Raw genomic sequence first — 56818 nt, 5'->3', positions numbered from 1 at the left:
AAAATAGTAGCCGACGATTTTAATAATCAATGCAACGGCAACGGCCATGGTGTATACCCATTCTCTTTTGCCCGGTACCTTTTCGGATATAAGGCCGGCTAGAAAGCCCATTGCACCTACAATGACGAATGTAAACGGCGCCCATGCTGCCCAACCAGAGAAAAGATCGAAGAAGGCCATACCGAAGGCGCCTGCTATCGCTCCTGTTTTTTTGCCATAAACGAAAGCAGCTATAAAAAGGGGAACGTTACCTAGATGGACCAGGCCGCCGTTACCCATTATTGGGAGCTTGATGTTAATGAACATTGTCGCTACAAGAGTTAATGCAATGAATAGCGCATTGATGACCAAGGTTTTTGTTTTAGTTGTTTCAATCGGTGAATATGTTGAATTCATATGAAGTCCTCTTTCTTTTTTTAACTATTATCATACTCCTTAATAGGAACTTAATAAATATGGAGTTTACAAAAAATTCTGTATTACATAAATAAACTCACATGTAAATAAATGGAGCACGGCTATCACCAACTTCTGAAGCCCCCTCACCGCGGCGTTTCATTTCATGGAGTCTAGAAGACTTGATGTATGGCATGATATACCAGGAACATTCAAACGTTTTGGGATCATTGCACTCTGTACATTGAATAAATTTGGTTGGCCATATAATCCGAACTAAAATGAAGCCCCTTTCTTAACCACCATATTATGATGCCTACCAATGAGGCCGTTTTAATATCAATGTCAACATAATCAGCAGGTAAATCCTTATTGGTATTCTTCCTTCTTATTTCTACTAATCGCTTCAATAATAAAAACAATTGTTCCTCAAATTGATTCGTCTTAAATAAAATAAGTAAATAATTTCGATGGATATATAAATAATCAAGTAATTGAGTAAGCTGTTGTTTTTCTGATAAATCTTTCGCATGTATTAAAGCAAAAATTTTATCGGAAAGCTCCTTTAAAATCTCATCGGTGATTTGCGTTAGTAAATCTTGAATATCCTGATAATGTAGGTAAAATGTTGTTCGGTTTAATCCTGCTTTTGCTGCGATTTTCTGAACCGTTAAATTTGAAATGGCAGGGTCCTCGGATAAGAGACCAATGACAGCGTTCTCAAACATTTCTCTTGACCGAATTGTACGAGGATCTTTTTTAATAGACATTTTTAACTCCTTTATAGATTTTCTTTGACTTTCTCAACAGTATATATTCCTATGTCGATTAGTGAACAATTTCAAGAAAACTGTTCATGGTAAGCAACATATATTTTTGTTACCATCGATTTTATCGACACAATGTTGAGAATGCAAGTCAAAAGTAAAGGAGTTTACGAATGAAAAATGATATTTCAGAAAGAAATAAAAAAATTTTATTAATTGTACTGATTGCCGGCTGTTTCTTATCGACATTAAATCAGACTTTATTAAATGTTGCATTGAGTGGCTTAATGGACGTATTTCATGTTACAGCTGCGACTGTACAATGGTTATCGACAGGATTTATGCTGGTGAACGGTGTTTTAGTGCCGATTACGGCTTTTTTAATGAAACGGTTTACAACAAGGCAGCTATTTATTAGCTCGATGTTCTTTTTGTTAATCGGATCTGCACTATCTGCATGTGCGGTGAATTTTGGCATGCTGTTAACGGGAAGAATGATTCAAGCAATTGGTGCCGGGATTATAATGCCTCTAATGATGACAGTCATTTTATATTTATATCCTAGTGAAAAGCGTGGAAGCATAATGGGGACAATCGGATTTGCGATAATATTTGCTCCAGCCATAGCTCCTACATTATCTGGTTTTATCATTGAATATGTTTCATGGAGATGGTTATTTATTGGGTTAACCCCATTTATAATAATCGTCATTGTTCTAGCGTTCAAATATTTAATGAATGTTGCAGAGACAACAAAAGCAAAATTAGATATCACTAGCGTCATTTTATCAACGATTGGTTTTGGCAGCATATTATTTGGATTTAGCAGCGCAGGAAGCAAGGGATGGGATAATCCCGTTATCATCACTGCAATAATCGCCGGAATAATCGTGACGGCTCTATTCTGTTTACGTCAAATGAAATCCAGCGATCCATTATTGAATTTATCAGTATTTAAGTACAAGGTTTTCACGCTCACATCTTTCATCAATGTACTAATTACGATGATTATGTATGCGGATTTAATTCTTTTACCAATTTACTTGCAAAATGGCCGAGGTTTTACAGCATTTGAAGCAGGTTTACTGTTATTGCCTGGAGCTGTGATTAATGCCTTCTTGTCCCCTGTCACTGGTAAAATGTATGATAAACACGGTGCTAAACCACTCTTTATTTCAGGTTTAATATTAATCATTGTTTCGATGTGGGGAGTCATAGATATAAACGAATCCACAACCTATATCTATATAATGGTCCGTACCATTATATTACGAATTGGATTAAGCTTCATTACCATGCCTTTAAATACAGCAGGGCTGAATGCTTTACCAAGAGAATTGGGTTCCCATGGTTCAGCAGTAAATAATACCATTCGCCAATTATCAGGTGCTATTGGAACAGCAGTTGTCATCACTGTGTATACAATGCAAGCAACTTCACATGCCTCTGAGCTATCCATGCAAAATGAAAACATTACAGCAATACAACTAGAGGCATTAGCTTCTATCTTCGGCTCAAGTGATGCCTATGTTTTTATGTTAATCCTATCTTTTGTTGCGTTAATTTTTGCATGCTTTATGCCAAAAAAAGCCGCAATTAAAAAAAGTGAAAGTGAATAACCTAACCAAAATCGATAACAATAGGATCTGTTTAATAAAGCATATCCGGGATATCCCGGGTATGCTTTATTATTTTTAAAATATAAATCCATGTGTAATCATAATCGGACAAAAAAAGACTCCCAACCGAAATGGTTGAGAGTCTTTGAAACGGTAATAGAATTAACGTTTTGAGAACTGAGGTGCACGACGTGCGCCTTTAAGACCGTATTTTTTACGTTCTTTCATACGTGGGTCACGAGTTAGTAAACCAGCAGTTTTAAGAGATGGACGGTATTCTGGATCAACTTGTAGCAATGCACGAGCGATACCGTGACGGATTGCTCCAGCTTGACCAGTGTATCCACCACCGCTAACGTTTACTAGAACGTCGTAATTTCCAGTAGTTTCTGTTGCAACTAGTGGTTGGTTAACAACTTCACGTAATGCTGCGAAAGGAATATATTCATTGATGTCACGACCGTTAATAACGATGCGACCTTCGCCTGGTACTAAACGTACACGAGCTACTGAGCTCTTACGGCGACCAGTACCATAATATTGAACTTGTGCCAAGATAGTAACCTCCTTAGTAATTATCCGCGTAATTCGTATACTTCTGGTTGTTGAGCAGCGTGTGGGTGCTCAGCTCCAGCGTATACGTGTAATTTTTTGTAGATTTGACGACCAAGAGAATTCTTTGGAAGCATACCTTTGATAGCAAGTTCAAGCATTCTCTCAGGGTAGTTTGTACGCATTTCAAGAGCAGTTCTAGTTTTAAGACCGCCTGGATGCATAGTGTGACGGTAATAAATTTTGTCTGTCAATTTTTTACCAGTCAAGTGGATTTTTTCAACATTGATAAGAATTACATGATCACCAGTGTCAATGTTCGGTGTAAAAGTTGGTTTATGTTTACCACGTAAGATGGATGCTACTTCAGTAGAAAGGCGACCTAAAGTTTTGCCTTCAGCGTCAATCACATACCATTTACGTTCTACTTCATTAGCTTTCGCCATAAATGTCGTACGCATGGTTAACCTCCTAAAAAACTTTTTAATTTTTTATATTTATTTTCAATCACAATAAACTTCCGGGGCTTATCGTGGGATTAAAATACATACCATATTATATTAACTTCTCCCAGATTCATTGTCAAGGGAATGTTACACTAGGATAAGTTGTCTATAAAACACTCTCTGCAACTCCACGAAAAGATCAGTATAGCGCCAAACCGCTCCATTACTGATTTCATTCCGTTCCCGGTTGTAAAAAAACTGGTATCACTTCGAAAAAAATTATTTGTAAAATACTTTCCATAAATATAATCCTTGGGCAGGCGCAGTTTTCCCTGCAAAACTGCGGTCCTTTTTGTCCAAAATCCCACTCATGTCACGGGGTGACATTTTGCCGCTGCCGACATCCAGGAGCGTCCCAACCAAGATACGGACCATATTATACAAAAATCCTTCGCCAACGAAGCGGAAAACCATGAATCCATCGCTCTCTTCAAAATCCATTTCTTTTATGGTTCGAACTTTATCGACCACTTCCGTTTTTGCCGAACAAAAACTTGTAAAGTCATGTGTCCCTATCAAATAGGAGATTGCTTCCCTCATCGCCTCCCCATCTAATGGGTAGGGATAATGATAGGCGTAATTTCTTTGGAACGGGTCCCGTAGTTTCGAACGGGCGATGATATAACGGTACTCTTTCCCCGTCGTATGGAACCTCGCATGAAAATCGTCAGGCACGATATCGACTTCCAGAACGATGATATCGGTCGGAAGAAGGGCGCTGAAGGCCTTTACCCAATTTTCAGTAGGGAATGTAAGCGGCGATTCAAAGTGAAGCACTTGCCCCTTTGCGTGGACCCCTGAGTCTGTCCTGCCTGAAGCAGTCACTTTTATAATTGTGCCTTTATGCATTTGGGCCAAGACTGCCTCGAATTCACTTTGTATAGTGCGTTTCTCTGGCTGCACCTGATAACCAGCAAAATCCGTGCCGTCATAAGCAATCACACATTTATATTTTGGCATAGTTCTCTTCCTTATTATGAACGTAATAAAAATAACATGACCGTTAGAACGCCTATTGAGACCATCAAAAGACTATCACTCGTCTTCCAGTCCAATTGGCGATATTTCGTGCGGCCTTCCCCGCCACGGTATCCTCTTGACTCCATGGCAGTTGCCAATTCCTCCGCCCGTTTGAATGAACTGACAAATAAAGGAACAAGCAGCGGTACAATCGATTTAACCCTGTCCTTTATCGGGCCAGATGAAAAGTCAACTCCCCTTGCAGTTTGGGCCTTCATGATTTTTTCCGTTTCCTCCATTAGCGTTGGAATGAATCGAAGGGCAATGGACATCATCAATGCCAGTTCATGTACAGGCATCTTCCACTTTTTCAAGGGTCCCAGCAGCTCTTCCATTCCATCTGTAATGGATATCGGGGATGTCGTCAAAGTTAAAAGTGAAGTAACAAGGATTAGTAAAGTAAATCTAACGGATATGAAAAAACCTTGAATCAGACCGCCTTCATAGATTTCAAACCAACCGTATTCGAAAAGCAATTCCCCTTCTTTCGTAAAAAATATATGGAGAAGGAATGTGAATACGATCAATAAAAAGATTGGTTTTAACCCATTATAAAGATAACGAAGCGGTATTTTGGAAAGACTGATCAAAAGGATGGTGAATACAGCAAGCAACCCGTAAGAAACGACATTATTCGCCAAAAAGACGACACAAACAAACAGGAACACGAGGAGCAATTTAGCCCTTGGATCCATCTTGTGCATCAGTGAATTTGCAGGGACATAACGCCCGATAATCATTTTATCCAGCATCAGCGGTTCCCCCGTTTCATGGCTTTATCTATTTCTATCGCTAAATCACCGATATTAAGACACGGATGATCAAATCGAACACCAAGTTCCTTCTGGAGCTTCAGCTGAAAACGGACCGTATCAGGAACATCCAGGCCAAGCTCCATTAATTGTTCCGGCTCCGAGAAAATTTCCTGGGGGGTTCCTTTTTTGAACACTGTACCCTTGTGCATGATAATGATGTCATCCGCGTACTTGGCTGCATCCTCCATGCTATGTGTTACAAGAATCGTTGAAATGCCCCTTGCTTTATGCAAATCATAAAACATATCCATGATTTCTTTGCGTCCTCGCGGATCGAGTCCCGCTGTGGGCTCATCAAGCACCAATACTTCGGGTTCCATGGCAAGTACCCCAGCAATGGCCACCCGTCGCATTTGTCCGCCGGATAAGTCGAATGGAGATTTTTCAAGAATTTCCTCATTCAAGCCGACTTGCGCGATGGCCTTTCTGGCCAGTTTCTTAGCATCGATTTCTGAAACGCCAAAATTCATAGGTCCGAAACATATATCCTTTTCAACCGTTTCATCGAATAACTGATGTTCCGGAAACTGAAAAACTATTCCAACCTTTTGTCTTATTGGCCGCAAAGCCTTTTCTTTTCTTCCGGCTTCAATCGTCCGATCCCCAATGAAAACACGACCCTTCGTCGGTTTTAAAAGAGCATTCAAATGCTGCAGTAGCGTGGACTTCCCGGACCCTGTATGCCCGATGATTGCGGTATAGGTTCCCGGCTCCATTGAAATATTGACATCATGAAGGGCCAGATGTTCAAAAGGAGTATTCACCTGATAGCGGTATTCTACATCATCGAGTGTAATTCGCATAAATCCTTCACCAACTCTTCCTCTGTCAAATGCCCATCAACTACACGAACACCATTTTTTTGTAACTCCTTGGTTAGTTTCACTGAAAAGGGAATATCCAGACCAAGGGCAATCAATTCTTCCTCTAACTCAAAAATGTCCTGAGGCGGTCCTTCACGATATAATCGACCTTGGTTCATGACTATCATTCGATCAGCTTTGGCAGCTTCCTCAAGGTCATGGGTGATTGATATGACAGTGATCTCGTTTTCCTGTTTCAATTCCCTAACTGTTTCAAGCACTTCTTCACGGCCTCTTGGGTCAAGCATGGAGGTTGCTTCATCTAAGATGATGATGTCTGGCTGCAAGGCTATTACACCTGCTATGGCCACTCTTTGCTTTTGACCGCCGGATAGATGGTGCGGCTCTTGATTAAGAAAGGCATTCATTTTAACCTTATTTAACGCACCATGAACACGCTCCACCATAACCTGCTGAGAAACACCGGCGTTTTCTAAACCAAAAGCCACATCATCCTGAACTGTAGTGCCTACAAATTGATTATCTGGGTTTTGAAAGACCATGCCAATTTTCTGGCGAACATCCCAAACGGATTCTTCTGTCAAAAGTTGATCATTAATCGTAATGGTACCTGAGTTAGCGAACTGAAGACCATTCAGTAACTTTGCTAATGTCGACTTGCCAGAGCCATTATGTCCGACAATCGCAAGCCACTCCCCCTGATGAATATCAAAAGAAACATCATCCAAGGCGTTTCGAGACTGACCCTCATATTTAAAAACAATATTATTTAAAGAAACCAGCTTCTTCATTATGTGGCCCTCCTCATCCTCGACTGCACTCGTCTAAACTAAACTCTGCTCAATCAATATACAGTAGTTTTTCTTTCTGAAAATATAAAAAAACGCTGCACCCCTTCCACCGAAAGAATTTTCGGTAAATTAAGAGCAGCTAACAGCGGGCCTGTTACGAAAAACAGGTTATCTTATAATCGCTTATCAAAAGCGGGAAGGGATGCTTGAGCTAGACGTGAAGGCTCCCTGCATAATACAGGTTCCGCCAGCCATCGTAACACTCAATGCGAATTTCTAGATGACAGAATTTCTATTTAAAAAAAGAAAAAGGGCATAGAACAAGTGAGTATATTCATTTGTCCCGCCCTTTTTCATCGTTGTTATTAAACTAATTCAATAACCACGACTGGTGCACCGTCACCGCGGCGTGGACCAACTTTCATGATACGAGTGTATCCACCTTGACGTTCTTCATAACGTGGAGCCACGTCACTGAATAGTTTTTGAAGGGCATCTGTGCCATTCTCAGCGTCAGCGATTTCGTTACGGATGAAAGATGCAGCTTGACGGCGTGCATGCAAGTCACCACGTTTACCAAGAGTGATCATTTTATCTACTACAGAACGTAATTCTTTTGCACGTGCTTCAGTAGTTTCAATGCGCTCATGGATAATAAGATCCGTAGCTAAATCACGAAGTAATGCTTTACGTTGTGCGCTAGTGCGTCCTAACTTTCTGTAACCCATTAGAGATTCCCTCCTTTGTTGAAGTTCTATATTGTGTGTCTATAACAAGGCTCACAACATAATGGATTGATCCGCCATGTTATCAGTCGTCTTTACGAAGACCTAAGCCTAATTCTTCTAGTTTCGCTTTCACTTCTTCAAGTGATTTACGTCCTAGATTACGTACTTTCATCATATCTTCTTCCGTTTTATGAGCTAGCTCTTGAACGGTATTGATTCCAGCACGTTTCAAGCAGTTGTAAGAACGAACAGAAAGGTCTAATTCTTCGATCGTCATCTCAAGAACTTTTTCTTTTTGATCTTCTTCTTTTTCAACCATGATTTCAGCATTTTGAGCTTCATCGGTTAAACCAACAAAGATATTTAAATGCTCTGTTAAAATCTTAGCTCCAAGTGCTACCGCTTCTTGCGGACCAGTACTGCCATCAGTCCAAACATCGAACGTTAACTTGTCAAAGTTAGACAACTGTCCAACACGTGTATTTTCAACTTGGAAAGATACGCGTGAAACTGGAGTGTAAAGAGCATCGATTGGGATTACACCAATTGGCTGGTCTTCTCTCTTGTTTTGAACAGCAGGAGTGTAGCCGCGGCCGCGACGTGCAGATAAACGCATACGCATATGACCGTTTTTACCAATTGTAGCAATATATAAATCCGGATTAAGAATTTCTACATCACTATCATGAGTGATATCAGCAGCCGTGATGACTCCGTCACCTTGAACGTCAATTTCCAGCGTCTTCTCTTCATCAGAGTAAATCTTAAGAGCTAGTTTTTTCACATTAAGAATGATAGATGTTACATCTTCCACGACGCCTTCAATTGTTGAGAACTCATGTAGCACTCCATCAATTTGTATAGCTGTGACAGCAGCACCTGGGAGTGAGGATAAAAGGATACGACGTAAGGAGTTACCCAATGTAGTACCATACCCACGCTCTAGTGGCTCTACGACGAATTTACCGTATTTGGTATCGTCGTTGATTTCAACCGTTTCGATTTTTGGTTTTTCTATTTCGATCATCAATAAACCCTCCTTCAAAACGTCAAAACCCCGGCAAGTAAACGAAGTCACTTAAACCGAAATTCCCCATGTATACGTTCCCGCTGTGCGCAACAACTGAAAATTAATCTTCTGTAAGAACGCAAACTCAGTATTATATCCCATTATTGACAGGAATACAAAATCTATACAGAAAAATTAAACACGGCGACGTTTTGGTGGACGGCATCCGTTATGTGGAACTGGAGTTACATCTTTAATTGCAGTTACTTCTAGGCCAGCAGCTTGAAGTGCACGAATAGCAGCCTCACGTCCAGCACCAGGTCCTTTAACTGTAACTTCAAGAGTTTTCATACCATGTTCAATTGATGTTTTAGCAGCTGTTTCAGCAGCCATTTGTGCAGCGAATGGAGTGGATTTACGAGATCCACGGAATCCTAAAGCTCCAGCACTTGACCAAGAAATAGCATTACCATGAGAGTCAGTGATCGTAACGATAGTGTTATTGAATGTTGAACGAATATGAGCAATACCAGTTTCTATATTCTTTTTCACACGACGTTTACGTGTATTAGTTTTACGTGCCATGAAAAGTAACCTCCTTTACTAATTATTTTTTCTTGTTAGCTACAGTACGACGAGGTCCTTTACGCGTACGAGCATTGTTTTTTGTATTTTGACCGCGAACAGGAAGACCACGACGGTGACGTAAACCACGGTAAGAACCGATTTCCATTAAACGTTTGATGTTTAGGGAGATTTCACGACGAAGGTCGCCTTCTACTTTAAGCTTGTCAATGATATCACGAATTTTGTTCAATTCGTCTTCCGTTAAGTCACGAACGCGAGTTTCTTCAGAAACGCCTGCTTCTGCAAGAATCTTGATCGCTGTTTGTTTTCCAATACCATATATATATGTTAATGAGATAACAATACGTTTGTCACGGGGAATATCTACTCCAGCAATACGTGCCATGCTTGAGTGCACCTCCTTCTATTTAGCCTTGTTTTTGTTTATGTTTAGGGTTTTCGCAAATAACCATAACTTTACCTTTTCTGCGGATAACTTTACACTTTTCGCAGATTGGTTTGACTGATGGTCTGACTTTCATTGCTATCTAACCTCCTTATACAGATCGGAGCGTAACCGGATTATTTGAACCGGTATGTGATTCTGCCGCGAGTTAGATCATACGGGGAAAGCTCAACCGTAACTTTATCTCCAGGCAAAATGCGAATAAAGTGCATACGAATTTTACCGGATACATGAGCTAAAACAGTATGACCATTTTCTAATTCTACCTTAAACATTGCATTTGGCAAAGTCTCTTGTACTGTGCCTTCTACTTCAATTACATCATCTTTCGCCATTAAAGTGATTCTCCCTTCTCTATGCGTGAACCTATTAAAGGTGCACATCTTTCCGTCAACATTACTACAGTCCAATTATCCTCATAAGTCTTAAAATTCTGCATCAAGTATTCACCATTTTGTAGAACCAGGCTTTAACTGAGGACCTTTATCAGTTGGACCGAAATGAGGATTTTATGGGTCCTCATGTAAGTCTTGACCGATTCCGTGACCGACATACTCTCGAAATAGAGGAGCAATTAGTCTCGACATAGGTTTGAATAGCATGGGAGATGTTTGAAAGGCGCACGCCTGACATAGCTTCTTTCAACCCTCTATATCACGACTCTTTAGGAATCCCAATAGAGTCACTGCATTTCTTCATCAATTTTGCCGACCGGATATGTCCATGAAGATCACTTAAAAAGTAATCGCCCAATTCAGGGAATACCAAGTACAAGAACCTGATTAATAAATGTGCGAATGCTCTCGCGAAATCCATTATACCCTTTGTATTATAGGAATGCACCAAGTTTAACTAGTAAGTTATAAAAATGGTATGAATTTCATAAATCAATACGAACGATTAATTTTGTAAAGCACCAAGCAACACATCAATATTTTCAAATACCTTATTAATATCTTGCTGTCCGTTAATGTTGACCAAGTATCCTTTGTCTCCGTAGAAATCAAGAAGTGGTTTGGTTTGTTTCAAATTCACATCTAAGCGATTTTGAACCGTTTCTGCATTATCGTCGGCACGTTGATATAATTCTCCGCCGCAGCGGTCGCATACATCATCTTTTGCAGGAGGATTGAATACAAGATGGTATGTCGCACCACAAGATTTGCAAATACGACGTCCTGTCAATCTTTCCATTAAAATGTTTTTATCAACATCGATATTAATGACAAAATTTATTTTGCGATCTAAATCAGTTAGAATGCTTTCAAGTGCCTCTGCCTGTGCCACAGTACGTGGAAACCCATCAAGCAAAAACCCTTTTAGGCAGTCTTCCTTGCTTAAACGTTCACGTACGATGCCAATGGTAACTTCATCAGGTACCAATTCGCCTTTGTCCATGAATGATTTCGCCTTTAGACCTAATTCTGTTCCATCTTTGATAGCTGTTCGGAACATATCTCCAGTAGAGATATGAGGGATATTATATTTTTCTACGATTTGTTCAGCTTGAGTGCCCTTACCAGCACCCGGCAGACCCATTAAAACTAGATTCAATTTTCTTCCCCCTCAAACTCTATAATGGGTAAAGGGAACAAGGCGTTCCCAAAACTCATTACTTTATAAAGCCTTTATAGTGTCTCTTCACAAGTTGTGATTCCAGCTGCTTCATCGTATCAAGGGCAACCCCCACTACGATCAGCAAACTGGTACCGCCAATCTGTGCAGATTGAGGTAGATCAGCAAGCTTAATGAAAAATACCGGTAAAACGGCAATGATGGCCAAGAATATGGAGCCTACAAACGTCAAACGGTATAAAACACGTGTTAAATATTCCTGTGTACTCTTACCTGGACGAATCCCCGGCACATAGCCACCTTGCTTTTTCAAATTCTCAGCCATTTGTTCAGGGTTAACCTGAATGAATGCATAAAAATACGCAAAAGCAATGATAAGAGCAACATAGATGATCATACCAATTGGCTTGGTATAATCAAGATTTGCTGATATCCAACTAGTCACGCTGTTCTTTCCAAAGAAAGAAGCGATTGTAGTGGGAGTAATGATAAATGCCATTGCAAAGATTACCGGAATAACCCCCGCAGCATTTACTTTCAATGGTAAATGAGTAGACTGGCCACCCATTTGTGTACGACCTACCGCAGCACGTTTCGCATACTGAATAGGAATTTTACGTAATGCCTGCTGAATGAAAATAACAGCAACCACGATTGCTAATACTGCTAAAACAATGAGGATAATCGTTATGATTCGCAAGAATAATTGATCACCGGCATTTTCAAATTGTTGGGCGTAAATCTGATTTGCCGTATTAGGCAAACTAGCTACGATACCAGCAAAGATAATGATGGAAATCCCATTACCCACACCCTTAGCAGTGATCAGCTCCCCTAACCACAAAAGAAAAGCTGTTCCTGCCGTTAAGACAGTCGCAATAAGCAAGTATGTTGCAATTCCAGGATTTTCAATCAACTGGCCACCTGACATATTATTGAACCCATAAGACATACCAACTGCTTGGATGAATCCTAGGATAATAGTGAAGTAACGAGTGAATTGTGCTAATTTACGGCGCCCTGCTTCTCCTTGTTTAGACCATTCAGTGAACTTAGGAACAACATCCATTTGTAACAGCTGAACGATGATGGATGCCGTGATGTACGGCATGATACCCATCGCTAATATAGAAAAGTTTTGCAGTGCCCCGCCGCCAAAGGTATTTAATAGACCGATGACGCTCAGCTGGTCCTGTTCAGCGAGAAAATCGGCATTCACATGCGGTACAGGTATAAATGTACCGATGCGATAGACGATTAACATTAGAAGGGTAAAAATAATCTTATTCCTTATTTCACCCACGCGCATAAAATTGGAGATCGTGCGAAACATTAGATCACCTCTGTATTACCGCCAGCAGCTTCGATAGCTTCTTTAGCAGTAGACGAGAATTTGTGAGCTTTAACAGTAAGCTTTTTCTCAATGCTTCCTTTGGCAAGAATTTTGATTCCTGCTTTTTCTTTACTTACAACCCCAGTCTCAAGTAAAAGAGCTGGTGTTACTTCAGTACCGTCTTCGAAAAGATTTAACGTATCAAGATTCACGATAGCATAGTCTTTACGGTTGATGTTGGTAAATCCACGTTTAGGTAAACGTCTGAATAGAGGAGTTTGTCCCCCTTCAAATCCAAGACGCACACCGCCGCCGGAGCGAGCGTTTTGTCCTTTATGTCCTTTACCTGCTGTTTTACCGTTACCAGATCCAATACCGCGACCTTTACGTTTACGTTCTTTACGAGAACCTTCTGCAGCTTTTAACTCATGAAGTTTCATGTTGGCACCTCCTTGTTAAGTTAAAAATTATTTTATTGTTCTTTTACAGTAACAAGATGAGCAACTTTGGTAATCATACCGCGAATCGCAGGGTTATCTTCTTGGATAACCGTTTGATGCATTTTGCGTAAACCCAAAGTGTTAACTGTAACACGTTGATCTTCAGGACGACCAATTAAGCTGCGAGTGAGGGTAATTTCTAATTTATTAGCCATAATTCGATTTCCCTCCTTATCCTAACAGTTCTTGTACTGATTTTCCACGTAACTTAGCTACGTCTTCAGCACGTTTCAATTGCTTCAATCCTTCAATTGTTGCGCGAACCATATTAATAGGTGTATTAGTACCTAGTGATTTAGACAAGATATCGCTAACTCCGCCTAATTCAAGTACCGCACGAACAGGACCACCAGCAATTACTCCTGTACCTTCAGAAGCTGGTTTCAATAGAATGTGACCTGCGCCATAGCGACCGTTCACAAGGTGAGGAATTGTAGTACCAACCATTGGTACAGTAATTAGATTTTTCTTAGCATCCTCAATAGCTTTACGGATAGCATCCGGAACTTCTTGAGCTTTACCAGTACCAAATCCAACATGACCATTTTTATCACCAACAACAACTAGTGCAGTGAAACGGAAACGACGTCCGCCTTTAACAACTTTAGCTACACGATTTACTGTAACTACGCGTTCTTCAAGTTCTAATTTATTAGGATCAATGCTACGCATCTGTTATGTCCCTCCTTATCCATTAAAATTCTAAGCCGTTTTCACGAGCAGCGTCAGCCAATGCTTTTACACGACCATGGAAGAGGTAACCACCGCGGTCAAATACCACAGCTTTGAAACCTTTTTCAACAGCACGTTTCGCAATAAGTTCGCCAACTTTTTGAGCTGCTTCAGCATTGCTACTAGCTTCGATACCGATCTCTTTATCAAGAGTTGAAGCACTTGCTAATGTTACGCCTTTTGCATCGTCAATTAATTGTGCGTAAATGTGTTTGTTTGAACGAAACACATTTAAACGAGGACGAGCTTCTGTTCCAGAAAGCTTAGCACGTACACGCGCATGTCTTTTCTGACGAGTAGCATTTTTATCAAGCTTCGTAATCATTTACGTCACTCCTTTCGTTTACTTATGCGGCATTACTTACCAGTTTTACCTTCTTTACGACGAACGAATTCGCCTTCGTAACGGATACCTTTACCTTTATACGGCTCAGGCGGGCGAACATCACGGATATTAGCTGCTAGAGCTCCTACACGTTCTTTGCTTGCACCTTTAATGATTACTTTTGTATTAGAAGGAACTTCGACTTCAACGCCAGCTTCTGGCTCTATTTCTACAGGGTGGGAATATCCTACGTTAAGGACAAGCTTGTTACCTTGCTTTTGTGCACGGTACCCAACCCCAATAAGTTCAAGTGATTTTACGAAACCTGTTGATACACCTTCAACCATGTTAGAGATAAGTGCGCGAGTAGTACCGTGTAAAGAACGGTGAGCCTTCTCGTCAGACGGACGTGTAACAGTTAACACGTTCTCTTCAACAACGATTGAAAGGTCAGGATTGAATGATCTAGTTAATTCACCTTTAGGTCCTTTAACAGTTACTTCACTTCCAGTAATAGTAACTGTTACGCCTGCAGGGATTTCAATAGGTTTTTTACCTATACGAGACATAATGTGCACCTCCATTCTTGTGAAAATGTATTACCAAACGTATGCTAAAACTTCTCCGCCAACTTGTTTAGAGCGAGCTTCCTTGTCTGTTAAAACTCCGTGAGAAGTAGAAACAATTGCGATACCTAAACCGTTAAGAACGCGTGGTACCTCTCCAGTTTTTGCATATACACGCAAACCAGGTTTGCTGATACGTTTTAGACCAGTGATAACACGTTCGTTGTTTGCACCGTATTTTAAGAAGATACGGATGATACCTTGTTTGTTGTCTTCGATTAATTCAAAGTCACGTACGAAGCCTTCACTTTTTAAGATCTCAGCGATTTCCTTTTTGATCTTTGAAGCAGGAACTTCCAGTTTTTCGTGACGAACCATATTCGCATTACGGATGCGAGTAAGCATATCTGCAATAGGATCTGTCATGACCATTATATTTTACCTCCTTCCCAAACTCGGGTTTTACCAGCTAGCTTTTTTAACGCCAGGAATTTGTCCTTTATATGCAAGTTCGCGGAAACAAATACGACAAAGTTTAAATTTACGTAATACAGAATGTGGACGTCCGCAACGTTCGCAACGTGTATATTCTTGTACTTTAAACTTCTGTTCGCGTTTTTGCTTTACGATCATAGACTTTTTAGCCACGATTTCGCCTCCCTTTATTTAGAGATTACTTTTGGAACGGCATTCCAACTTGAGTAAGTAGTTCACGAGCTTCTTCGTCAGTGTTGGCAGTCGTTACGATAACGATGTCCATACCACGAACTTTGCTCACTTTATCGTAATCAATCTCAGGGAAGATAAGTTGTTCTTTAACGCCTAATGTATAGTTCCCACGTCCGTCAAAGGATTTCTTTGAAACGCCGCGGAAATCACGTACACGCGGTAAAGATACAGATACTAGCTTATCAAGGAATTGATACATACGCTCTCCACGTAATGTAACTTTCGCTCCGATAGGCATACCTTCACGCAAACGGAAGCCTGCGATTGATTTTTTTGCTTTTGTTATAACTGGTTTTTGACCTGTGATCAATGTAAGTTCTTCAACAGCTGTATCCAAAGCTTTCGAGTTAGATACTGCGTCACCCACACCCATGTTAATAACGATTTTCTCAATGTTTGGTACTTGCATTACTGATTGATAGTTGAATTTACCCATCAATGACGGTGTAATTTCACTTTTGAATTTTTCTTTAAGGCGGCTCATTGCTTAGTGTACCTCCCTTCATTTATGACTTATTTATCTAAAGATTCACCTGAAATTTTAGCTACGCGTACTTTTTTACCATTTTCGATCTTATATCCAACACGAGTCGGTTTACCTGATTTAGGATCAAGTGGCATTACATTGGATACGTGAATAGCAGCTTCTTTACTGATAATTCCACCTTGTGGATTAAGTTGAGATGGCTTGGAATGCTTTTTCACGATGTTAATTCCTTCAACAAGCACACGATTTTGTTTCGGATATGCAGAAAGAATTGTTCCTTGTTTGCCTTTGTCCTTACCAGAGATGACTACGACTTTGTCACCTTTTTTAACATGCATTAGCTTGGCACCTCCTTGAAAGGCTTTATACAAATTTTACATATTATAGAACTTCTGGAGCAAGAGAAACGATCTTCATGAAACTATTGTCACGTAATTCACGAGCAACAGGTCCAAAAATACGTGTTCCACGTGGGCTCTTATCGTCACGGATAATTACACATGCGTTTTCATCAAAACGAATGTAAGAACCGTCAGGACGACGCATACCACGTTTTGTACGGACAACAACAGCCTTAACGACTTCACCTTTTTTAACAACGCCTCCTGGTGTTGCCTGTTTAACTGTACAAACGATGATATCACCGATGTTTGCAGTTTTACGGCCAGAACCACCTAGGACTTTAATTGTTAGCACTTCACGAGCACCTGAATTGTCAGCGACTTTTAAACGAGATTCTTGTTGAATCATGTACGGTACCTCCCTTCGGAATTAGCTTAATCCGAACTATATTAAATGATTACTGCTTTTTCTACTACTTCTACAAGACGGAAGCGTTTTGTAGCTGAAAGTGGACGAGTTTCCATGATACGTACTACGTCGCCTGCTTTAGCTTCGTTTAGCTCGTCATGAGCTTTAAACTTTTTAGAGTATTTCACGCGTTTACCGTATAAAGAATGCTTTTTATAGGTTTCTACAACTACTGTAACTGTTTTATCCATTTTGTCGGATACTACGCGTCCAGTGTAGATTTTGCGTTGGTTGCGTTCGCTCATTCTGCAAACCTCCATTCATTATCGATTAGTGACACCGATCTCTCTTTGACGAACAACTGTTTTCATACGAGCAATCGATTTGCGAACTTCACGGATGCGAGCTGTATTTTCAAGTTGTCCAGTAGCTAACTGGAAACGAAGATTAAATAGTTCTTCTTTAAGAGATTTTAGTTTTTGTTCAATTTCAGCAGTGGTTAGATCTTTGATTTCATTAGCTTTCATTTGTTTCACCACCAATTTCCTCTCTTTTTACAAACTTGCATTTGATTGGAAGTTTGTGTGCTGCAAGGCGCAATGCTTCTCTTGCCACCTCTTCAGATACACCAGAGATTTCAAACATAACTTTGCCCGGTTTAACTACTGCTACCCAACCTTCAGGAGCACCTTTACCGGAACCCATCCGTACTTCAAGCGGCTTAGCTGTGTAAGGTTTGCTTGGGAAGATTTTGATCCAAACTTTCCCCCCACGTTTCATATAACGAGTCATCGCAATACGAGCTGCTTCGATTTGGCGGTTTGTGATCCAGGAAGCTTCTTGAGCTTGAAGTCCAAATTCTCCGAAATGAACTTCAGTGCCGCCCTTAGCCATCCCTCTCATCTTACCGCGGTGTTCACGACGGTATTTTACGCGTTTTGGCAATAACATATTATTTTCCTCCTTCCTCAGATTTCTTCTTAGTAGGAAGAACTTCTCCACGGTAGATCCAAACTTTCACGCCTAGCTTACCGTAAGTAGTATCTGCTTCAGCATGAGCATAATCTATGTCTGCACGAAGTGTGTGAAGTGGAACTGTTCCTTCGCTGTAATGTTCAGCACGAGCAATATCAGCACCGCCAAGACGACCAGAAACTTGAGTTTTGATTCCTTTTGCTCCAGAACGCATAGTACGTTGAATAGCTTGCTTTTGAGCGCGACGGAATGAAACACGGTTTTCTAATTGACGAGCGATGTTTTCTGCAACCAATTTTGCGTCAAGATCTGCTCTTTTAATTTCAATGATATTGATATGAACTCTTTTGCCAGTCAGCTGGTTCAAAGCTTTACGAAGTGCTTCGACTTCAGTACCGCCTTTACCGATAACCATTCCTGGTTTAGCAGTGTGGACAGATACATTGATACGGTTAGCTGCACGTTCGATTTCAACTTTTGAAACAGAAGCATCATTTAGACGTTTCGCGATATATTCACGAACTTTGATGTCTTCATGCAAAAGAACTGCGTAGTCTTTATCAGCGTACCATTTGGATTCCCAGTCACGGATTATCCCGATACGCATACCGATTGGATTTACCTTTTGACCCACAGATTACCCCTCCTTCTTTTCTGATACAACGATTGTAATATGACTAGTACGTTTGTTAATTGCACTCGCACGACCTTGAGCGCGAGGACGGAAACGTTTTAATGTTGGTCCTTCGTTAACGTATGCCTCTGAAACGACTAGGTTATTAATATCCATTTCGTAGTTATGTTCTGCATTTGCAATAGCAGATTTCAGAATTTTTTCTACGACTGGAGAAGCAGATTTTGGTGTTAAGCGAAGAATCGCTACTGCTTCACCTACTTGTTTTCCTCGAATTAAATCTGCGACTAAACGCACTTTACGAGGAGCAATACGAACTGTTTTAGCGACAGCTTTAGCTTGCATGAGATGCCCTCCTCTCATTAACGTCTTGTTTTCTTGTCATCACTTGCGTGACCTTTATAAGTGCGTGTAGGCGCGAATTCGCCTAGTTTGTGACCTACCATATCTTCTGTTACATAAACCGGCACATGCTTACGACCGTCATAAACGGCGATTGTGTGTCCGATGAATTGCGGGAAGATTGTTGAGCGACGAGACCAAGTTTTTACTACCTGTTTCTTGTCAGCTTCATTTAACTTTTCAACTTTAACCAATAAATGATCATCAACAAAAGGTCCTTTTTTTAAGCTACGACCCATGCGAGTACCTCCCTTCGTGACTGTTCTACGGTTCTATATATGAACCGTAGTTCAATCCCGTTATTTTTTACGACGACGTACGATAAATTTATCGGATTTATTTTTCTTCTTACGAGTTTTGAATCCAAGAGTAGGTTTACCCCATGGAGACATTGGTGATTTACGTCCGATTGGCGCTTTACCTTCACCACCACCGTGTGGGTGATCATTCGGGTTCATTACAGATCCACGAACTGTTGGGCGTTTACCTAACCAACGGTTACGGCCAGCTTTACCAATGTTGATAAGTTCATGTTGTTCGTTACCAACTTGACCGATAGAAGCACGGCAAGTAGCAAGAATCATACGAACCTCACCTGAGTTTAAACGTACTAGTACATAACGACCTTCTTTACCAAGTACTTGAGCAGATGTTCCTGCTGAACGGACTAATTGTCCACCTTTTCCTGGTTTAAGTTCGATGTTATGAATTACTGTACCAACTGGGATATTGATAAGAGGTAGAGCGTTACCCACTTTGATGTCAGCTTCTGGACCTGACATAACTTCCAAACCTACTTCTAGGTTTTTCGGAGCTAGGATATAACGTTTTTCTCCATCAACGTAATTAATTAATGCAATGTTTGCAGAACGATTTGGATCGTACTCAATAGTAGCAACGCGTCCTGGTATACCATCTTTATTCCGTTTGAAATCGATGATACGGTATTGACGCTTGTGGCCGCCACCTTGATGACGAACTGTTAACTTACCTTGGTTATTACGGCCGCCTTTGCTGTGTAAAGGAGCAAGTAATGATTTTTCCGGTTTGTCTGTAGTGATCTCAGCAAAATCGGAAGTTGTCATATTACGTCGACCGTTAGAGGTAGGTTTATACTTCTTAATCGCCATTTGTATTTCCCTCCTTCTCTAATGAATTAAGCCTCGAATAGCTCGATTTCTTTGCTGTCAGCAGTTAATTTAACAATAGCTTTACGGCGCTTGTTAGTATAGCCTGCATGTTTGCCCATGCGTTTGAATTTACCTTTGTAATTCATGATGTTTACTTTCTCAACTTTAACGCCGAAAATTTCTTGAACAGCATCTTTAACTTGAGTTTTATTAGCTCTAACATCAACTTCAAAAGTATATTTCTTATCAGCCATTATGTCTGAAGAGCGTTCAGTGATTACGGGGCGCTTAATGATATCGCGTGCATCCATTATGCAAGCACCTCCTCTACTTTTTCGACAGCTGATTTAGTCAAGATCAATTTGTTGTGTGAAACAACATCAAGAACATTAAGACCATCAGCTTCAACTACAGTAACACCAGGGATGTTACGTGCAGAAAGAGCAACTTTCTCATCTAAACCTTCAGTAACCACTAATGTTTTAGTGTCAACAGAAAGGTTTTTAAGAACCGCTACAAACTCTTTTGTTTTTGGAGCTTCGAAAGACAAGCTTTCAAGTACCAAAATGTTCTCTTCCAATGCCTTTGCAGACAATGCAGATTTAATAGCTAAACGACGTACCTTTTTAGGCAGCTTGTAAGAGTAAGATCTTGGAGTTGGTCCAAAAACAATACCACCGCCACGCCATTGTGGAGAACGGATAGAACCTTGACGCGCACGTCCAGTTCCTTTTTGTTTCCAAGGTTTACGTCCACCGCCTGCTACTTCAGAACGGTTTTTAACTTTATGAGTTCCTTGACGTAAGGAAGCTCTTTGCATGATGATTGCTTCAAATAATACGTGATTATTAGGTTCGATACCAAAGATGGATTCATTTAGTTCGATGTCGCCAACTTGAGAACCTGTTTGGTTGAACAATGTAACTTTTGGCATTCTATTGCTCCTCCTTTCTTAGAAATTACTTTGCTTTAACAGCGGATTTAACTTTGATCAATGCTTTTCTAGCACCAGGTACATTACCTTTGATCAATAGTAGGTTACGTTCAACATCAACTTTAACGATAGCTAAGTTTTGAACAGTGATTTGTTCTCCACCCATACGTCCTGGTAAAAGTTTACCTTTGAATACGCGGTTTGGAGCTACAGGACCCATTGAACCTGGGCGACGGTGGTAACGAGAACCGTGAGACATTGGTCCGCGAGATTGTCCATGACGCTTGATAGAGCCTTGGAATCCTTTACCTTTTGAAATTCCTGATACATCTACTAAATCGCCTTCAGCGAAAATACTAACATTGACTTCTTGACCGATCTCATATTCGTTAAGATCCGTTCCGCGGAATTCGCGAATGAAGCGCTTAGGAGTAGTATTTGCTTTTTCAACATGGCCCTTTTCAGGTTTGTTAGAAAGCTTTTCACGTTTGTTTTCAAAACCAACTTGAACTGCTTCATAGCCATCAGTTTCAACAGTTTTCTTTTGAAGAACCACGTTATTAGCAGCTTCGATAACTGTTACCGGAATAAGTTCACCGTTTTCAGCAAAAACTTGAGTCATACCGATTTTTCTTCCTAAGATTCCTTTGGTCATAAGTCACACCTCCTAGAGTAATTGTTCATATTTATATGAATTATAATTTGATTTCAATGTCAACGCCTGATGGTAAATCTAAACGCATCAATGAGTCAACTGTTTGTGGAGTTGGATTAACGATGTCGATTAGACGTTTATGCGTACGCATTTCGAATTGTTCACGAGAGTCTTTGTATTTATGAACCGCACGTAGGATCGTATATACCGATCTTTCAGTAGGTAATGGAATCGGACCAGATACAGCCGCACCAGAACGTTTTGCAGTTTCAACAATTTTCTCAGCAGATTGATCAAGAATTCTGTGATCATATGCTTTTAAACGGATACGAATTTTTTGTTTTGCCATAATTTTCCCTCCTTTTCGCCTATTTTAAAATAGACCTTCTCAATGGAAATTTCCCACACACTCGCCATGGCAAAGCGGCCGGGTGTGTCAGCAACCTTCCATATCATCGCAGTCAAAGACCAACATTGTCTATTATACATATAACACAAGTGAAATGCAAGATAAACTTAGATTTTTCTTGTGCAACACACTTTTATTATTATACATACTTTCACAAGTATTTACAAGTACATTCTACGTGGACTTTCATATCCATTTTCTTCATTTCGGAAATGTTCAAGATACCCATAAAATGCCCTTCATTTTTTACAGATATATTATAGAAGAAAGAATATCCTTTAAAAATAAAAAAGAAGCAGATGGCGTCCCATCTGCTTCTTCCGGAAGGCGTCCCTTCCAATATTGTTTTATTGAATCAATTATTCTTGGATTGTAGCAACTACGCCAGCGCCTACAGTACGTCCACCCTCACGGATAGAGAATTTAGTACCTTCTTCGATAGCGATTGGAGCGATAAGTTCTACAGTCATTTCGATGTTGTCTCCAGGCATAACCATTTCTACGCCTTCAGGAAGGTTACAAATACCAGTTACGTCAGTTGTACGGAAGTAGAACTGAGGACGGTAGTTTGTAAAGAATGGAGTGTGACGTCCACCTTCTTCTTTAGAAAGAACATAAACTTCAGCTTTGAACTTTGTGTGTGGAGTGATTGTACCTGGTTTAGCAAGAACTTGTCCACGTTGGATATCTTCACGGGATACACCACGAAGAAGTGCACCGATGTTGTCACCAGCTTCAGCATAGTCAAGAAGTTTACGGAACATTTCAACACCAGTTACAGTTGTTGGTTTAGACTCTTCGTTGAAACCGATGATGTCAACAACGTCACCAACTTTAACTTGTCCACGCTCAACACGACCAGTAGCAACTGTTCCACGACCAGTGATTGAGAATACATCCTCAACTGGCATCATGAATGGTTTTTCAGTGTCACGAGTTGGTTCTGGGATATACTCGTCAACAGCTGTCATTAATTCATGAATTTTTTCTTCCCATTCAGCGTCTCCTTGAAGAGCTTTTAGAGCAGATCCTTTGATAACTGGAATGTCATCGCCAGGGAATTCGTATTCAGAAAGAAGGTCACGAATTTCCATTTCTACTAATTCAAGAAGTTCTTCGTCATCAACCATGTCGCATTTGTTCATGAATACAACTAGGTATGGTACACCTACTTGACGAGAAAGAAGGATATGCTCACGAGTTTGTGGCATTGGGCCATCAGCAGCAGATACTACTAGGATACCGCCGTCCATTTGTGCAGCACCAGTGATCATGTTTTTAACATAGTCAGCATGTCCTGGGCAGTCAACGTGTGCATAGTGACGAGTAGCTGTTTCGTACTCAACGTGTGCAGTAGAGATTGTGATACCACGTTCTCTTTCTTCTGGAGCACCATCGATTTGGTCATAAGCGCGAGCTTCTGCTCCACCTGATTTAGCAAGTACAGTTGTGATTGCAGCAGTTAGAGTTGTTTTACCATGGTCGACGTGACCAATTGTTCCAACGTTAACGTGCGGTTTTGAACGATCAAATTTAGCTTTTCCCATTAGGAATTCCTCCTTAAAATTATAAATAATAGATTAAGTATATAGGGTTGTGAAGGAAGACTAATTCTTCCATCACAACTTACATAAGATAGTTATACTTTAATAATAGATGAAAATCAATTATTCACCTTTATTTTTTTTGATGATTTCTTCAGAAATGCTCTTAGGTACTTCTTCATAATGATCGAAGTGCATAGAGAATGTTCCGCGTCCTTGAGTGTTAGAACGTAGAGATGTAGCATATCCGAACATTTCAGATAGTGGAACCATCGCTTTAACCATTTGTGTGTTACCGCGAGCTTCCATACCTTCTACGCGACCACGACGAGATGTGATATCTCCCATGATGTCGCCTAGGTAATCTTCTGGAATAACTACTTCCACTTTCATGATTGGTTCAAGGATGACAGGACTACATTTAGAAGCTGCATTTTTAAGTGCCATGGATGCAGCAATTTTAAATGCCATTTCATTGGAGTCAACGTCATGGTAAGATCCGTCGAATAATTTTGCTTTGATGTCGACTAGCGGGTAACCAGCAAGTACACCACGGTCAAGTGAATCAACTAATCCAGCTTGTACAGCAGGGATATATTCACGTGGTACTACACCACCGACGATAGCATTTTCAAATTCGAATCCTTTACCTTCTTCGTTTGGACCAAATTCGATCCATACGTGTCCGAATTGTCCACGACCACCAGATTGGCGAACGAATTTACCTTCAACCTTAGCTGAACCACGGAAAGTTTCACGGTATGCTACCTGAGGAGCACCAACGTTTGCTTCCACTTTGAACTCGCGACGCATACGGTCAACAAGGATGTCCAAGTGAAGTTCACCCATACCAGCGATGATAGTTTGACCAGTTTCTTGGTCAGTGTGCGCACGGAATGTTGGATCTTCATCTTGAAGCTTTTGTAAAGCTTGAGACATTTTGTCTTGGTCTGCTTTTGATTTCGGTTCAACTGATAGTGAGATAACTGGCTCTGGGAATACCATGGACTCAAGAATTACTTGGTTCTTGTCATCACATAGAGTATCTCCAGTTGTAGTATCTTTCAATCCTACAGCAGCTGCGATATCTCCTGCATATACAGTGGATATTTCTTCACGGCTGTTTGCGTGCATTTGAAGGATACGTCCAATACGTTCACGTTTTCCTTTAGTTGAGTTGATTACATAAGATCCAGATTCTAATGTACCTGAGTACACACGGAAGAATGTAAGTTTACCAACGTAAGGGTCAGTCATAACTTTAAACGCTAAAGCCGAGAACGGTTCAGCATCATCTGAATGACGTTCCACTTCTTCTTCTGAATCCGGTAATGTACCTTTGATAGCTGGTACATCCAAAGGAGATGGAAGGAAGTCGATAACGTTATCAAGCATTAATTGAACACCTTTGTTTTTGAAAGCTGATCCGCAAATAACAGGGAAGAATTCAACATTAACGGTTGCTGTACGAATAGCTGCTTTCAATTCAGCAATGCTGATTTCTTCGCCGCCAAGGTATTTTTCCATTAAGTCTTCATTAACTTCTGCTACTGCTTCAATTAACTTCTCACGGTATTCTTCAGCTAATTCCCGGTGTTCTTCAGGAATTTCACCGACAGTGATATCAGTTCCTAGGTCATTACCATAGAAATGAGTTTTCATTTCAATAAGGTCGATGATTGCAGAGAATTGATCCTCTGCTCCGATTGGTAACTGAACTGGGTGAGCGTTAGCTTGTAAACGGTCGTGGATTGTTCCAACTGAATACAAGAAATCTGCACCGATTTTGTCCATTTTGTTTACGAATACGACACGCGGTACACCGTATGTTGTAGCTTGGCGCCAAACTGTTTCAGTTTGAGGCTCAACACCTGATTGGGCATCAAGTACAGCTACAGCTCCATCAAGTACGCGCAAAGAGCGTTCAACTTCAACTGTGAAGTCTACGTGTCCTGGTGTATCGATGATGTTTACACGGTGACCTTTCCATTGTGCAGTTGTTGCAGCGGAAGTGATCGTGATTCCGCGTTCTTGTTCCTGTTCCATCCAGTCCATTTGTGAAGCACCTTCGTGCGTTTCACCAATTTTGTGGATTTTACCAGTGTAATATAGAACACGTTCTGTTGTAGTCGTTTTACCAGCATCGATGTGAGCCATGATACCGATATTACGAGTGTTTGCTAAGGAGAACTCTCTTGCCATTTGTCTTTCTCCTTCCTTTTATAAGGATTTTATAGTGTTTGATCTTACCAGCGATAATGCGCGAAAGCTTTGTTGGCTTCAGCCATTTTGTGAGTATCTTCACGTTTCTTAACTGCTGCTCCAGTGTTGTTAGCAGCATCCATGATTTCATAAGCTAAACGCTCTTCCATCGTTTTTTCTCCACGAAGGCGAGAGTAGTTTACTAACCAACGAAGTCCTAGAGTCGATTTACGGTCTGGACGCACCTCAACTGGTACTTGGTAGTTAGCTCCACCCACACGGCGTGCTTTTACTTCTAGTACAGGCATGATGTTTTTAAGTGCTTGATCGAAAACTTCGATCGGCTCATTGCCAGTACGTTCTTTGATTAAATCAAATGCAGAGTAAAGAATTTTTTGTGATTTACCTCTTTGTCCATCAACCATTAATTTGTTGATTAAGCGAGTCACAAGTTTTGAATTATATATTGGATCTGGTAATACGTCTCTTTTCGTTACAGGTCCTTTACGAGGCATTATATTTCCTCCTTTCAAGAAAGTTCAATTTTTGTTTAAGATTATTTTTTTGCTGCTTTCGGACGCTTAGTACCGTATTTAGAACGGCCTTGCATACGATTGTTAACTCCAGCTGTATCAAGAGCACCACGTACGATATGGTAACGTACCCCTGGTAAATCTTTTACACGACCGCCACGGATAAGAACCACGCTGTGTTCTTGTAGGTTGTGACCGATACCTGGGATATAAGCTGTTACCTCGATACCGTTTGTTAAACGTACACGCGCATATTTACGTAACGCGGAGTTTGGTTTTTTCGGTGTCATAGTACCCACACGAGTACAAACACCACGTTTTTGCGGAGATGATACGTTAGTTTGTGCTTTTTTAAAGCTGTTGTAGCCTTTGTTAAGTGCTGGAGATTTTGAATTAACCTCTTTAGACTCGCGTCCTTTACGCACTAATTGATTAATAGTAGGCATTACATTTTTCCTCCCTTCACGTTTTCATTTCTAGTACCACACATCCAGGTGGTTCATAAATGGGTAAAAACAAAGTCTTTGCAAATATAATTGCAAAAACATCTTTACTTTTTGATGGCAACAGTTGCTGCTCCGACATCAATACCACATGCTTTGCCAAGCATTCTCATCGAATCAACATATGTGATAGGAACATCCAATTCTTTGGCTGTCTCAACGACACGCCCAGTCAAGTATATATCTGCATCATCAGCGATGATAACTTCTTGAATTAAATTGTTTTTAAGAGCTCTAACTGCTTGTTTCGTCCCTATAATCACTGACTTTGCCTGTATTACTTTTTCATAAGACATGGTCCATATCCTCCAAAGTTACAGGGTAACATAGGAGCACCTTTGCTATAGTATCATTATTAGTCGGATACTGTCAACTTCTTTCAAAAAAATAATTCAAGCAAAAGGTTTTCCTTACATCATTCTATTAAGAATATCAAATTACTTAATCGGAATATATCAAACCCTCATACTGCTTTTCAGTCAGCCAAGAGTAATAAGAGAGACCAGCTCAATTAACTCTGATCCTTCAGCTCCAATGGGAAATAGGAGTGGAGTTTTCAGTTTAAATTATTGAGCTGGTCCTTTTTCCCTTTAATCCACTGTTACGGTATCGGCACTTTCGTCACCAACAACGACAGGGTTTGCTTTTCTGTATCTAAGCATTCCCGTTCCTGCAGGGACAAGTTTACCGATGATGACATTTTCTTTAAGCCCAAGCAATTCATCACGTTTTCCTTTTATTGCTGCATCAGTCAAGACTCTTGTTGTTTCTTGGAATGATGCCGCAGACAAGAAGGAATCCGTTTCTAGAGATGCTTTTGTGATACCTAGCAATACAGGGCGTCCTGTAGCCGGTAATTTGTTGGTCAGCAATGCATCAGTGTTTGCAGTAGTGAACTGGTTAACATCCAATAATGTTCCTGGAAGCACTTCAGTTTCACCTGCATCAAGCACACGGACTTTACGCATCATTTGTCTAACCATTACCTCGATATGTTTATCGCCGATTTCAACACCTTGCATCCGGTAAACTTTTTGAACTTCATGAAGCAGGTATTCCTGAACAGTAAGCACGTCTGTAACCTTCAGCAATTCTTTCGGATCGATGGAACCCTCTGTCAACTCTTCACCACGACGGACAGGTGTATCAACAGTTACTCTTAAACGCGCTGTGTACGGCGCAGTATACGTACGTGATTCAACAGCACCTTGAACAACGATTTCCTGTTGTTTATCCCGAATTTCATTAATCGAAACAATCGTTCCTTCGATTTCGGAAATGACAGCTTGACCTTTAGGGTTTCTCGCTTCAAATATCTCTTGGATACGAGGAAGACCTTGAGTGATATCGTCCCCAGCAACCCCACCTGTATGGAATGTACGCATCGTCAACTGTGTACCAGGTTCTCCGATTGATTGAGCGGCAATAATACCGACTGCTTCGCCCACTTCAACTTCTTGACCTGTAGCCAGGTTGCGTCCATAACATTTTTTACATACACCATGGCTGGTATTACATGTAAAGGCGGAACGAATCCATGCTGTTTCAATTCCAAGTGACTCAATATAGTTAGCAAGATCTTCAGTAATAAGGTCGTTTTCAGCTACGATTACTTCATTTGTTTCTGGATGTCTGATCGCTTTTCTTGCATAACGGCCAATTAGGCGCTCTTCAAGATGCTCAATTATTTCAGTACCCTCTCTCAAGGCTGAAATTTTCAAACCGCGGTCCGTTCCGCAATCGTCATCACGGATGATGACATCTTGCGCAACGTCAACAAGTCGACGGGTAAGGTAACCGGAATCGGCTGTTTTAAGCGCTGTATCGGCAAGACCTTTACGCGCACCATGTGTAGAGATGAAGTACTCCAACACCGTTAAACCTTCACGGAAACTTGATTTGATCGGTAATTCAATGATACGTCCAGCCGGGTTGGCCATCAAACCACGCATACCCGCAAGCTGCGTAAAGTTGGAAGCATTACCACGGGCACCGGAGTCACTCATCATGAAGATCGGGTTGCGTCGGTCCAGTGAGTCCATAAGTTTGGACTGAATGGTATCCTTGGCAGCACTCCAGATTGAAATGACGCGATCATAACGCTCATCCTCAGTAATAAGACCTCGTCTGAATTGTTTCAAGACGTTATCCACTTTGGTTTGAGCCTCAGTGATGATTTCTTGTTTTTCTTTTAAAACGACGATATCAGCCACACCAACGGTAATACCAGCTTTTGTCGAATATTTGAATCCAAGATCTTTCATCCGGTCAAGCATTTTGGATGTTTCAGTAATTTTAAAGCGTTTAAAGACTTCAGCAATGATATTCCCAAGAATTTTTTTCTTGAAAGGATCGATAGCAGGTTGGGCCTTAATCAACTCAGGGATATTAGCGCCTTTTTCCACAAAATATTTCTCTGGAGTTTTCGTTTCCAAATTATATCGTGTCGGTTCGTTAATATACGGGAATGATTTAGGTAAAATTTCATTGAAGATCAATTTACCAACAGTCGTAATGAGAAGTTGGCCGTTTTGTTCTTCAGTGAAAGTTTCATTATTCAGTGATGATGCATGTACGGCACAACGGGAATGTAAGTGTACATATCCGTTTTGGTATGCAAGTAATGCTTCACTTGTATCTTTAAAGATCATACCCTCACCGATAGCGCCTTCTCTTTCCAATGTTAAGTAATAGTTACCTAATACCATATCTTGAGAAGGTGTAACGACAGGCTTACCATCTTTAGGGTTCAAAATGTTCTGTGCTGCAAGCATAAGCATGCGTGCTTCGGCTTGGGCTTCAGAAGATAGAGGAACGTGGACCGCCATTTGGTCACCATCAAAGTCAGCGTTGTAAGCTGTACATACGAGCGGATGCAAACGAATTGCGCGACCTTCAACCAACGTTGGTTCAAATGCTTGGATCCCAAGTCTGTGAAGAGTCGGTGCACGGTTCAATAGTACTGGGTGTTCTCTAATGACTTCTTCTAATACATCCCAAATTTCAGGAGATAAACGTTCAATTTTACGCTTAGCGGATTTGATGTTGTGTGCCAGGCCTCTTTGAACAAGCTCCTTCATAACGAATGGTTTGAATAATTCAATCGCCATTTCTTTTGGAAGACCGCATTGGTACATCTTTAAGTTTGGTCCGACTACGATAACGGAACGGCCAGAATAATCAACACGTTTACCAAGAAGGTTTTGACGGAAACGACCTTGTTTACCTTTTAACATGTGAGATAAAGATTTTAACGGACGGTTACCAGGTCCAGTTACCGGACGGCCGCGACGGCCATTATCGATGAGTGCATCGACAGCTTCTTGCAGCATACGCTTCTCATTTTGAACGATAATGCTTGGTGCTCCAAGGTCCAGTAATCTTTTCAACCGATTATTACGGTTGATAACACGGCGATATAAATCATTTAGGTCAGATGTGGCAAAACGTCCTCCATCAAGTTGAACCATTGGACGAAGTTCCGGTGGAATGACCGGAAGCACGTCAAGGATCATCCATGAAGGCTCATTTCCGGAGTTACGGAATGCTTCAAGCACTTCCAAGCGTTTGATTGCACGGGTTCTGCGTTGTCCTTGAGCTGTTTTAAGCTCCTCTTTCAACGACTCTACTTCCTTTTCCGTATCAATATCTTGCAAAAGTTTTTTAATAGCTTCCGCACCCATGGCAGCTTGGAATTTCTTACCGTATTTTTCACGGTATGTACGATATTCCTTTTCGGAAAGAAGCTGTTTCTTTTCTAAAGTTGTATCGCCCGTTTCAGTTACGACGTAAGATGCAAAGTAAATGACTTCTTCCAAAGCCCGTGGAGACATGTCAAGTACAAGTCCCATACGGCTAGGGATTCCTTTGAAATACCATATGTGTGAAACTGGAGCTGCCAGCTCAATATGACCCATACGCTCACGACGCACCTTAGCACGAGTGACTTCAACGCCACAACGGTCACAGACTACGCCTTTATAACGAACACGCTTATATTTTCCGCAATGACATTCCCAGTCCTTTTGAGGTCCAAAAATTCTCTCACAGAATAAACCGTCTTTTTCTGGCTTTAACGTACGATAGTTGATTGTTTCTGGTTTTTTAACTTCTCCATGGGACCAAGAACGAATCTTGTCTGGTGAAGCAAGACCAATTTTCATATACTCAAAATTATTAACGTCTAACAAGGGGCCTACCTCCCTTTTAATCTCCAGGTTTAACCCTTGATTGCCGTCAAATATCAGGCAATCTTACACCGGATGATGGTTGATTGAATCAATAAGGCTCTAACAAGGCAGCATGATCTTCAAATGAACATCTCGCTGCCAGTCAGAGCAGGTAATATATAACTAGATATGTTTATATTTAATTTTATTCTTTGACAGGTGCCCCTACTTCGGAAGCAACCATATCCTTAGTTTCTGAATCAAGGCTTAATTTGTCTGCTTGGTTGGCATCATCTTCATCTTCCAAATCACGCATTTCGATTTCACGATCTTCGGCATTGAGGATTTTAACATCCAATCCTAAACTTTGAAGCTCCTTAATCAATACTTTGAAGGACTCAGGAACGCCAGGTTCAGGGACATTTTCACCTTTGACAATCGCCTCGTACGTTTTAACACGGCCTACGACATCATCTGATTTAACGGTTAGGATTTCTTGTAATGTATAAGCAGCACCATAAGCTTCAAGTGCCCATACTTCCATCTCACCGAAACGCTGTCCGCCAAATTGCGCTTTACCACCAAGTGGTTGCTGCGTAACAAGGGAGTAAGGTCCAGTTGAACGCGCATGAAGTTTATCATCGACCATATGTGCCAGTTTGATCATATACATGACACCCACTGATACACGGTTATCGAATGCTTCACCTGAACGGCCGTCATAAAGGACTGTTTTTGCATCACGTGACATCCCGGCTTCTTCAATCGTACCCCAAACATCTTCCTCAGTGGCACCATCGAATACAGGAGATGCTACATGAATGCCAAGTGCGCGTGCAGCCATACCTAAGTGAAGCTCCAACACCTGACCGATGTTCATACGTGAAGGTACACCCAATGGGTTTAACATGATGTCTACTGGAGTGCCATCTGGTAAATAAGGCATATCTTCTTCAGGAAGAATCCTGGAGATTACCCCTTTGTTACCATGTCGTCCAGCCATTTTATCGCCTTCATGGATTTTACGTTTTTGAACGATATATACACGTGCGAGCTGGTTTACACCAGGAGGCAGTTCATCGCCGTCTTCTCTGTTGAATACTTTAACATCAAGAACGATTCCGCCGCCGCCGTGAGGTACACGAAGTGATGTATCCCTTACTTCACGTGCTTTTTCACCGAAGATCGCATGTAATAGACGTTCCTCAGCTGTCAGTTCCGTTACACCTTTAGGCGTGACTTTACCAACGAGAAGGTCTCCGTCTTTCACTTCTGCACCCACACGGATAATTCCGCGCTCATCAAGATTACGAAGCGCATCTTCCCCTACGTTAGGGATATCACGGGTGATTTCTTCAGGCCCTAATTTTGTATCGCGTGATTCAGATTCATATTCTTCAATATGAATGGAAGTGTACACATCATCTTTAACCAATCGTTCACTCATGATGATGGCATCTTCATAGTTATATCCATCCCATGTCATGAAGGCAACCAATACGTTACGGCCAAGTGCCAACTCACCTTTTTCCATTGAAGGACCATCAGCAAGAATTTCACCTTTTACAACGTTGTCGCCAACACTTACGATAGGGCGTTGATTATAGCACGTTCCTTGGTTGGAACGAATGAATTTTAATAGACGGTATTTATCAAGGTTTCCTTTTACTTGCTTTCCGTCAACTTCGCTTACCCTACGTACCCATACTTCACGTGATTCAACGTGCTCTACGATACCAGGGTGTTTACAGATTACGGCAGCACCGGAGTCTTTCGCTGAAACATACTCCATACCCGTTCCAACTCGAGGGGCTTCCGGTTGCAGCAAAGGAACTGCTTGACGTTGCATGTTCGCTCCCATAAGGGCACGGTTGGAGTCATCATTTTCCAAGAAAGGAATACATGCTGTCGCAGCAGATACTACCTGTTTAGGAGATACATCCATGTAATCTACGCGGTCACGCGGAACAACGGTATTTTCACCGCGGAAACGTGCAACAACATCGTTATCAAGGAATGAGCCGTCATCTGACAGTCGTACATTCGCTTGGGCAACTACATAATTATCTTCCTCATCAGCTGTTAAGTAGTCGATTTGGCTTGTAATTCTACCTGTTTCAGGGTCCACACGGCGATATGGTGTTTCAATGAAGCCATATGGGTTAACCTTTGCAAAACTGGATAACGAGTTAATCAAACCAATATTCGGTCCCTCAGGCGTTTCAATCGGACACATGCGGCCATAGTGGGAATAATGAACGTCACGTACTTCAAAGCCAGCACGCTCACGTGTCAGACCACCAGGTCCCAATGCCGATAGACGACGTTTATGTGTCAGTTCGGCCAACGGGTTCGTTTGATCCATGAATTGGGAAAGCTGTGAGCTTCCAAAGAACTCTTTAATGGATGCAATGACCGGGCGAATGTTGATTAGTTGCTGTGGAGTGATTGTATTCGTATCCTGAATGGACATTCTTTCACGGACAACACGCTCCATACGGGATAAACCAATTCTGAATTGGTTTTGCAGCAATTCACCAACGGAACGCAGACGACGGTTACCTAAATGGTCAATGTCATCCGTGATTCCCACACCATGCAATAAATTAAAGAAATAACTGATGGAAGAAATAATATCAGCCGGTGTAATGTTTTTGACCTGGTCGGTCACATAGGCATTACCGATGATATTGATCACTTTTTCGCCTTCAGCATCGTTTGGCGCAAACACTTTAATAGGTTGAAGAAGAGTTTCTTCCTCTACTACACCACCTGATGGATGGAATGTTTTGAATCCGATTCCACCTTCGATATGAGGCAGGATCCTATCAAGAGTCCGGCGATCAAGCATTGTCCCTTTTTCAACGATAATTTCACCTGTTTCGGGATCAATCAAAGTCTCTGCAATACGTTGTCCGAATAAACGGTTCTTGATATGCAGTTTTTTATTGATTTTATAACGGCCTACATTAGCTAAATCATAACGTTTCGGATCAAAAAAGCGTGATACTAAAAGACTTTTCGCGTTTTCGACAGTAGGCGGTTCACCCGGGCGTAGACGCTCATAGATTTCTAGTAATGCTTTTTCTACACTCTCGGTGTTATCCTTTTCAAGAGTGTTGCGAAGGTATTCGTTGTCGCCGATCAAATCGATGATTTCTTGATCTGTTCCGAATCCAAGGGCACGCATCAATACCGTGATCGGTAATTTTCTTGTGCGGTCGATTCGAACATACACAACATCCTTGGCGTCTGTTTCATATTCGAGCCATGCGCCACGGTTAGGAATAACGGTCGCAGAGAACCCAAGCTTACCGTTTTTATCCATTTTCCCATTGTAGTAAACACTCGGTGAGCGCACTAATTGGGATACAATTACCCGTTCAGCACCATTGATGACAAATGTACCTGTTTCAGTCATCAGCGGGAAGTCGCCCATGAATACATCCTGGTCTTTAACTTCCCCTGTTTCTTTGTTAACAAGGCGCACTTTCACACGAAGTGGTGCAGAATACGTAACATCGCGTTCTTTTGTTTCTTCCACAGAATACTTCGGCTCAGCTAAGCTGTAATCGATGAATTCTAACGATAAATTACCTGTAAAATCCTCAATAGGAGAAATATCCTGGAACATTTCCTTTAAACCTACATCTAGAAACCATTGATAAGAAGCTGTTTGAATTTCAATCAGATTCGGAAGATCCAAAACCTCACTGATTCTTGCATAACTTCTACGTTGGCGGTGTCGTCCATACTGAACAAGTTGACCTGTCAACTGATTCACCCCTTAAATCAAGCGTTATAAGGATCCATTTGCCTCGGAAAAGGAATCATTTCCATAGACAAAAAGAAAATGGTTTTTATTTTAAAAACCACTATTTCTCATAAAACGAACTATTATTTATATATTTTTTCCATATTATCCATTGATTATACATCAATGGTATAAAAATTGCATAGTTACGGAATTATATATATGCATTTTATAATACTAACATAGCGAAAATTTAGAGTCAAACCTTTTTGGATAATAGTATATAGTAACCTTTTTTCTTAACGGGCACTTCAACATTTCCAAATAATTGCTCCATTTTATCCATTGCGGATGGAGCCCCTTGTTTTTTTTGAATGACAACCCATAATTCTCCACCAGCTACCAAACTGCGATAGCCTTCTTCTAAAATTTCGTGGACTACACTTTTACCTGCGCGAATGGGAGGGTTCGTAAGAATCGCCGCGAATTGATTGGAGGCAACTTTGTCAAAACGATCACTTTCGTAAATCTTCACATTTGCGATCCCATTAGAAGCCGCATTCTCTTTTGACAATTCAACTGCCCGGCTATTTATATCAATCATTTCTATCGTTCTATCGGGATAAGCTGCCGCAATCGATATACCGATTGGCCCATAACCGCAACCAACATCGAGAATATCTCCTTCCACAGCTTCATCAAGGTTAAAACTCTCAACCAAAAGACGCGATCCGAAATCAACTTCCTTTTTCGAAAAAACACCATTATCGCTTTTGAAGCGAAATGTACGTCCCTTTAATGTGAAATCCCAAAATTTCGGATTGCTTACGACATCCGGTTTATGTGAGTAGTAATGCTCTGTCAGAGTCATCTCCCCCTATCAGAAAGGAATATTGAAGATTTAATGAGAGAAGAGAATTGAAGAATGGATGCTTGCACGCCGGAATGTTCGAATAACGAAATCCTCTCGTTACCAAACCATTAACGGCCAGTTTCCGTCATTTCTTTAAAAATGAAGAAAAAAAGCCCGCCAGTGATAGCGAGCTTTTTGTTTATGCAAGATTACTTAACTTCAACGCCAGCTCCAACTTCTTCAAGTTTAGCTTTGATTTCTTCAGCTTCTTCTTTAGAAGCGCCTTCTTTGATTGCTTTTGGAGTGTTGTCAACAAGTTCTTTTGCTTCTTTAAGTCCAAGACCTGTAACTTCACGTACAGCTTTGATAACTTTGATTTTTTGATCTCCAGCAGATGTAAGGACTACATCAAACTCAGTTTTTTCTTCAGCAGCAGCGCCACCAGCAGCAGCTACAGCTACAGGTGCAGCAGCAGTTACGCCGAATTCTTCTTCGATTGCTTTTACAAGGTCGTTTAATTCTAAAACAGTCATATTTTTAACTGCTTCAATGATTTGATCTTTAGTCATTTTTATTTCCTCCTCGAAATGGTTGGTTTTTTTTTGAATCAATAGGCTAGATAAGCGGTTAGCTTACGCGCCTTGTTCTTCTTTTTGCTCTGCAACAGCTTTTGTAGCAAGAGCAAGTCCGCGCATAGGTGCTTGTAGCACGCTGAGTAGCATTGAAAGTAGGCCTTCGCGTGAAGGTAGTTCTGCAAGAGCTTTAATTTCTTCAGCAGTTGCAACATTTCCTTCGATAACTCCGGCTTTGATTTCTAAAGCTTCATGTTTTTTCGCAAAATCGTTAAGGATTTTTGCTGGCGCAATAACATCTTCATTTGAGAATGCAATTGCGTTTGGACCTGTTAATGATTCGTTCAAAGCGCCAAGTTCAGCACTTTCAGCAGCACGGCGAGTTAATGAGTTTTTGTAAACTTTAAACTCAACGCCAGCTTCACGAAGTTGCTTACGAAGTTCTGTTACTTCAGCAACAGTCAATCCACGGTAGTCAACAACTACTGTTGATTGGCTTGAAGTTAACTTATCAGAAATCTCAGCAACGATTTTTTGCTTTTGTTCAATAATTGCGTTCATCCTTACACCTCCTGTAGATTTGCTTGAAAACATTTATACCGTTTCAAAGAAAAAGCCTTCATCTCTATTGCAGACATGAAGGCAGTAATTTCAAAAGTCATAGTCTAGGACTATTATTATCGAATTACCTCGGCAGGGAATTAAGCTCGTAATGAGCACCTACTGTCTACGGTACAAATAGTATTCATTTATTCACAACAAAACTTATTATAACAATAATAGTTTTGGTATGTCAATTATTTATTGAAAGTAGAAGGATCAACTTTCACACCAGGGCCCATTGTAGTTGTTACAGAAACGTTTTTCATGTAAGTTCCTTTAGCAGCCGCAGGTTTAACTTTTACTAATGTATCATAAATAGCAGTGAAGTTTTCCACTAGTTTAGCATCTTCGAAAGATACTTTACCGATTGGAGCATGGATGTTACCAGCTTTATCTACGCGGTATTCAACTTTACCAGCTTTGATTTCATTAACAGCTTTCGTTACATCGAAAGTTACTGTGCCAGTTTTAGGGTTAGGCATTAAACCTTTAGGTCCTAATACACGGCCAAGTTTACCAACTTCACCCATCATGTCTGGAGTCGCAACGATTACATCGAATTCGAACCATCCTTGTTGGATTTTGTTGATGTAGTCAGATTCGCCAACGTAGTCAGCACCAGCAGCTTCCGCTTCTTTTGCTTTTTCGCCTTTAGCGAACACTAATACACGTTGAGTTTTACCAGTACCATTCGGCAGAACAACAGCTCCACGAATTTGTTGGTCAGCTTTCTTAGGGTCTACGCCTAAACGGAAAGCAACTTCAACAGTCGCATCGAATTTTGCGAAGTTTGCTTTTTTAGCAACTTCGATTGCTTCAGTTACAGCATAAGCCTTAGAAACTTCTACAAGCTTAGCTGCTTCAAGATACTTTTTACCTTTTTTCGCCATGATATAAATCCTCCTAAATTGTGGTTTTAACGGAATGACCTCCCACGAATAAAGGTTGCGAGTATCAATCGCAACCCCGTAGAAACAAATAGCAATTACATGGATTAGTCTTCGATGACAATACCCATGCTGCGAGCAGTACCTTCAACCATACGCATTGCAGCTTCAACGCTTGCAGCGTTTAGGTCAGGCATTTTAGTTTCAGCAATCTCGCGCACTTGATCACGCTTGACTGTAGCAACTTTATTACGGTTAGGTTCACCAGAACCAGACTCGATACCAGCTACTTTCTTAAGCAATACTGCAGCCGGCGGAGTTTTTGTAATGAATGTAAATGAACGGTCTTCAAATACCGTGATTTCAACAGGAATAATTAGACCAGCTTGATCTGCTGTACGAGCGTTGAACTCCTTACAGAATCCCATGATGTTTACACCAGCTTGACCTAATGCAGGACCGACTGGCGGTGCCGGATTCGCTTTACCAGCAGGAATTTGCAATTTAACCATTTTAATTACTTTTTTAGCCACGAGACACACCTCCTTATAAGTCCGTGATGTGGTAATAGGGTAATACCCTCCCACTCATCTTGAATTCTTTATCTATTAATAAAGAATGCTTGTATCGTTGAGGCCTAAAAATTGAAACATACTGACCTTTGAAATTTTACCACTTTCAAAAGGCAATTTCAAGTTTTTTTCCGTTTATAATTTTTCCACTTGATTAAAATCAAGTTCAACCGGTGTATCACGACCGAACATATTGACTAGGACCCTTACTTTCCCTTTGTCTTTATCAAGTTCTTCAATTGGCCCTGCAAAGGTTGCGAAAGGTCCTTCTTTAACTTGAACCGTGTCACCGATTTCAAAATCAACTTCGATTTTGCTTTCATCTACGCCCATTCGTTTAAGGACGACTTCAATTTCTTCCGGAAGCAATGCAGTCGGTTTTGACCCAGCTCCAGATGAACCTACGAAACCTGTTACGCCAGGCGTATTCCGGACAACGTACCATGAATCATCCGTCATGATGATTTCAACTAATACATAACCTGGAAATACTTTCTTTTTGGTCACTTTCTTTTTGCCATCTTTCACTTCTGTTTCTTCTTCTTCTGGAACTACAACGCGAAAGATCTTGTCTTCCATCCCCATAGTTTCAACACGTTTTTCCAAGTTAGCCTTAACCTTGTTCTCATAACCTGAATAGGTGTGAACTACATACCAATTCTTTTCCATGTGTTAGGACTTTAACGTCCTTCCCTCCCTGCAATCAATCATTTTCTTTATTAATCTTTATCTTTGAACGTTTTAGCCAAAAACCATACCGGCGTCATCCTGACTTAACTAGAAAATATTGTGATGATTCATATTACAGCAGTGCTCGATTTCGAGCTATTAAAAAAGACAAATTAAAAAACCCGTTTCCGGGCTTTTCTGCTGACACATATTATTCTATCACTATTATACCTTATTTTCGAATCTCTTATTCAATAACTAAGCGAATTAATTCGGAAATGCCCAAATCAACCACTGTAAAGAATAAAGCCATAAACAATACAGTCGTAACTACCACGATTGTATATTTAGTAAGCTCCTTGCGTTTCGGCCAGCTTACTTTTCGCATTTCGCGAGCGACTCCGCTGAAAAATTCGGTAAAACGTTTCATGAATGTACCTCCAAGCATTAGAAGCTTCTGTAAATCTATTTATAAAACGGTTATTTCGTTTCTTTATGAATCGAGTGTGAGTTGCACGTACTGCAAAATTTCTTGATTTCCAGTCGTTCGCCGCTTGTCGATTGTTTGCTCTCATAACTATAATTTCTTGTACCGCAATCATTGCATGCAAGAACTATTTTTTTTCGCATTAGATACACCTATCCTATCTACTATATCCATAAAACCTTATCACGGCTGTTTTTTATTGTCAATATCAAAGCGGGTTTCACCCATTATGGACACCATAAATCAAAACATCGGTTACTTAACATCCATTAAAAATTTTAGTGAATAATAAACTTCCATGTGGAGAAGGGACAGATGAAATTAAGCGGAAAAAGCGGAGGGATTATAAACTGATTTCCCTTACTTCCAGATAGCGCTCGAGCTTTCTTTTCACCCGTTGAAGGGCGTTGTCGATTGACTTAACATGCCGGTTCAACTCTTCCGAAATTTCTTGGTAGGTTTGTCCATCCAGGTAAAGAGCTAACACTTTTCTCTCAAGATCACTCAGGAGCTCGGCCATCTTTAATTCGATATCGTCAAACTCTTCTTGGTTGATGATCAGTTCTTCCGGGTCCAAAACTTTCGTACCGGATATGATATCCATTAGAGTTCGGTCCGATTCCTCATCATAAATGGGCTTGTCCAGGGAAACATAGGAATTGAGCGGAATATGTTTTTGACGTGTTGCTGTTTTGATAGCTGTAATGATCTGCCTCGTAATGCATAGTTCTGCAAATGCTTTAAAAGAAGATAACTTATCCCCTTTAAAATCACGGACGGCTTTATATAAACCAATCATACCTTCTTGCACGATGTCTTCCTTATCGGCACCAATCAAGAAATAAGTCCTTGCCTTAGCTCTTACAAAATTACGATACTTTTGGATCAAATAATCCAGCGCTTCACTGTCTCCAGTGTGCACCAACCCTATCAATTCATCATCCTCAAACTGCAGATACTTTTCGTTCAGCTTCATTCCGAATTTGAGACCCACATTATATCCCCCTGACCTGACTCAGATAGAAATATTATACAGCAGGTAAATTTTACCCGTCAATGGTTCAAATTTTACCCCGGCGCCATTTTTCGAAAATTTCTGCCACTTCTTCACTTAAAGGAATTTTGGCCACGGGTCTTATAGTCGTTGTTTTTCTTACATCTTTCATGATTTCGCCTTGTATTTCTTCCATTTCAATAAGCAGTTCACGAGCGGATTTCCTTAGGGCCCCTTGGCCAAAGATCACCCACTGTTCCGTGAAGTCAGAGGTAGCCACTTGAATTTGCGTTTTGACATTATTCAGTTCAATGGCCATCTTTTCTATTCTTTCATCCGCAGTTTCATTTTCTTTTGTAAAAATTACGTCAACTTTGTGATTTTTGAATATGCGGGCAATTCCCTGAACATATTGAGCGTCAAATACGACTATTACACGGTATCCGGTAAATGCTTGATATTCTGCCATCATTTCTATCAGCCGATCTCTTGCAGCAGCAAGATCCCGTTCTTTTAATTCTCTCAGTTCCGGCCAAGCTCCAATAATGTTATAACCGTCCACCAACAGAATATTCATTTCATCATTGCCCTAGAGGATTTCTTTTTCTATAAACCTCATACATCAATAAACCGGCCGCTACCGATGCATTTAACGAAGTTACTTGTCCTGCCATAGGGAGACGGATGAGAAAATCACATTTATCCTTCATTAACCGGGCCATGCCTTTTCCTTCGCTGCCGATAACAAGTCCGATAGGCATCTTTCCGTCCATGTTACGGTAATCATCGCTGCCTTTCGCATCGGTACCGACTATCCATACCCCTCGCTCTTTCAACTCTTCCACCGCTCTTGCCAAATTTGTAACGCGAGCTACCGGAATATATTCGATTGCACCCGTCGAAGCTTTTGCCACTGTCGCCGTCAAGCCCACCGCTCTTCTTTTTGGGATGATGATTCCATGGGCCCCGACTGCATCAGCCGTCCTCATGATTGAACCTAAATTATGCGGATCTTCAACTTCATCAAGAATCATGAAAAAAGGTGCTTCGTCCCGTTCAGCCGCTCTTGCGAATAAGTCATCCAGCTCCACATATTCATATGCAGCCACTTGTGCGATAACACCTTGATGGATGCCTTCTGCCATTTGGTCAATTTTTTTCTTCGGTACGATTTGGACGAATACCTTCTTTTCCTTCGCCAGACCGATGAGTGGTTGCATCGAGCCTTTTTGCGAGCCCTCAGCTATCCAAATTTTATTAATATCCCGTTCGGAGCGAAGTGCTTCCAATACGGGGTTTCTGCCAATGATATATTCTTCGCTCATGGGTTACTCCCCTTTTCTTCTTCAATGTATTCAATGGATTTTTTGATGAGTTCTTCCATTCTTTCTTTTCGACCGGATAAATACAAAAATCCCATAAGTGCCTCGAAGGCTGTACTGTAGCGATACGTTTGCACATCTGTGTTCTTCGGTACCGTACCGGATTTTGCATTTCGGCCGCGCCGAACGACAGCGGATTCCTCTTCCGATAACCAATCTGACTCCAGGAAAAAGTGGATGATTTTATTTTGCGCTTTAGCAGCTACAAAAGATGTAGCTTTTTTGTGGAGCAGATTGGGCTTGACCGCTCCTTTTTGAATGAGGTGATGCCGTATATACGTTTCGTATACAGCATCACCTATATATGCTAAAGCAAGACTGTTCAGCATTTTTGCATCTACCTTACTATCGTAATGAAGCATTAATTACCCTCTTTTCCATCTTGTACCTTGAGGGGTATCCTCTAATATGATATTCATGTTTTTCAATCGATCACGAATTTCATCAGATAACCCAAAATTACGGTCTTTCCGCGCTTGAATTCTCTGCTGTATCAAGCCTTCAATTTCTTCATCCAAAAGCCCCTCTTCTTCAAGGGACAAACCTAGGACAGAAAATAGGATGCTGAATTTATCAAGGAAAGCATCAATCACTTCCTTGTCTGTGTTTTTCTCCATCAAGTAATAATTTGCCTGTTTGGAAAGTTCAAAGAGCATGGATATTGCATTAGCTGTGTTGAAATCATCGTCCATTTCCTTAATGAATTGTTCATGTAACTCATTCAGCTTCCCTAACCAAACATCATTATTCTCAGTCAATCCGTCACTAACTTGAAGGCGATGCTTTAAGTTTTGATAAGATGTCCTTAAGCGATCGAGGGACGCCTTTACATTTTCAAGCACTTCTTCGCTATAATTGATGGGATGACGATAATGTACAGATAACATAAAGAAGCGTAACACTTGTGGATCATGCTTCTGGATGATGTCATGCACAAGGACGAAATTGCCTAAGGACTTAGACATTTTTTCATTCTCAATATTTATATACCCGTTATGCATCCAATAATTCGCAAAGGGCTTACCCGTCAATGCTTCAGATTGTGCAATTTCATTTTCATGATGAGGGAAAGCCAGATCTTGACCTCCTGCATGAATATCGATTGTATCGCCCAAATACTTTTTGACCATTGCGGAGCATTCGATATGCCAGCCAGGACGCCCCTTGCCCCATGGGCTTTCCCAAGATATTTCATCATCCTTTGCCGTTTTCCAAAGGGCAAAATCAAGGGCATCTTGTTTTTTCTCCCCTATTTCAATACGCGCCCCCACTCTCAGCTCATCGATGGACTGATGTGAAAGTTTTCCATACCCCTCAAACTTACGAGTTCGGTAATACACATCCCCTTCAGATTCATAAGCGAATCCTTTCTCAATTAATGCCGAGATGAATTCAATGATTGCATCCATGTTCTCCATTACGGTTGGGTGAGCATCGGCCTTTTTGCAGCCCAATGCCGACACGTCTTCAAAATAAGCCTTGATGAAACGCTCTGATATGGTTGGGACATCTTCCCCCAATTCTTTTGCCGCACGAATCAGCTTATCATCCACATCCGTAAAGTTCGAAACGAATTGCACATCATATCCACGGTAATCCAAATACCTACGAACGGTATCGAATACGATTGCCGGTCTTGCATTACCAATATGAATGTAATTATAGACAGTGGGTCCGCATACGTACATCTTCACCTTTCCCTCTTCCATCGGGACGAAGGTTTCCTTTTTTCTTGTAGCCGTGTTATATATTTTAATCGCCATATTATAGGCTCCTTTCCTTCTGCTTCTCTTCAGCCATCTTCTCTCTTAAGGCCCTGATTTCACTATCCAATTCCTTAAAGCGATCAGCAATTGGATCAGGAAGATCACAATGATTTAGATCTTTGTTGATTTTGATACCATCTTGAATGACCACTTTACCTGGAATGCCCACCACTGTGGAATTTGGTGGCACTTCCTTTAAAACAACCGATCCTGCACCGATTTTTGAGTTTTCCCCAACAGTGATGGAACCCAGCACTTTTGCTCCTGTAGCAATCAAAACGTTATCCTTTATCGTAGGATGACGTTTTCCCTTTTCCTTTCCTGTCCCCCCAAGGGTTACACCTTGAAAGACAGATACATTGTCGCCAATTTCACAAGTTTCGCCAATGACGATTCCCATTCCATGGTCAATGAAGAAGCGACGGCCAATCGTAGCCCCTGGATGAATTTCAATACCGGTAAAAAACCGACTGATCTGAGATACACTTCTTGCCAGGAAAAAGAATTTCTTCTTAAATAGTGCGTGAGCCATCCTATGACTCCAAATCGCATGTAAACCCGCGTACGTCAATATGACTTCCAAATAGCTGCGCGCAGCAGGATCTTGATCAAAAACCACTTCGATATCTTCTTTAAACATCTTTAACAAAATGATTCCCCCCTATGTTGCGTACTTTTTCAACATCCCCTTTGAAGCTTTTAAAGCATATAAAAAAGCGCCTCTGTCCAAATAGACAGAGACGCTTTAAGCGCGGTTCCACTCTGTTTGGAATGTACGAAGCAGGTAAAGCTTTTTCCTGTTTTTTCATCCCCAACTTTAATCCCTGTAACGGAGGACATTCCGCCTGTGCCTACTATAGGTTAGTTCAGCAAAGGACTCAAGGGTGCATTTCAGGAAACGAGAGGCTTGAACCACTTTCAGCAGGTTATGGTTCTCTCTAAAAAGCTTCGTTTACTTACTTCTCCCCATCTACGCGTTCTTTTGTAAGATTATTAAATACTATATTACATTTTTGACAAATTGTTAATATAAAATACTCTGAATACGCTGTTTAATTTTTTCCTTGCCGAGTAATGAAATCGCCTTAGGCAAGTCAGGACCATGTGTTTGACCCGTGACGGCCGCCCTTATCGGCATGAATAATTTTTTCCCTTTATGGCCTGTGCTTTTTTGTACGGCTTTAATTGACTTCTTGATGTCATCCGCGTTAAATTCTTCAAGGCCATCGATCTCCTGAAGGAAGGCTTTCATGACTTCCGGCACCTGTTCTTCAGCCAGTACTTCCTTGGCATCTTCCTCGAACACGACCTCATCCTTGAAAAACAGTTCAGATAGCTCAACTATTTCCGCTCCATAGCTCATCTGCTCTTGAAAAAGGGAAACTAGCCCATGTACCCACTCTTCTTCTTCGGCGGTCAGTGTCTCTGAAACCTTCCCGGCTTTAATTAAGTGAGGCATTGACAATTCCACTGCACGATTTCCATCCAGTTGCTTCACATATTGGTTATTCATCCATGTAAGCTTTTGTTTATCAAAAAGCGCAGGTGACTTAGACAGTCGATCAGCATCGAAAAGATTAATAAATTCTTCCTTCGTGAAAATCTCTTCTTCCCCGACCGGAGACCATCCTAGTAATGTAATGAAATTGAATAAAGCTTCAGGTACATAACCAAGCTCTTCATATTGCTCAATGAATTGAATGATGGACTCATCACGTTTACTCAGTTTCTTCCTGCTTTCGTTTACAATCAGCGTCATATGTCCAAATACCGGCGGTTCCCAGCCGAAGGCCTCATAAATCATCAGTTGTTTTGGGGTATTGGAGATATGATCATCACCGCGAAGGACATGGGAAATCTTCATCAAGTGATCATCGACGGCCACTGCAAAGTTGTAGGTTGGAATGCCATCTTTTTTAACGATGACAAAATCACCAAAGCCATCCGCTTCAAACGAAACCTCGTCCTTAACCATATCATTGAAAGTAAGGACCTTCCCAGTTGGAACAGCAAAGCGAATGCTCGGTTTTCTTCCTTGGGCCACTAGTTCCGCTTGCTCTTCTTCAGTTAAATGCTTGCACTTCCCTGAATATTTTGGCGTTTCATTCCGCTCGACCTGTCCTTCACGTTCTGCCTCAAGCTCTTCTTCCGTACAATAGCATTTATATGCCAAACCCTTATCTAAAAGCTCTTGATACAATTCCTGATAAAGGTCGTTCCTTTCGGATTGACGATATGGTCCGAATTCACCGCCAACATCAACACCTTCATCCCAATCCATACCAAGCCATTTCAAATATTTAAGCTGACTTTCCTCTCCGCCCTCAATATTTCTCTTTTGGTCGGTATCTTCAATTCGGATGATGAATTTCCCGCCTTTATTTCGTGCGTATAAATAATTAAATAAAGCAGTCCGTGCATTACCAATATGTAAATGTCCAGTCGGACTCGGTGCATAGCGAACTCGAATATCGCTGCTCATGATATATATAGACCTCCCAGTCGTTCTATTCTATTGTATATATTATCATTTAAATACATTGGGATAAAGGCATCCACTCTAAAAACGAAATTAGTTTGATTTAACCAATAAAACCACAGCCTGTGCGGCGATTCCTTCGCTCCTGCCTGTAAAACCAAGTTTCTCGGTAGTGGTCGCCTTTACATTAATTCTGTCTATCGACGCATCTAAAAGTTCAGCAATCCTGCCGCGCATTTCCTCAATATACGGTGCCATTTTCGGACTTTGTGCAATGATTGTACAGTCCGCATTGCCTAGGGAATATCCTTCTTTTTTTACGATCGCCCAAATATACTGCAGCAGTTTTGCCGAATCGGCATCTTTAAATTCAGGATCGGTATCCGGAAAATGCTTACCGATATCCCCAGCACCAATTGCCCCCAAGCAGGCATCAGCAACTGTATGCAGAAGAACATCCGCATCCGAATGACCTAGCAAACCTTTCTCATACGGAATCGTAATCCCGCCAATAATCAAAGGTCTCCCCTCCACAAGCTGATGAACGTCATATCCTTGTCCTATTCTAAACATATCATTCTCCCCAATCATCGTTTTCCATGTTGTTTATGTAAAATCGCTTCTGCAAAATAAAGGTCTTCCTGAGTCGTAATTTTAATATTATCATAATTGCCCTCAATAATAACTACCTGTTCATTGATCCGCTCTAGCAAGCTTGCATCATCCGTCCCTAAAAATGCTTCAGCTTCAGCCTGTTCATAGGCACTTTTCAATATGGATACACGAAAAGCTTGTGGAGTTTGTACCGCCCACAAGCTTGATCGTTCCACTGTTTCCACTACCTTATCGTTTGACGCTTTTTTAATCGTATCTTTAACGGGCACTGCAATTACGGCACCTCCATGAAGGGAGGCGGCAGTAGTCAATTCACTGATTTGCCCAACATTGATAAAAGGGCGGGCACCGTCGTGGACCAGGACGATTTCTTCTCCTGCATGTTGCAGTCCATTATAAACGCTTTGTTGGCGCTCCTTGCCACCCATGACCAGTTTCTTGACCTTTTTAAGCCCATATGCTGCAATCAATTGACTGAAATAATCCTTTTCTGCCGGGTTTATCGAAAGGATGATTCCCCGACAGTCAGGATCTTCTTCGAAGACACGCAGTGTATAAACAATAATCGGGATACCCGATAGTTCAATAAAAAGTTTATTCTTGCCCGCCTTCATTCTTTTGCCTTGTCCAGCTGCAGGTATCACTACTTCATAAAACATAACGGTTTCTCCTACTCTTCTTTATAATGCTTTTTCTAATAGTTTCGGTTTAGCGAATATCATACGGCCTGCCGAGGTTTGTAATACACTTGTGACAAGTACATCGATGCGTTTCCCGATATGGTCACGGCCACCTTCGACAACGATCATGGTGCCATCGTCTAAATAAGCGATGCCCTGGTTCTGCTCTTTCCCGTCCTTGATGACCTGAACATTCATCTCTTCCCCAGGAAGAACAACAGGTTTTACGGCATTGGCAAGGTCATTGATATTAAGGACCGCCACATTTTGAAACTCGCATACCTTGTTTAAATTGAAATCATTGGTAACGACCATTCCGCCCGATATTTTGGCAAGTTTCACTAGTTTACTGTCCACTTCCTGAATGTCTTCAAAATCCCCCTCGTACATCTCCACTTTAATCGGAAGGTCTTTTTGAATCCGATTCAAGATATCCAAACCACGTCTTCCACGATTCCTTTTCAAAGCATCCGATGAATCGGCAATGTGCTGCAGTTCGTTTAATACGAACTGAGGAATGACTATGGTACCCTCGAGAAAGCCTGTCTGACAAATATCCGCAATTCTGCCATCAATGATGACGCTTGTATCGAGAATCTTCAGCCGCTTGCTATACCCCTCTTCATCGTCTTCGCTCGCTTCTCCATCAGTGTTCTTTTTCTTATTGCTTTTCGTGAATAAACTCAATAGCTCATCACGCTTTTTAAAGCCAACTTGAAAACCAAGATAACCAAATAAAAGCGTAAGGATGATGGGAACCACTGTATTAAAAAATGGAAACTTGATGGCACTGAAGGCGGAGCCAACCAAGAACGCCGCAAGCAGTCCCACTAAAAGACCGACGCTGCCAAAGATTATATCCGTAATTGGTATCTTTACAAGCTGTTCCTCCAGCCACTTCATAAAATAGATCACATGATCTACTGCCCAAAAAGTTATAAGATAAAAGATAATGGCACCCAACAGTACACTTACATAAGGATTGTTTATTAAAGCAATATCATCTGCATGTAAAACAATTAATAATTCTGGAATAAGTAACATACCAAGTGTTCCGCCGACTATTAAGAAGCATGCTTGTATAATGCGTTTTAACATCCCTTTCACCTCCTTCTACTCATTATTGACCAATAAAATAAAATGAAACCTTCGAAAATTCGTTTTCATTATATACGTTAAATTCACTCTAGGAATTAGTGGATTTACAAATATGATTTCTTCTCTTTTTCGTAATATTAGCCTAGCACCCTGAGTTTTGAGTGTCAAAAATAAACACCAACCAATTTCAAGCAAGTCAAGGGAATTTTAAAAGGCCAGCTGCCCCTACATCCTTCTATTTGTGACAAGCTGATTTTTTAAAATCCGGAGTCCTTCTTTGATTTTATTTGCCCGGACTTCGCCTATGCCCTCCACATCGTCAAGGTTTTCAACCGTAGCTTTATTGACTTCACTAAAGCTTCCGAACTGTTTCACTAAATTTTCGATGATCAAACCCGGCAAGCGTGGGATTTTATGAAGAATACGGTAACCACGGGGATGTACTGACTCATCAAGGTGTATGTATCCATTATAGCCCAGCACCTTTAGAAGAATGCTTTCATCCAGTTTTTCCTGCATGGCCAACTCTTGAAGCCTAAAAATGATTTCCTCGGGATCTTCATCATTACTGGAGGTATAATCCTTGATAAGCCATTTTCCTTCCGTTTCAATATCTGCCAGGATTTCATTCATTTGCAAACGGATCAATCTTCCTTCCGTACCAAGCTCATTAAGGTACGTTAATAGCTCTGCCTTGATCCTGAGCACCATTACATATCGGTGAAATACCTGCAAAAGGTCGGCATAGGTAACGATTTCCTCAAACTCGAGCGCCCCTAAAACCGATATGCTCTGCTGCAGGACCACCTTGTATTTTTCCAAGGTCTGAATGGCTAAATTAGCCTTGGCAAGTATGACTCCAATATCTTTAAGGGCGTATCGGAAATTGCCTTGATATAAAGTGATGACATTCCGACGTTGTGAGATAGCGATGACCAGTGACTTGGTCTCCCTTGCCACACGTTCCGCTGTCCTATGCCGCATTCCCGTTTCGGTGGAAGGTGTACTGTTATCCGGTACTAGCTGGGCATTTGCGAAAATGATCTTATCGGCTGTTTCATTTAAAATGATGGCTCCGTCCATCTTTGCCAACTCATATAATGTGCTGGGGGTACAGCTGCAGTTGATTTCGAAGCCGCCATCCACGATCACTCGCACCTTCTCATTATATCCGACCACTATCAAACCACCCGTATTTGCCCTCAGGACATTTTCAATCCCCTCCCGAAGCGGGGTACCCGGAGCAACAATTTGCAGAATTTCCAGTTTTGTTTTCTCATACCCTTTTTTATCTGTCATACTTAACCCCCTAACGATTGTTTAAGAGCCTCCGAAACCGATGAAACACCAACGACCTTAATACCCTTCGGCGCTGTCCATCCCCCTATATTATTAGCCGGTATGATAACTCGCTCAAACCCTAATTTTGCTGCTTCCTGCACCCTTTGTTCAATTCTTGACACCCTTCTCACCTCACCAGTCAGCCCCACTTCACCAATGATGCAATCGGCAGGGTTTGTTGGTTTATCACGGAAGCTTGAAGCAATGCTTATTGCGACAGCGAGATCAATTGCAGGTTCATCCAGCTTGACACCACCGGCAACCTTTAAATACGCATCTTGGTTTTGGAGCAGCAAGCCCACTCTCTTTTCCAGAACGGCCATTAAAAGCGAAACTCGATTGTGGTCGATTCCCGTGGCCATTCGCCTCGGATTGCCAAAACTCGTAGGAGAAATCAATGCTTGGATTTCAACTAGCACCGGCCTTGTGCCCTCCATGGATGCGACGACTGTGGAACCTGAGGCTCCTTGCGACCGTTCTTCAAGGAAGATTTCCGATGGATTCGCGACCTCTTCCAACCCATGTTCTTTCATTTCAAAAATACCCATCTCATTCGTCGAACCAAAGCGATTTTTAACCGCACGTATAATTCGATATGTATGGTGTCTTTCACCTTCAAAATATAATACAGTATCAACCATGTGCTCAAGTAGCCGTGGCCCCGCGATGGCCCCTTCCTTTGTAACGTGTCCGACGATAAAAATCGCGATTCCGTTCGTTTTAGCAATGCGCATGAGTGAGGCTGTGCACTCCCTCACTTGTGAAACGCTTCCCGGGGCGGATGTAACCTCCGAATGATATACCGTTTGAATGGAGTCAATAATGACCAAATCCGGTTTTACATCCGTAATTGCCTGTTGGATATAATCCATATCGGTTTCAGCATAAACGAATAGATTCTCCGACATGGTCCCAAGCCGATCCGCTCTCAATTTAGTCTGTTTGACTGATTCTTCACCTGAAATATAAAGCACTTTTTTCTGTTTATGCGCCAATTGGGATGATACCTGTAAAAGCAGGGTGGACTTACCGATACCCGGGTCTCCTCCGATCAATACAAGTGAACCCTGTACAATCCCGCCCCCAAGAGCACGATTCAATTCCATTAAATCCGTCTTAATCCGGGGTTCTTTTTCTGATTGAATAGTCGTTATCGGTGCTGCCTTCTCCCGTTCCCCGGAACCTCTAACCTCTGAATTGGTAAAGGCGCCTTTTCTAGCAGGTTTAACGATTTCAGTTTCCTCGACCATTTTGTTCCATTCACCGCATCCTGGGCATTTCCCCATCCATTTCGGTGACTCGTATCCACAAGACTGACACATAAATTTTGTTTTCTTCTTTACAGCCATAAATTACTCCTCTTTCTTTGGAAAAAATATCTATATTAAGGATATTATACCTTTGATTTATTTAAACCTTCTTAAGGCTAAGTTTTTTTAAAAAATATTCATTCTGCTTATCCCATTTATACTCAAATCTACCTATAGATAAAAAACAGAGGTACACTGCAATAGAATCTGCGTGTACCTCGAAGTTTAGGATCAGGTTATTCACTTACATTAACAGGCTCGCCTTGTCGGATTGCAAACTCATTATTCACGACATCCATTACGACCGTTTGCCCTTTTTTCACGTTACCCTTAAGCAACTCTTCGGATAGATAATCTTCTACATGCTTCTGAAGTGCCCTGCGGATTGGACGTGCCCCATATTCCGGATCAAAACCTTCCGTAGCAATTTTATCTCTAGCCGCATCTGTCAGCTCCAAGTATATCTCCTGTTCTTTCAAACGGGTAGTAAGCTGATTTGACATTAATGTAACGATTTGTTTCAAATGATCCTTCTCTAATGAGTGGAACACGATAGTTTCATCAATACGATTCAGGAATTCCGGACGGAATGCACGTTTGAGTTCTTCCATCACTTTCCCTTTCATATTTTTATAGTCCTGACCAGTATCCTGGATGTTAAAGCCCACATACTTATCAGTTTTCAAGGCCGACGCCCCTACATTCGATGTCATAATCAGAATGGTGTTCCTGAAATCGACAGTACGCCCCTTGGAATCTGTCAGTCTTCCATCTTCCAATACTTGAAGAAGAATATTGAAAACATCCGGATGCGCCTTCTCTATTTCATCAAGCAGAACGACGGAGTATGGTTTCCTCCGCACTTTTTCCGTTAACTGACCGCCTTCTTCGTATCCAACATATCCTGGAGGGGATCCAACAAGACGTGAAGTCGAATGTTTCTCCATATATTCGGACATATCGATGCGGATCATGGCATCTTCATCACCAAAAATGGATTCAGCTAAAGCACGGGCCAGCTCTGTTTTACCGACCCCTGTAGGCCCCAAGAAGATGAATGAACCAATTGGACGTTTAGGATCTTTCAATCCTGCCCTTGCACGTCTTACTGCTTTAGAAACCGCAATGACAGCCTCTTCCTGACCAATTACACGATCATGGAGGATTGACTCCATATTAAGCAGTTTGTCTGACTCTGTTTGCGCCAATTTAGTGACTGGAACTCCCGTCCAACTGGATACGACGTGTGCAATGTCATCCACAGTCACTTCACTGTTCTCCTGCCCTTGTTTTTCTTTCCAAGTCTTTTTCGTTTCTTCCAATTGTTCTCTTAAGCGTTGTTCTGTATCGCGAAGTGAAGCAGCTTTTTCAAATTCCTGACTCTGAACGGAAGCATCTTTTTCCTTACGAACATCATCCAGCTTCACTTCAAGTTCTTTTAAGTTAGGTGGCGTTGTGTATGAACGCAGCCTAACCTTGGAACCAGCTTCATCAATCAAGTCAATCGCTTTATCCGGTAAAAAGCGATCGGAAATATAACGGTCGGATAATTTGACTGCGGCATCAATCGCTTCGTCAGTGATCGATACGCGGTGATGTGCCTCATAACGGTCACGCAGCCCCTTGAGAATTTGGATGGATTCCTCAATAGTCGGCTCATCGACTTGGATTGGCTGGAAACGACGTTCAAGCGCAGCATCCTTTTCAATATATTTCCGGTACTCATCCAAAGTCGTGGCACCGATACATTGTAATTCACCTCGCGCCAATGATGGTTTAAGGATATTGGAGGCATCAATGGCACCTTCTGCACCACCTGCACCGATCAATGTATGCAATTCATCGATGAATAGGATGATATTACCCGCCTGACGTATTTCATCCATAACTTTCTTCAACCGGTCCTCAAATTCACCCCGGTATTTAGTACCGGCCACAACAGTACCCATATCAAGTGTCATTACGCGTTTATCACGTAAAATTTCAGGTACCTCATTATTGATGATCTGTTGGGCAAGCCCTTCAGCAATGGCTGTTTTACCAACACCAGGTTCACCGATTAATACTGGGTTATTTTTTGTACGACGGCTCAATACCTCGATGACACGCTGTATTTCCTTACTTCTTCCGATAACGGGATCCAAACTTCCTTCCCTGGCAATCGCCGTTAAATCACGGGCAAGGCCATCCAGTGTCGGCGTGCTTGCATTTGAAGCGGCTGAACCTTGATGACCACCAGATTCATTACTTCCCAGAAGCTGCAATACTTGTTGCCGCGCTTTATTTAAACTTACTCCCAGATTATTCAATACGCGGGCAGCTACACCTTCCCCTTCTCGGATAAGACCTAGAAGTACATGCTCTGTCCCAACATATGAGTGACCTAATTTTCTTGCCTCATCCATGGAAAGCTCAATGACTTTCTTGGCTCTTGGGGTATAATGTATCGTTTGAGCCGTATCCTGTCCACGGCCAATTAAATTTTCCACTTCTTTCTGAATCTTATCCGGACCCAATCCAAGAGCATATAACGCTTTGGCAGCAATACCATCACCTTCTCGGACAAGGCCCAGTAAAATATGTTCCGTGCCAATATTATTATGACCTAAACGGATTGCCTCTTCTTGGGCTAATGCTAATACTTTCTGGGCTCTTTCAGTAAAACGACCAAACATCATAGGGAATTCCTCCTTAAGAATTTTCGTTTTGAATAAAGTTGCTGGCAATTCTCTAAGTTATGACAGAAGCTTCTTCTTGCTCCATATCTATTACATGAAATTTGATACTCCCTAAAGAGGTCAATGACCTCTATGAGGAGGAAGATTCCGTGAAATTCAAGCGTTCCCGAATGAGTGCTGCTCTACGGATATCCCTTTCATGGGGTCTTAAAGGGCCACCTGCGTACTTTTGTAAAAATCCCGGCTGCGTCAAAATCATCAACTCATTTAGAATGCTTTTAGAAATATTCTTTATATACCCAAGATCTATCCCTAACCTAACATCGGAGATACAGGTAGCTGCTTCCTTGGTCTCGATGATGCGGGCATTGGACAAAATCCCATATGAACGGAAAATTCTATCTTCTAATTGTATGTGGGAAGTCCTCGCTAATGCATCCCTCGCTGACCGTTCCTGGGCTATGATTTGTTGCACTACACTTGTTAGATCTTCAACGATATCCCTTTCCGACTTTCCAAGAGTAATTTGATTGGAGATTTGAAAAATATTCCCCAAGGCTTGACTGCCCTCTCCATAAATCCCTCGAACCACCAACCCCAATTGGTTGATAGCCGGTATGATATTATTCATCTGCTGTGTAAGGACAAGGCCTGGCAGATGCATCATGACTGAAGCCCTTAATCCTGTTCCCACATTAGTTGGACAACTAGTTAGGTATCCTCTTTCCTCATCATATGCATAGTCTATGGATTCTTCAATCCAATCGTCAAGAACATTTGCAATCTTTAATGTTTCCTTTAGCTGCAACCCCGACATTAAACATTGAATACGGAGATGATCCTCTTCGTTTATCATGATACTTATTTCTTCATTTTCCGAAAGGAGACATGCGCTTTTCGCTGAATCTTCAACTAAATGGGGACTTATTAAATGTTTTTCAACGAGAACGCGCTTTTCAAGTGGCTGCAATTGGTCGATTTCTAAAAGTTCCAGTTTTCCAATCTCCGGGGTTACTTCTTCTTCGATCCTTTTTTTGACCAATTCAATGATTTTTTTAGCTTCTTCGTTAGAAAAGGAGGTTGGGAAGGTAAAGTCTTTAAAATTCCTGGCCAGCCGAATCCGCGAACTCAATACAATATCGATTTCCGGCCCTTCGGCACTCATCCAGGAACTCAGGGCGTTTTCTACAAACTTTTCCAAGCTCATAATTCCTCGCCTCCCTCTTGCGCTTCATACCTTTTCTCAAGGGAACGAACCTTATCTCTTACCTCTGCCGCTTTCTCAAACTCCTCTTGATCAATGTGGACCTTTAAAACTTCTTTTAAATCCAAAATTTGCTTTCGAAGATATATAGTGCCACCAATCCTTTTTGGAATTTTCCCTATATGTGCTGTATTGCCGCTGTGAACCCTCTTTAAAATGGGATTTAACTGTTCATTGAACGTTTTATAACATTCGGCACAGCCAAACTTACCAATATGGACAAATTCTTTATAAGATCGATGACAATGCGGGCAACGCCTCTCTTCCGTTTTGGGAAATGCATTTGCCTTTGTCTGTTGAATATTCGACTCCATATTCAACAATCCTGCTAATAAATTATTTATTGAAAAACCAGGTCCACCTGCATCCATGAACATTTCACCTTTTTCCTGAGCACATTTCTCACAAATCATGACTTCAGTCTTTTTTCCATTGATGATTTTGGTGAAGTGCAGGGTAGCAGGCCTTTGATGACATTCTTGGCAAATCAACGTTCATCACCTCTGCCAGTTTCATTTATATTTTAAAGTCGTAAGCATCGCAGTTAAAATTCTTGCCCTAAGCTCATCGCGGTCAGGTAGGTCGATATAAATCACCGATCTATCTATGACGCTCATCATTATCTTTGCTTCTCTTTCATTAATGACGTCTTCATTCATCAGCCTTGAAATTACTCCTTCAGCCATCGATTGGGTTACCCTTGAACCAATAAGCGATAATAATTGGTTGATAAGTTGCACGGAATCCTGTGATTCGACTTTCATGATGCGTATATAACCGCCGCCTCCACGCTTACTCTCCACAACATAACCTCTTTCGATGGTAAACCGGGTATTGATTACGTAATTGATTTGAGAAGGAACACACTGAAATTTATCTGCTATTTCACTTCTTTTAATCTCTAAGATATCTTTTTGACTTATTTCAAGTACTTGCTTCAAATAAGTTTCGATAACATCAGATATGTTTCTCACTCAGCCTCCTCCATTCTGACTTTGACTATATTTGACTATTATTATACAAGGAATAATGCATTTTGCAACTTAAACGCACTTTCTCTTTCTGTATTATCCATTTTCTCCAAATTATATGTAGTTACATACCCCATTGAACATTAAAATTGAAATATCTTACATAAATACCCTAAAAGATGAATGCAAAACCTGATATTTTCTTCTCTCCTAAGGTTACCACCACTTAAATTCGGCCCAATTCAAATAAGGCCAGCCCTATGCTGTCCCTGAAAATAAAAAACCTTTTTTTAATCACGAACAACAAAAAAGACCAGCCGGATGGCTGATCTTTTAAATGGCTTGGCGGCGTCCTACTCTCACAGGGGGAAACCCCCAACTACCATCGGCGCTGAAGAGCTTAACTGCCGTGTTCGGAATGGGAACGGGTGTGACCTCTTCGCTATCGCCACCAAACATGTAAGGAACGTTGTTCCTTCAAAACTAGATAATAAGAAGGTATTTCATTTTTTTAAAGCGTTGGTTAAGTCCTCGATCTATTAGTATCAGTCAGCTCCACATGTCGCCACGCTTCCACCTCTGACCTATCAACCTGATCATCTTTCAGGGATCTTACTAGCTTGCGCCATGGGAAATCTCATCTTGAGGGGGGCTTCATGCTTAGATGCTTTCAGCACTTATCCCGTCCGCACGTAG

At 41.3% G+C, this 56818-nt stretch carries 69 protein-coding genes, 2 rRNA genes and 2 other annotated features (1 of these 73 cut by a window edge); of the genes, 1 reads left to right on the top strand and 70 read right to left on the bottom strand.

Going from position 1 to position 56818, the window contains the following annotated elements:
* Together N0M92_RS24145 and N0M92_RS24140 are read right to left on the bottom strand one after the other, a co-directional pair.
* Nucleotides 1-396: the 5' portion of an ECF transporter S component gene (locus tag N0M92_RS24145; protein ID WP_260288204.1), read on the bottom strand. It extends 135 nt beyond the left edge of the window; the window shows 396 of its 531 coding nt (coding positions 1-396); the start codon lies at nt 394-396; its stop codon lies off the left edge, out of view.
* A 227-nt stretch (nt 397-623) separates the two neighbouring features.
* Nucleotides 624-1166 carry a TetR/AcrR family transcriptional regulator gene (locus tag N0M92_RS24140; RefSeq protein WP_260288202.1) on the bottom strand — a complete coding sequence of 181 codons (543 nt, stop codon included), beginning with the start codon at nt 1164-1166 and terminating at the stop codon, nt 624-626.
* A gap of 170 nt (nt 1167-1336) precedes the next feature.
* On the opposite strand from N0M92_RS24140, the gene N0M92_RS24135 reads away from it, so the two are divergent.
* The gene (locus N0M92_RS24135) at nt 1337-2782 is read left to right on the top strand and encodes a DHA2 family efflux MFS transporter permease subunit (RefSeq protein ID WP_260288201.1); all 1446 of its coding nucleotides are present in this window, start codon (nt 1337-1339) and stop codon (nt 2780-2782) included.
* Between the two features lie 162 nt (nt 2783-2944).
* Here the strand turns inward: N0M92_RS24135 and rpsI are convergent, their stop codons facing one another.
* The 68 genes from rpsI to N0M92_RS23790 all read right to left on the bottom strand — a co-directional run.
* On the bottom strand, nt 2945-3337 hold the full coding sequence (rpsI, locus tag N0M92_RS24130; RefSeq protein ID WP_034304957.1) for a 30S ribosomal protein S9: 393 nt from the start codon (nt 3335-3337) through the stop codon (nt 2945-2947).
* A 20-nt stretch (nt 3338-3357) separates the two neighbouring features.
* Nucleotides 3358-3795 (bottom strand): 50S ribosomal protein L13, encoded by a 438-nt coding sequence (rplM, locus tag N0M92_RS24125; protein ID WP_034304960.1) that lies wholly within the window; start codon nt 3793-3795, stop codon nt 3358-3360.
* Nucleotides 3796-4059: 264 nt separating this feature from the next.
* Entirely contained in the window at nt 4060-4800 is a 741-nt protein-coding gene (gene truA, locus N0M92_RS24120) for a tRNA pseudouridine(38-40) synthase TruA (RefSeq protein WP_311202596.1), read from the bottom strand.
* A 14-nt stretch (nt 4801-4814) separates the two neighbouring features.
* Nucleotides 4815-5612 carry an energy-coupling factor transporter transmembrane component T family protein gene (locus tag N0M92_RS24115; protein WP_260288200.1) on the bottom strand — a complete coding sequence of 266 codons (798 nt, stop codon included), beginning with the start codon at nt 5610-5612 and terminating at the stop codon, nt 4815-4817.
* Nucleotides 5612-6478, bottom strand: coding sequence for an energy-coupling factor ABC transporter ATP-binding protein (locus tag N0M92_RS24110; RefSeq protein WP_251436446.1), 867 nt, complete (start codon nt 6476-6478; stop codon nt 5612-5614). The genes N0M92_RS24115 and N0M92_RS24110 overlap by 1 nt, the downstream gene beginning before the upstream one ends.
* A complete protein-coding gene (locus N0M92_RS24105; protein WP_192208116.1) occupies nt 6454-7293 on the bottom strand; it encodes an energy-coupling factor ABC transporter ATP-binding protein in 840 nt (279 codons plus the stop codon). The genes N0M92_RS24110 and N0M92_RS24105 overlap by 25 nt, the downstream gene beginning before the upstream one ends.
* A 362-nt stretch (nt 7294-7655) precedes the next feature.
* The gene (gene rplQ, locus N0M92_RS24100; RefSeq protein ID WP_034304973.1) at nt 7656-8018 is read right to left on the bottom strand and encodes a 50S ribosomal protein L17; all 363 of its coding nucleotides are present in this window, start codon (nt 8016-8018) and stop codon (nt 7656-7658) included.
* A gap of 82 nt (nt 8019-8100) precedes the next feature.
* Nucleotides 8101-9045: a DNA-directed RNA polymerase subunit alpha gene (locus tag N0M92_RS24095; RefSeq protein WP_034304976.1), complete on the bottom strand. Its 945-nt coding sequence runs from the start codon at nt 9043-9045 to the stop codon at nt 8101-8103.
* A gap of 177 nt (nt 9046-9222) precedes the next feature.
* Nucleotides 9223-9612 (bottom strand): 30S ribosomal protein S11, encoded by a 390-nt coding sequence (rpsK, locus tag N0M92_RS24090; protein WP_028390438.1) that lies wholly within the window; start codon nt 9610-9612, stop codon nt 9223-9225.
* 22 nt (nt 9613-9634) lie between these two features.
* Entirely contained in the window at nt 9635-10000 is a 366-nt protein-coding gene (gene rpsM / locus N0M92_RS24085) for a 30S ribosomal protein S13 (RefSeq protein WP_034304978.1), read from the bottom strand.
* Nucleotides 10001-10022: 22 nt separating this feature from the next.
* Nucleotides 10023-10136: a 50S ribosomal protein L36 gene (rpmJ, locus tag N0M92_RS24080; protein WP_003156543.1), complete on the bottom strand. Its 114-nt coding sequence runs from the start codon at nt 10134-10136 to the stop codon at nt 10023-10025.
* A gap of 40 nt (nt 10137-10176) precedes the next feature.
* Entirely contained in the window at nt 10177-10395 is a 219-nt protein-coding gene (infA, locus tag N0M92_RS24075) for a translation initiation factor IF-1 (RefSeq protein ID WP_028390440.1), read from the bottom strand.
* Between the two features lie 565 nt (nt 10396-10960).
* Nucleotides 10961-11614, bottom strand: a complete 654-nt coding sequence (locus N0M92_RS24065; protein ID WP_098373564.1) for an adenylate kinase — start codon at nt 11612-11614, stop codon at nt 10961-10963.
* 58 nt (nt 11615-11672) lie between these two features.
* Complete coding sequence (gene secY, locus N0M92_RS24060; RefSeq protein WP_192207446.1) at nt 11673-12968, bottom strand: preprotein translocase subunit SecY; 1296 nt, start codon at nt 12966-12968, stop codon at nt 11673-11675.
* The gene (gene rplO, locus N0M92_RS24055; RefSeq protein WP_034304982.1) at nt 12968-13408 is read right to left on the bottom strand and encodes a 50S ribosomal protein L15; all 441 of its coding nucleotides are present in this window, start codon (nt 13406-13408) and stop codon (nt 12968-12970) included. The genes secY and rplO overlap by 1 nt, the downstream gene beginning before the upstream one ends.
* A 32-nt stretch (nt 13409-13440) precedes the next feature.
* Nucleotides 13441-13623, bottom strand: coding sequence for a 50S ribosomal protein L30 (gene rpmD, locus N0M92_RS24050; protein ID WP_076372857.1), 183 nt, complete (start codon nt 13621-13623; stop codon nt 13441-13443).
* 16 nt (nt 13624-13639) lie between these two features.
* Nucleotides 13640-14140 carry a 30S ribosomal protein S5 gene (gene rpsE, locus N0M92_RS24045; protein WP_034304987.1) on the bottom strand — a complete coding sequence of 167 codons (501 nt, stop codon included), beginning with the start codon at nt 14138-14140 and terminating at the stop codon, nt 13640-13642.
* A 22-nt stretch (nt 14141-14162) separates the two neighbouring features.
* Nucleotides 14163-14525 carry a 50S ribosomal protein L18 gene (rplR, locus tag N0M92_RS24040; protein ID WP_053349055.1) on the bottom strand — a complete coding sequence of 121 codons (363 nt, stop codon included), beginning with the start codon at nt 14523-14525 and terminating at the stop codon, nt 14163-14165.
* A gap of 32 nt (nt 14526-14557) precedes the next feature.
* Entirely contained in the window at nt 14558-15094 is a 537-nt protein-coding gene (gene rplF, locus N0M92_RS24035) for a 50S ribosomal protein L6 (RefSeq protein ID WP_192207445.1), read from the bottom strand.
* Nucleotides 15095-15124: 30 nt separating this feature from the next.
* On the bottom strand, nt 15125-15523 hold the full coding sequence (gene rpsH, locus N0M92_RS24030) for a 30S ribosomal protein S8 (RefSeq protein ID WP_034304995.1): 399 nt from the start codon (nt 15521-15523) through the stop codon (nt 15125-15127).
* Nucleotides 15524-15553: 30 nt separating this feature from the next.
* Nucleotides 15554-15739: a type Z 30S ribosomal protein S14 gene (locus tag N0M92_RS24025; RefSeq protein WP_034304998.1), complete on the bottom strand. Its 186-nt coding sequence runs from the start codon at nt 15737-15739 to the stop codon at nt 15554-15556.
* 25 nt (nt 15740-15764) lie between these two features.
* Entirely contained in the window at nt 15765-16304 is a 540-nt protein-coding gene (rplE, locus tag N0M92_RS24020) for a 50S ribosomal protein L5 (RefSeq protein ID WP_048677889.1), read from the bottom strand.
* A 29-nt stretch (nt 16305-16333) separates the two neighbouring features.
* On the bottom strand, nt 16334-16645 hold the full coding sequence (gene rplX, locus N0M92_RS24015; RefSeq protein ID WP_034305002.1) for a 50S ribosomal protein L24: 312 nt from the start codon (nt 16643-16645) through the stop codon (nt 16334-16336).
* Nucleotides 16646-16688: 43 nt separating this feature from the next.
* The gene (gene rplN / locus N0M92_RS24010) at nt 16689-17057 is read right to left on the bottom strand and encodes a 50S ribosomal protein L14 (protein WP_034305005.1); all 369 of its coding nucleotides are present in this window, start codon (nt 17055-17057) and stop codon (nt 16689-16691) included.
* Between the two features lie 41 nt (nt 17058-17098).
* Nucleotides 17099-17362 carry a 30S ribosomal protein S17 gene (gene rpsQ / locus N0M92_RS24005; RefSeq protein WP_048677887.1) on the bottom strand — a complete coding sequence of 88 codons (264 nt, stop codon included), beginning with the start codon at nt 17360-17362 and terminating at the stop codon, nt 17099-17101.
* Nucleotides 17363-17380: 18 nt separating this feature from the next.
* A complete protein-coding gene (rpmC, locus tag N0M92_RS24000; RefSeq protein WP_034305010.1) occupies nt 17381-17584 on the bottom strand; it encodes a 50S ribosomal protein L29 in 204 nt (67 codons plus the stop codon).
* Nucleotides 17574-18008 (bottom strand): 50S ribosomal protein L16, encoded by a 435-nt coding sequence (gene rplP, locus N0M92_RS23995; protein ID WP_034305012.1) that lies wholly within the window; start codon nt 18006-18008, stop codon nt 17574-17576. Before rplP ends, rpmC begins: the two co-directional genes overlap by 11 nt.
* A 1-nt stretch (nt 18009) precedes the next feature.
* Nucleotides 18010-18666: a 30S ribosomal protein S3 gene (rpsC, locus tag N0M92_RS23990; RefSeq protein WP_034305014.1), complete on the bottom strand. Its 657-nt coding sequence runs from the start codon at nt 18664-18666 to the stop codon at nt 18010-18012.
* 3 nt (nt 18667-18669) lie between these two features.
* Nucleotides 18670-19011, bottom strand: coding sequence for a 50S ribosomal protein L22 (gene rplV / locus N0M92_RS23985; protein WP_034305017.1), 342 nt, complete (start codon nt 19009-19011; stop codon nt 18670-18672).
* 17 nt (nt 19012-19028) lie between these two features.
* Nucleotides 19029-19307 (bottom strand): 30S ribosomal protein S19, encoded by a 279-nt coding sequence (gene rpsS / locus N0M92_RS23980; RefSeq protein ID WP_034305018.1) that lies wholly within the window; start codon nt 19305-19307, stop codon nt 19029-19031.
* Between the two features lie 60 nt (nt 19308-19367).
* Complete coding sequence (gene rplB / locus N0M92_RS23975) at nt 19368-20198, bottom strand: 50S ribosomal protein L2 (protein ID WP_034305021.1); 831 nt, start codon at nt 20196-20198, stop codon at nt 19368-19370.
* Nucleotides 20199-20224: 26 nt separating this feature from the next.
* Nucleotides 20225-20509, bottom strand: a complete 285-nt coding sequence (gene rplW, locus N0M92_RS23970) for a 50S ribosomal protein L23 (protein WP_260288194.1) — start codon at nt 20507-20509, stop codon at nt 20225-20227.
* Nucleotides 20509-21132 (bottom strand): 50S ribosomal protein L4, encoded by a 624-nt coding sequence (gene rplD / locus N0M92_RS23965; protein ID WP_260288193.1) that lies wholly within the window; start codon nt 21130-21132, stop codon nt 20509-20511. Before rplD ends, rplW begins: the two co-directional genes overlap by 1 nt.
* 25 nt (nt 21133-21157) lie before the next feature.
* Nucleotides 21158-21787 (bottom strand): 50S ribosomal protein L3, encoded by a 630-nt coding sequence (gene rplC / locus N0M92_RS23960; RefSeq protein WP_192207443.1) that lies wholly within the window; start codon nt 21785-21787, stop codon nt 21158-21160.
* Nucleotides 21788-21827: 40 nt separating this feature from the next.
* Nucleotides 21828-22136, bottom strand: a complete 309-nt coding sequence (rpsJ, locus tag N0M92_RS23955; RefSeq protein WP_019244375.1) for a 30S ribosomal protein S10 — start codon at nt 22134-22136, stop codon at nt 21828-21830.
* 419 nt (nt 22137-22555) lie between these two features.
* The gene (tuf, locus tag N0M92_RS23950) at nt 22556-23743 is read right to left on the bottom strand and encodes an elongation factor Tu (protein WP_144529705.1); all 1188 of its coding nucleotides are present in this window, start codon (nt 23741-23743) and stop codon (nt 22556-22558) included.
* A 120-nt stretch (nt 23744-23863) separates the two neighbouring features.
* Nucleotides 23864-25942, bottom strand: coding sequence for an elongation factor G (gene fusA / locus N0M92_RS23945; RefSeq protein ID WP_260288190.1), 2079 nt, complete (start codon nt 25940-25942; stop codon nt 23864-23866).
* Nucleotides 25943-25986: 44 nt separating this feature from the next.
* On the bottom strand, nt 25987-26457 hold the full coding sequence (gene rpsG, locus N0M92_RS23940; protein ID WP_048677878.1) for a 30S ribosomal protein S7: 471 nt from the start codon (nt 26455-26457) through the stop codon (nt 25987-25989).
* A 41-nt stretch (nt 26458-26498) separates the two neighbouring features.
* The gene (gene rpsL, locus N0M92_RS23935) at nt 26499-26921 is read right to left on the bottom strand and encodes a 30S ribosomal protein S12 (RefSeq protein WP_034305038.1); all 423 of its coding nucleotides are present in this window, start codon (nt 26919-26921) and stop codon (nt 26499-26501) included.
* A gap of 104 nt (nt 26922-27025) precedes the next feature.
* Nucleotides 27026-27274, bottom strand: a complete 249-nt coding sequence (locus N0M92_RS23930; RefSeq protein WP_034305040.1) for a 50S ribosomal protein L7ae-like protein — start codon at nt 27272-27274, stop codon at nt 27026-27028.
* 294 nt (nt 27275-27568) lie between these two features.
* On the bottom strand, nt 27569-31168 hold the full coding sequence (gene rpoC / locus N0M92_RS23925; protein ID WP_144553522.1) for a DNA-directed RNA polymerase subunit beta': 3600 nt from the start codon (nt 31166-31168) through the stop codon (nt 27569-27571).
* Nucleotides 31169-31352: 184 nt separating this feature from the next.
* The gene (gene rpoB, locus N0M92_RS23920) at nt 31353-34922 is read right to left on the bottom strand and encodes a DNA-directed RNA polymerase subunit beta (protein WP_260288188.1); all 3570 of its coding nucleotides are present in this window, start codon (nt 34920-34922) and stop codon (nt 31353-31355) included.
* Between the two features lie 238 nt (nt 34923-35160).
* Complete coding sequence (locus N0M92_RS23915) at nt 35161-35766, bottom strand: class I SAM-dependent methyltransferase (protein WP_260288212.1); 606 nt, start codon at nt 35764-35766, stop codon at nt 35161-35163.
* Between the two features lie 197 nt (nt 35767-35963).
* On the bottom strand, nt 35964-36323 hold the full coding sequence (gene rplL / locus N0M92_RS23910; protein WP_048677872.1) for a 50S ribosomal protein L7/L12: 360 nt from the start codon (nt 36321-36323) through the stop codon (nt 35964-35966).
* 63 nt (nt 36324-36386) lie between these two features.
* Nucleotides 36387-36887 (bottom strand): 50S ribosomal protein L10, encoded by a 501-nt coding sequence (gene rplJ / locus N0M92_RS23905; protein ID WP_192207438.1) that lies wholly within the window; start codon nt 36885-36887, stop codon nt 36387-36389.
* A 39-nt stretch (nt 36888-36926) separates the two neighbouring features.
* Nucleotides 36927-37077 (bottom strand) — a sequence feature (ribosomal protein L10 leader region).
* 46 nt (nt 37078-37123) lie between these two features.
* Nucleotides 37124-37819 carry a 50S ribosomal protein L1 gene (rplA, locus tag N0M92_RS23900; protein WP_260288187.1) on the bottom strand — a complete coding sequence of 232 codons (696 nt, stop codon included), beginning with the start codon at nt 37817-37819 and terminating at the stop codon, nt 37124-37126.
* Between the two features lie 104 nt (nt 37820-37923).
* Nucleotides 37924-38349, bottom strand: coding sequence for a 50S ribosomal protein L11 (gene rplK, locus N0M92_RS23895; protein ID WP_034305057.1), 426 nt, complete (start codon nt 38347-38349; stop codon nt 37924-37926).
* A 174-nt stretch (nt 38350-38523) separates the two neighbouring features.
* Nucleotides 38524-39057, bottom strand: coding sequence for a transcription termination/antitermination protein NusG (gene nusG, locus N0M92_RS23890; protein WP_048677866.1), 534 nt, complete (start codon nt 39055-39057; stop codon nt 38524-38526).
* Between the two features lie 247 nt (nt 39058-39304).
* A complete protein-coding gene (gene secE / locus N0M92_RS23885) occupies nt 39305-39487 on the bottom strand; it encodes a preprotein translocase subunit SecE (protein ID WP_076372883.1) in 183 nt (60 codons plus the stop codon).
* 50 nt (nt 39488-39537) lie between these two features.
* Entirely contained in the window at nt 39538-39687 is a 150-nt protein-coding gene (gene rpmG, locus N0M92_RS23880) for a 50S ribosomal protein L33 (RefSeq protein ID WP_192207436.1), read from the bottom strand.
* Between the two features lie 200 nt (nt 39688-39887).
* Nucleotides 39888-40520, bottom strand: coding sequence for an RNA polymerase sporulation sigma factor SigH (sigH, locus tag N0M92_RS23875; protein WP_094246690.1), 633 nt, complete (start codon nt 40518-40520; stop codon nt 39888-39890).
* Between the two features lie 85 nt (nt 40521-40605).
* Nucleotides 40606-41115: an NYN domain-containing protein gene (locus tag N0M92_RS23870; RefSeq protein WP_260288186.1), complete on the bottom strand. Its 510-nt coding sequence runs from the start codon at nt 41113-41115 to the stop codon at nt 40606-40608.
* A gap of 4 nt (nt 41116-41119) precedes the next feature.
* Complete coding sequence (rlmB, locus tag N0M92_RS23865; protein WP_260288185.1) at nt 41120-41863, bottom strand: 23S rRNA (guanosine(2251)-2'-O)-methyltransferase RlmB; 744 nt, start codon at nt 41861-41863, stop codon at nt 41120-41122.
* A complete protein-coding gene (locus N0M92_RS23860; protein ID WP_076372889.1) occupies nt 41860-42282 on the bottom strand; it encodes a Mini-ribonuclease 3 in 423 nt (140 codons plus the stop codon). Before N0M92_RS23860 ends, rlmB begins: the two co-directional genes overlap by 4 nt.
* A 3-nt stretch (nt 42283-42285) precedes the next feature.
* Entirely contained in the window at nt 42286-43683 is a 1398-nt protein-coding gene (gene cysS / locus N0M92_RS23855) for a cysteine--tRNA ligase (RefSeq protein WP_260288184.1), read from the bottom strand.
* 1 nt (nt 43684) lies between these two features.
* Nucleotides 43685-44335, bottom strand: coding sequence for a serine O-acetyltransferase (gene cysE / locus N0M92_RS23850; RefSeq protein WP_260288183.1), 651 nt, complete (start codon nt 44333-44335; stop codon nt 43685-43687).
* An 84-nt stretch (nt 44336-44419) separates the two neighbouring features.
* Nucleotides 44420-44668: a binding site (T-box leader), on the bottom strand.
* 42 nt (nt 44669-44710) lie between these two features.
* Nucleotides 44711-46168 (bottom strand): glutamate--tRNA ligase, encoded by a 1458-nt coding sequence (gltX, locus tag N0M92_RS23845; protein WP_260288182.1) that lies wholly within the window; start codon nt 46166-46168, stop codon nt 44711-44713.
* A gap of 90 nt (nt 46169-46258) precedes the next feature.
* Nucleotides 46259-46738: a 2-C-methyl-D-erythritol 2,4-cyclodiphosphate synthase gene (gene ispF / locus N0M92_RS23840; protein ID WP_134784433.1), complete on the bottom strand. Its 480-nt coding sequence runs from the start codon at nt 46736-46738 to the stop codon at nt 46259-46261.
* Between the two features lie 14 nt (nt 46739-46752).
* On the bottom strand, nt 46753-47439 hold the full coding sequence (ispD, locus tag N0M92_RS23835) for a 2-C-methyl-D-erythritol 4-phosphate cytidylyltransferase (protein WP_260288181.1): 687 nt from the start codon (nt 47437-47439) through the stop codon (nt 46753-46755).
* A gap of 21 nt (nt 47440-47460) precedes the next feature.
* Nucleotides 47461-48558, bottom strand: coding sequence for a PIN/TRAM domain-containing protein (locus N0M92_RS23830; protein ID WP_192207430.1), 1098 nt, complete (start codon nt 48556-48558; stop codon nt 47461-47463).
* Between the two features lie 225 nt (nt 48559-48783).
* Complete coding sequence (gene disA, locus N0M92_RS23825; RefSeq protein WP_192207429.1) at nt 48784-49857, bottom strand: DNA integrity scanning diadenylate cyclase DisA; 1074 nt, start codon at nt 49855-49857, stop codon at nt 48784-48786.
* Nucleotides 49858-49859: 2 nt separating this feature from the next.
* Complete coding sequence (gene radA / locus N0M92_RS23820; RefSeq protein WP_260288179.1) at nt 49860-51248, bottom strand: DNA repair protein RadA; 1389 nt, start codon at nt 51246-51248, stop codon at nt 49860-49862.
* A 197-nt stretch (nt 51249-51445) separates the two neighbouring features.
* On the bottom strand, nt 51446-53887 hold the full coding sequence (gene clpC, locus N0M92_RS23815) for an ATP-dependent protease ATP-binding subunit ClpC (protein WP_192207428.1): 2442 nt from the start codon (nt 53885-53887) through the stop codon (nt 51446-51448).
* Between the two features lie 130 nt (nt 53888-54017).
* The gene (locus N0M92_RS23810; protein WP_192207427.1) at nt 54018-55094 is read right to left on the bottom strand and encodes a protein arginine kinase; all 1077 of its coding nucleotides are present in this window, start codon (nt 55092-55094) and stop codon (nt 54018-54020) included.
* Entirely contained in the window at nt 55091-55642 is a 552-nt protein-coding gene (locus N0M92_RS23805) for a UvrB/UvrC motif-containing protein (RefSeq protein WP_098373578.1), read from the bottom strand. The genes N0M92_RS23810 and N0M92_RS23805 overlap by 4 nt, the downstream gene beginning before the upstream one ends.
* A 21-nt stretch (nt 55643-55663) precedes the next feature.
* Complete coding sequence (locus N0M92_RS23800) at nt 55664-56125, bottom strand: CtsR family transcriptional regulator (protein ID WP_048677843.1); 462 nt, start codon at nt 56123-56125, stop codon at nt 55664-55666.
* A 337-nt stretch (nt 56126-56462) separates the two neighbouring features.
* Nucleotides 56463-56578: ribosomal RNA gene (rrf, locus tag N0M92_RS23795) — 5S ribosomal RNA — on the bottom strand.
* 63 nt (nt 56579-56641) lie between these two features.
* Nucleotides 56642-56818: ribosomal RNA gene (locus N0M92_RS23790) — 23S ribosomal RNA — on the bottom strand; the annotation flags it as partial.

This window comes from Peribacillus aracenensis (genome assembly GCF_025175645.1).
Lineage (GTDB): Bacteria > Bacillota > Bacilli > Bacillales > DSM-1321 > Peribacillus > Peribacillus aracenensis.
This window is presented reverse-complemented; position numbering and strand designations above follow the sequence as displayed.

What these genes read in the sequence shown, in the direction of transcription:
- N0M92_RS24140 (WP_260288202.1), bottom strand. Translation starts at nt 1,166, where the DNA reads ATGTCTATTAAAAAAGATCCTCGTACAATTCGGTCAAGAGAAATGTTT.
- N0M92_RS24135 (WP_260288201.1), top strand. Translation starts at nt 1,337, where the DNA reads ATGAAAAATGATATTTCAGAAAGAAATAAAAAAATTTTATTAATTGTA.
- rplM (WP_034304960.1), bottom strand. Translation starts at nt 3,795, where the DNA reads ATGCGTACGACATTTATGGCGAAAGCTAATGAAGTAGAACGTAAATGG.
- truA (WP_311202596.1), bottom strand. Translation starts at nt 4,800, where the DNA reads ATGCCAAAATATAAATGTGTGATTGCTTATGACGGCACGGATTTTGCT.
- N0M92_RS24115 (WP_260288200.1), bottom strand. Translation starts at nt 5,612, where the DNA reads ATGCTGGATAAAATGATTATCGGGCGTTATGTCCCTGCAAATTCACTG.
- N0M92_RS24110 (WP_251436446.1), bottom strand. Translation starts at nt 6,478, where the DNA reads ATGCGAATTACACTCGATGATGTAGAATACCGCTATCAGGTGAATACT.
- rplQ (WP_034304973.1), bottom strand. Translation starts at nt 8,018, where the DNA reads ATGGGTTACAGAAAGTTAGGACGCACTAGCGCACAACGTAAAGCATTA.
- N0M92_RS24095 (WP_034304976.1), bottom strand. Translation starts at nt 9,045, where the DNA reads ATGATCGAAATAGAAAAACCAAAAATCGAAACGGTTGAAATCAACGAC.
- rpsK (WP_028390438.1), bottom strand. Translation starts at nt 9,612, where the DNA reads ATGGCACGTAAAACTAATACACGTAAACGTCGTGTGAAAAAGAATATA.
- rpsM (WP_034304978.1), bottom strand. Translation starts at nt 10,000, where the DNA reads ATGGCACGTATTGCTGGAGTAGATATTCCCCGTGACAAACGTATTGTT.
- rpmJ (WP_003156543.1), bottom strand. Translation starts at nt 10,136, where the DNA reads ATGAAAGTCAGACCATCAGTCAAACCAATCTGCGAAAAGTGTAAAGTT.
- infA (WP_028390440.1), bottom strand. Translation starts at nt 10,395, where the DNA reads ATGGCGAAAGATGATGTAATTGAAGTAGAAGGCACAGTACAAGAGACT.
- secY (WP_192207446.1), bottom strand. Translation starts at nt 12,968, where the DNA reads ATGTTTCGCACGATCTCCAATTTTATGCGCGTGGGTGAAATAAGGAAT.
- rplO (WP_034304982.1), bottom strand. Translation starts at nt 13,408, where the DNA reads ATGAAACTTCATGAGTTAAAAGCTGCAGAAGGTTCTCGTAAAGAACGT.
- rpmD (WP_076372857.1), bottom strand. Translation starts at nt 13,623, where the DNA reads ATGGCTAATAAATTAGAAATTACCCTCACTCGCAGCTTAATTGGTCGT.
- rpsE (WP_034304987.1), bottom strand. Translation starts at nt 14,140, where the DNA reads ATGCGTAGCATTGATCCTAATAAATTAGAACTTGAAGAACGCGTAGTT.
- rplR (WP_053349055.1), bottom strand. Translation starts at nt 14,525, where the DNA reads ATGATTACGAAGCTTGATAAAAATGCTACTCGTCAGAAAAGACATGCG.
- rplF (WP_192207445.1), bottom strand. Translation starts at nt 15,094, where the DNA reads ATGTCTCGTATAGGTAAAAAACCTATTGAAATCCCTGCAGGCGTAACA.
- rpsH (WP_034304995.1), bottom strand. Translation starts at nt 15,523, where the DNA reads ATGGTCATGACAGATCCTATTGCAGATATGCTTACTCGCATCCGTAAT.
- rplE (WP_048677889.1), bottom strand. Translation starts at nt 16,304, where the DNA reads ATGAGCCGCCTTAAAGAAAAATTCAAAAGTGAAATTACACCGTCATTG.
- rplX (WP_034305002.1), bottom strand. Translation starts at nt 16,645, where the DNA reads ATGCATGTTAAAAAAGGTGACAAAGTCGTAGTCATCTCTGGTAAGGAC.
- rplN (WP_034305005.1), bottom strand. Translation starts at nt 17,057, where the DNA reads ATGATTCAACAAGAATCTCGTTTAAAAGTCGCTGACAATTCAGGTGCT.
- rpsQ (WP_048677887.1), bottom strand. Translation starts at nt 17,362, where the DNA reads ATGAGCGAACGCAACCAACGCAAAATCTACACTGGACGCGTAGTATCC.
- rpmC (WP_034305010.1), bottom strand. Translation starts at nt 17,584, where the DNA reads ATGAAAGCTAATGAAATCAAAGATCTAACCACTGCTGAAATTGAACAA.
- rplP (WP_034305012.1), bottom strand. Translation starts at nt 18,008, where the DNA reads ATGTTATTGCCAAAACGCGTAAAATACCGTCGTGAACACCGCGGTAAG.
- rplV (WP_034305017.1), bottom strand. Translation starts at nt 19,011, where the DNA reads ATGCAAGCTAAAGCTGTCGCTAAAACAGTTCGTATTGCTCCTCGTAAA.
- rpsS (WP_034305018.1), bottom strand. Translation starts at nt 19,307, where the DNA reads ATGGGTCGTAGCTTAAAAAAAGGACCTTTTGTTGATGATCATTTATTG.
- rplB (WP_034305021.1), bottom strand. Translation starts at nt 20,198, where the DNA reads ATGGCGATTAAGAAGTATAAACCTACCTCTAACGGTCGACGTAATATG.
- rplW (WP_260288194.1), bottom strand. Translation starts at nt 20,509, where the DNA reads ATGGATGCACGCGATATCATTAAGCGCCCCGTAATCACTGAACGCTCT.
- rplD (WP_260288193.1), bottom strand. Translation starts at nt 21,132, where the DNA reads ATGCCAAAAGTTACATTGTTCAACCAAACAGGTTCTCAAGTTGGCGAC.
- rplC (WP_192207443.1), bottom strand. Translation starts at nt 21,787, where the DNA reads ATGACCAAAGGAATCTTAGGAAGAAAAATCGGTATGACTCAAGTTTTT.
- rpsJ (WP_019244375.1), bottom strand. Translation starts at nt 22,136, where the DNA reads ATGGCAAAACAAAAAATTCGTATCCGTTTAAAAGCATATGATCACAGA.
- tuf (WP_144529705.1), bottom strand. Translation starts at nt 23,743, where the DNA reads ATGGGAAAAGCTAAATTTGATCGTTCAAAACCGCACGTTAACGTTGGA.
- fusA (WP_260288190.1), bottom strand. Translation starts at nt 25,942, where the DNA reads ATGGCAAGAGAGTTCTCCTTAGCAAACACTCGTAATATCGGTATCATG.
- rpsG (WP_048677878.1), bottom strand. Translation starts at nt 26,457, where the DNA reads ATGCCTCGTAAAGGACCTGTAACGAAAAGAGACGTATTACCAGATCCA.
- rpsL (WP_034305038.1), bottom strand. Translation starts at nt 26,921, where the DNA reads ATGCCTACTATTAATCAATTAGTGCGTAAAGGACGCGAGTCTAAAGAG.
- N0M92_RS23930 (WP_034305040.1), bottom strand. Translation starts at nt 27,274, where the DNA reads ATGTCTTATGAAAAAGTAATACAGGCAAAGTCAGTGATTATAGGGACG.
- rplL (WP_048677872.1), bottom strand. Translation starts at nt 36,323, where the DNA reads ATGACTAAAGATCAAATCATTGAAGCAGTTAAAAATATGACTGTTTTA.
- rplJ (WP_192207438.1), bottom strand. Translation starts at nt 36,887, where the DNA reads ATGAACGCAATTATTGAACAAAAGCAAAAAATCGTTGCTGAGATTTCT.
- rplA (WP_260288187.1), bottom strand. Translation starts at nt 37,819, where the DNA reads ATGGCGAAAAAAGGTAAAAAGTATCTTGAAGCAGCTAAGCTTGTAGAA.
- nusG (WP_048677866.1), bottom strand. Translation starts at nt 39,057, where the DNA reads ATGGAAAAGAATTGGTATGTAGTTCACACCTATTCAGGTTATGAGAAC.
- secE (WP_076372883.1), bottom strand. Translation starts at nt 39,487, where the DNA reads ATGAAACGTTTTACCGAATTTTTCAGCGGAGTCGCTCGCGAAATGCGA.
- rpmG (WP_192207436.1), bottom strand. Translation starts at nt 39,687, where the DNA reads ATGCGAAAAAAAATAGTTCTTGCATGCAATGATTGCGGTACAAGAAAT.
- sigH (WP_094246690.1), bottom strand. Translation starts at nt 40,520, where the DNA reads ATGAAGCTGAACGAAAAGTATCTGCAGTTTGAGGATGATGAATTGATA.
- N0M92_RS23870 (WP_260288186.1), bottom strand. Translation starts at nt 41,115, where the DNA reads ATGAATATTCTGTTGGTGGACGGTTATAACATTATTGGAGCTTGGCCG.
- rlmB (WP_260288185.1), bottom strand. Translation starts at nt 41,863, where the DNA reads ATGAGCGAAGAATATATCATTGGCAGAAACCCCGTATTGGAAGCACTT.
- N0M92_RS23860 (WP_076372889.1), bottom strand. Translation starts at nt 42,282, where the DNA reads ATGCTTCATTACGATAGTAAGGTAGATGCAAAAATGCTGAACAGTCTT.
- cysS (WP_260288184.1), bottom strand. Translation starts at nt 43,683, where the DNA reads ATGGCGATTAAAATATATAACACGGCTACAAGAAAAAAGGAAACCTTC.
- gltX (WP_260288182.1), bottom strand. Translation starts at nt 46,168, where the DNA reads ATGAGCAGCGATATTCGAGTTCGCTATGCACCGAGTCCGACTGGACAT.
- ispF (WP_134784433.1), bottom strand. Translation starts at nt 46,738, where the DNA reads ATGTTTAGAATAGGACAAGGATATGACGTTCATCAGCTTGTGGAGGGG.
- ispD (WP_260288181.1), bottom strand. Translation starts at nt 47,439, where the DNA reads ATGTTTTATGAAGTAGTGATACCTGCAGCTGGACAAGGCAAAAGAATG.
- N0M92_RS23830 (WP_192207430.1), bottom strand. Translation starts at nt 48,558, where the DNA reads ATGTTAAAACGCATTATACAAGCATGCTTCTTAATAGTCGGCGGAACA.
- disA (WP_192207429.1), bottom strand. Translation starts at nt 49,857, where the DNA reads ATGACAGATAAAAAAGGGTATGAGAAAACAAAACTGGAAATTCTGCAA.
- radA (WP_260288179.1), bottom strand. Translation starts at nt 51,248, where the DNA reads ATGGCTGTAAAGAAGAAAACAAAATTTATGTGTCAGTCTTGTGGATAC.
- clpC (WP_192207428.1), bottom strand. Translation starts at nt 53,887, where the DNA reads ATGATGTTTGGTCGTTTTACTGAAAGAGCCCAGAAAGTATTAGCATTA.
- N0M92_RS23810 (WP_192207427.1), bottom strand. Translation starts at nt 55,094, where the DNA reads ATGAGCTTGGAAAAGTTTGTAGAAAACGCCCTGAGTTCCTGGATGAGT.